At 48.2% G+C, this 56,836-nt stretch carries 54 protein-coding genes (2 of these 54 running past the window's edge); 31 read left to right on the top strand and 23 right to left on the bottom strand.

Translation table 11 applies throughout. The annotated features are described in order from the left end of the window. Together ACZ5ZZ_RS08765 and ACZ5ZZ_RS08760 are read left to right on the top strand one after the other, a co-directional pair. Positions 1-167, top strand: the 3' end of a protein-coding gene (locus tag ACZ5ZZ_RS08765; protein ID WP_464142327.1) for a substrate-binding periplasmic protein. 556 nt of this gene lie to the left of the window's left edge; only the last 167 of its 723 coding nucleotides appear in the window; its start codon lies off the left edge, out of view; the stop codon is at positions 165-167. A 212-nt stretch (positions 168-379) separates the two neighbouring features. After that, positions 380-1,093: a hypothetical protein gene (locus ACZ5ZZ_RS08760; protein ID WP_464142325.1), complete on the top strand. Its 714-nt coding sequence runs from the start codon at positions 380-382 to the stop codon at positions 1,091-1,093. A 50-nt stretch (positions 1,094-1,143) separates the two neighbouring features. On the opposite strand, the gene ACZ5ZZ_RS08755 is transcribed toward ACZ5ZZ_RS08760, so the two are convergent. Together ACZ5ZZ_RS08755 and ACZ5ZZ_RS08750 are read right to left on the bottom strand one after the other, a co-directional pair. Further along, positions 1,144-1,539: a hypothetical protein gene (locus ACZ5ZZ_RS08755; protein ID WP_464142323.1), complete on the bottom strand. Its 396-nt coding sequence runs from the start codon at positions 1,537-1,539 to the stop codon at positions 1,144-1,146. A 278-nt stretch (positions 1,540-1,817) separates the two neighbouring features. Then, positions 1,818-3,176, bottom strand: coding sequence for an MBL fold metallo-hydrolase RNA specificity domain-containing protein (locus tag ACZ5ZZ_RS08750; protein ID WP_464142321.1), 1,359 nt, complete (start codon positions 3,174-3,176; stop codon positions 1,818-1,820). 137 nt (positions 3,177-3,313) lie between these two features. Here ACZ5ZZ_RS08750 and ACZ5ZZ_RS08745 point away from each other — a divergent pair, with 137 nt between their 5' ends. The 3 genes from ACZ5ZZ_RS08745 to ACZ5ZZ_RS08735 all read left to right on the top strand — a co-directional run bounded on the left by ACZ5ZZ_RS08745 (position 3,314) and on the right by ACZ5ZZ_RS08735 (position 7,756). Further along, positions 3,314-4,090 carry an NADAR family protein gene (locus ACZ5ZZ_RS08745; RefSeq protein WP_464142319.1) on the top strand — a complete coding sequence of 259 codons (777 nt, stop codon included), beginning with the start codon at positions 3,314-3,316 and terminating at the stop codon, positions 4,088-4,090. A 3-nt stretch (positions 4,091-4,093) separates the two neighbouring features. Then, positions 4,094-5,263, top strand: coding sequence for an aminotransferase class V-fold PLP-dependent enzyme (locus ACZ5ZZ_RS08740; RefSeq protein ID WP_464130686.1), 1,170 nt, complete (start codon positions 4,094-4,096; stop codon positions 5,261-5,263). A 180-nt stretch (positions 5,264-5,443) separates the two neighbouring features. Beyond that, the gene (locus ACZ5ZZ_RS08735) at positions 5,444-7,756 is read left to right on the top strand and encodes a Fic family protein (RefSeq protein WP_464130684.1); all 2,313 of its coding nucleotides are present in this window, start codon (positions 5,444-5,446) and stop codon (positions 7,754-7,756) included. On the opposite strand, the gene ACZ5ZZ_RS08730 is transcribed toward ACZ5ZZ_RS08735, so the two are convergent. The 6 genes from ACZ5ZZ_RS08730 to ACZ5ZZ_RS08705 form a co-directional block, all read right to left on the bottom strand. Beyond that, positions 7,734-8,114 (bottom strand): hypothetical protein, encoded by a 381-nt coding sequence (locus tag ACZ5ZZ_RS08730; RefSeq protein WP_464130683.1) that lies wholly within the window; start codon positions 8,112-8,114, stop codon positions 7,734-7,736. The genes ACZ5ZZ_RS08735 and ACZ5ZZ_RS08730 overlap by 23 nt on opposite strands. 9 nt (positions 8,115-8,123) lie before the next feature. Beyond that, entirely contained in the window at positions 8,124-9,272 is a 1,149-nt protein-coding gene (locus ACZ5ZZ_RS08725; protein ID WP_464130681.1) for an outer membrane protein assembly factor BamB family protein, read from the bottom strand. A 19-nt stretch (positions 9,273-9,291) separates the two neighbouring features. Beyond that, positions 9,292-10,098 (bottom strand): tetratricopeptide repeat protein, encoded by an 807-nt coding sequence (locus ACZ5ZZ_RS08720; protein WP_464142317.1) that lies wholly within the window; start codon positions 10,096-10,098, stop codon positions 9,292-9,294. Between the two features lie 195 nt (positions 10,099-10,293). Then, a complete protein-coding gene (locus tag ACZ5ZZ_RS08715; protein WP_464135198.1) occupies positions 10,294-11,424 on the bottom strand; it encodes a Glu/Leu/Phe/Val family dehydrogenase in 1,131 nt (376 codons plus the stop codon). Between the two features lie 114 nt (positions 11,425-11,538). Beyond that, a complete protein-coding gene (argS, locus tag ACZ5ZZ_RS08710; protein WP_464121240.1) occupies positions 11,539-13,317 on the bottom strand; it encodes an arginine--tRNA ligase in 1,779 nt (592 codons plus the stop codon). Then, a complete protein-coding gene (locus ACZ5ZZ_RS08705) occupies positions 13,314-13,904 on the bottom strand; it encodes a hypothetical protein (protein ID WP_464142315.1) in 591 nt (196 codons plus the stop codon). Before ACZ5ZZ_RS08705 ends, argS begins: the two co-directional genes overlap by 4 nt. A 381-nt stretch (positions 13,905-14,285) precedes the next feature. Here ACZ5ZZ_RS08705 and ACZ5ZZ_RS08700 point away from each other — a divergent pair, with 381 nt between their 5' ends. Then, a complete protein-coding gene (locus tag ACZ5ZZ_RS08700) occupies positions 14,286-14,819 on the top strand; it encodes a tyrosine-type recombinase/integrase (RefSeq protein ID WP_262552077.1) in 534 nt (177 codons plus the stop codon). Here ACZ5ZZ_RS08700 and ACZ5ZZ_RS08695 read toward each other — a convergent pair whose 3' ends face one another. Further along, entirely contained in the window at positions 14,820-15,155 is a 336-nt protein-coding gene (locus ACZ5ZZ_RS08695) for a hypothetical protein (protein ID WP_464142313.1), read from the bottom strand. 183 nt (positions 15,156-15,338) lie between these two features. Between ACZ5ZZ_RS08695 and ACZ5ZZ_RS08690 the strand changes: the two genes are divergently transcribed. Genes ACZ5ZZ_RS08690 through ACZ5ZZ_RS08675 form a run of 4 tightly spaced genes read left to right on the top strand, consistent with a single transcriptional unit; the run spans position 15,339 to position 18,405 of the window. After that, positions 15,339-15,962 (top strand): 2OG-Fe(II) oxygenase family protein, encoded by a 624-nt coding sequence (locus ACZ5ZZ_RS08690; RefSeq protein WP_464130656.1) that lies wholly within the window; start codon positions 15,339-15,341, stop codon positions 15,960-15,962. Positions 15,963-15,964: 2 nt separating this feature from the next. Next, positions 15,965-16,714 (top strand): ABC transporter ATP-binding protein, encoded by a 750-nt coding sequence (locus ACZ5ZZ_RS08685; RefSeq protein WP_464142311.1) that lies wholly within the window; start codon positions 15,965-15,967, stop codon positions 16,712-16,714. Continuing rightward, a complete protein-coding gene (locus ACZ5ZZ_RS08680; RefSeq protein ID WP_464142309.1) occupies positions 16,711-17,466 on the top strand; it encodes an ABC transporter permease in 756 nt (251 codons plus the stop codon). Before ACZ5ZZ_RS08685 ends, ACZ5ZZ_RS08680 begins: the two co-directional genes overlap by 4 nt. A gap of 9 nt (positions 17,467-17,475) precedes the next feature. After that, positions 17,476-18,405, top strand: a complete 930-nt coding sequence (locus ACZ5ZZ_RS08675; RefSeq protein WP_464142307.1) for an ABC transporter substrate-binding protein — start codon at positions 17,476-17,478, stop codon at positions 18,403-18,405. A 35-nt stretch (positions 18,406-18,440) separates the two neighbouring features. Here the strand turns inward: ACZ5ZZ_RS08675 and ACZ5ZZ_RS08670 are convergent, their stop codons facing one another. After that, a complete protein-coding gene (locus tag ACZ5ZZ_RS08670; RefSeq protein WP_464142305.1) occupies positions 18,441-19,118 on the bottom strand; it encodes a hypothetical protein in 678 nt (225 codons plus the stop codon). A gap of 107 nt (positions 19,119-19,225) precedes the next feature. After that, entirely contained in the window at positions 19,226-20,515 is a 1,290-nt protein-coding gene (locus ACZ5ZZ_RS08665; RefSeq protein ID WP_464142303.1) for an MFS transporter, read from the bottom strand. 41 nt (positions 20,516-20,556) lie between these two features. Between ACZ5ZZ_RS08665 and ACZ5ZZ_RS08660 the strand changes: the two genes are divergently transcribed. Next, on the top strand, positions 20,557-20,817 hold the full coding sequence (locus ACZ5ZZ_RS08660; protein ID WP_347356394.1) for a metal-sensing transcriptional repressor: 261 nt from the start codon (positions 20,557-20,559) through the stop codon (positions 20,815-20,817). Between the two features lie 41 nt (positions 20,818-20,858). On the opposite strand, the gene ACZ5ZZ_RS08655 is transcribed toward ACZ5ZZ_RS08660, so the two are convergent. Further along, the gene (locus tag ACZ5ZZ_RS08655; protein WP_464130647.1) at positions 20,859-21,725 is read right to left on the bottom strand and encodes an alpha/beta fold hydrolase; all 867 of its coding nucleotides are present in this window, start codon (positions 21,723-21,725) and stop codon (positions 20,859-20,861) included. 155 nt (positions 21,726-21,880) lie between these two features. Here ACZ5ZZ_RS08655 and ACZ5ZZ_RS08650 point away from each other — a divergent pair, with 155 nt between their 5' ends. From ACZ5ZZ_RS08650 to ACZ5ZZ_RS08605, 10 genes are all read left to right on the top strand, one after another. Further along, positions 21,881-22,435, top strand: a complete 555-nt coding sequence (locus tag ACZ5ZZ_RS08650) for a YceD family protein (protein WP_464135157.1) — start codon at positions 21,881-21,883, stop codon at positions 22,433-22,435. 73 nt (positions 22,436-22,508) lie between these two features. Beyond that, positions 22,509-22,694: a 50S ribosomal protein L32 gene (gene rpmF, locus ACZ5ZZ_RS08645; protein ID WP_061835820.1), complete on the top strand. Its 186-nt coding sequence runs from the start codon at positions 22,509-22,511 to the stop codon at positions 22,692-22,694. Positions 22,695-22,724: 30 nt separating this feature from the next. After that, positions 22,725-23,720, top strand: a complete 996-nt coding sequence (locus ACZ5ZZ_RS08640) for a beta-ketoacyl-ACP synthase III (protein WP_464135156.1) — start codon at positions 22,725-22,727, stop codon at positions 23,718-23,720. Between the two features lie 3 nt (positions 23,721-23,723). Then, positions 23,724-24,698 carry an ACP S-malonyltransferase gene (gene fabD / locus ACZ5ZZ_RS08635; protein WP_464135153.1) on the top strand — a complete coding sequence of 325 codons (975 nt, stop codon included), beginning with the start codon at positions 23,724-23,726 and terminating at the stop codon, positions 24,696-24,698. A gap of 78 nt (positions 24,699-24,776) precedes the next feature. Then, positions 24,777-25,526 (top strand): 3-oxoacyl-[acyl-carrier-protein] reductase, encoded by a 750-nt coding sequence (gene fabG / locus ACZ5ZZ_RS08630; RefSeq protein WP_464135151.1) that lies wholly within the window; start codon positions 24,777-24,779, stop codon positions 25,524-25,526. A gap of 116 nt (positions 25,527-25,642) precedes the next feature. Then, on the top strand, positions 25,643-25,879 hold the full coding sequence (acpP, locus tag ACZ5ZZ_RS08625; protein WP_011164461.1) for an acyl carrier protein: 237 nt from the start codon (positions 25,643-25,645) through the stop codon (positions 25,877-25,879). A gap of 6 nt (positions 25,880-25,885) precedes the next feature. Further along, the gene (fabF, locus tag ACZ5ZZ_RS08620) at positions 25,886-27,157 is read left to right on the top strand and encodes a beta-ketoacyl-ACP synthase II (protein WP_464135150.1); all 1,272 of its coding nucleotides are present in this window, start codon (positions 25,886-25,888) and stop codon (positions 27,155-27,157) included. 4 nt (positions 27,158-27,161) lie between these two features. Further along, on the top strand, positions 27,162-27,638 hold the full coding sequence (locus tag ACZ5ZZ_RS08615; protein ID WP_464135148.1) for an RpiB/LacA/LacB family sugar-phosphate isomerase: 477 nt from the start codon (positions 27,162-27,164) through the stop codon (positions 27,636-27,638). A 108-nt stretch (positions 27,639-27,746) separates the two neighbouring features. Continuing rightward, positions 27,747-28,994 (top strand): serine hydroxymethyltransferase, encoded by a 1,248-nt coding sequence (glyA, locus tag ACZ5ZZ_RS08610; RefSeq protein ID WP_464135146.1) that lies wholly within the window; start codon positions 27,747-27,749, stop codon positions 28,992-28,994. A gap of 187 nt (positions 28,995-29,181) precedes the next feature. After that, on the top strand, positions 29,182-29,748 hold the full coding sequence (locus ACZ5ZZ_RS08605) for a M23 family metallopeptidase (RefSeq protein WP_464142301.1): 567 nt from the start codon (positions 29,182-29,184) through the stop codon (positions 29,746-29,748). Positions 29,749-29,754: 6 nt separating this feature from the next. Here the strand turns inward: ACZ5ZZ_RS08605 and ACZ5ZZ_RS08600 are convergent, their stop codons facing one another. From ACZ5ZZ_RS08600 to ACZ5ZZ_RS08590, 3 genes are all read right to left on the bottom strand, one after another. Then, a complete protein-coding gene (locus tag ACZ5ZZ_RS08600) occupies positions 29,755-32,397 on the bottom strand; it encodes an RCC1 domain-containing protein (RefSeq protein ID WP_464142377.1) in 2,643 nt (880 codons plus the stop codon). Between the two features lie 29 nt (positions 32,398-32,426). Continuing rightward, positions 32,427-34,016 carry a hypothetical protein gene (locus ACZ5ZZ_RS08595; RefSeq protein ID WP_464142299.1) on the bottom strand — a complete coding sequence of 530 codons (1,590 nt, stop codon included), beginning with the start codon at positions 34,014-34,016 and terminating at the stop codon, positions 32,427-32,429. Positions 34,017-34,196: 180 nt separating this feature from the next. After that, positions 34,197-35,168, bottom strand: coding sequence for a hypothetical protein (locus ACZ5ZZ_RS08590; RefSeq protein ID WP_464135140.1), 972 nt, complete (start codon positions 35,166-35,168; stop codon positions 34,197-34,199). A gap of 412 nt (positions 35,169-35,580) precedes the next feature. Between ACZ5ZZ_RS08590 and ACZ5ZZ_RS08585 the strand changes: the two genes are divergently transcribed. Beyond that, positions 35,581-35,877, top strand: a complete 297-nt coding sequence (locus ACZ5ZZ_RS08585; protein WP_464135138.1) for a hypothetical protein — start codon at positions 35,581-35,583, stop codon at positions 35,875-35,877. Positions 35,878-35,896: 19 nt separating this feature from the next. Here the strand turns inward: ACZ5ZZ_RS08585 and ACZ5ZZ_RS08580 are convergent, their stop codons facing one another. Together ACZ5ZZ_RS08580 and ACZ5ZZ_RS08575 are read right to left on the bottom strand one after the other, a co-directional pair. Next, entirely contained in the window at positions 35,897-36,502 is a 606-nt protein-coding gene (locus ACZ5ZZ_RS08580) for a hypothetical protein (protein WP_464135136.1), read from the bottom strand. Between the two features lie 223 nt (positions 36,503-36,725). Then, positions 36,726-37,316 carry a YceI family protein gene (locus tag ACZ5ZZ_RS08575; protein ID WP_464135134.1) on the bottom strand — a complete coding sequence of 197 codons (591 nt, stop codon included), beginning with the start codon at positions 37,314-37,316 and terminating at the stop codon, positions 36,726-36,728. A gap of 399 nt (positions 37,317-37,715) precedes the next feature. On the opposite strand from ACZ5ZZ_RS08575, the gene ACZ5ZZ_RS08570 reads away from it, so the two are divergent. Continuing rightward, a complete protein-coding gene (locus tag ACZ5ZZ_RS08570; protein WP_464135133.1) occupies positions 37,716-38,855 on the top strand; it encodes a patatin-like phospholipase family protein in 1,140 nt (379 codons plus the stop codon). On the opposite strand, the gene ACZ5ZZ_RS08565 is transcribed toward ACZ5ZZ_RS08570, so the two are convergent. Further along, the gene (locus ACZ5ZZ_RS08565; RefSeq protein WP_464142297.1) at positions 38,852-40,717 is read right to left on the bottom strand and encodes a potassium transporter Kup; all 1,866 of its coding nucleotides are present in this window, start codon (positions 40,715-40,717) and stop codon (positions 38,852-38,854) included. The two genes, ACZ5ZZ_RS08570 and ACZ5ZZ_RS08565, sit on opposite strands and share 4 nt — an antisense overlap. Before the next feature lie 306 nt (positions 40,718-41,023). Continuing rightward, complete coding sequence (locus tag ACZ5ZZ_RS08560) at positions 41,024-41,605, bottom strand: NADPH-dependent FMN reductase (RefSeq protein ID WP_464142295.1); 582 nt, start codon at positions 41,603-41,605, stop codon at positions 41,024-41,026. Between the two features lie 74 nt (positions 41,606-41,679). On the opposite strand from ACZ5ZZ_RS08560, the gene ACZ5ZZ_RS08555 reads away from it, so the two are divergent. Continuing rightward, positions 41,680-42,363 (top strand): PilZ domain-containing protein, encoded by a 684-nt coding sequence (locus ACZ5ZZ_RS08555; RefSeq protein WP_464142293.1) that lies wholly within the window; start codon positions 41,680-41,682, stop codon positions 42,361-42,363. Positions 42,364-42,429: 66 nt separating this feature from the next. After that, on the top strand, positions 42,430-43,746 hold the full coding sequence (locus ACZ5ZZ_RS08550; protein ID WP_464142291.1) for a hypothetical protein: 1,317 nt from the start codon (positions 42,430-42,432) through the stop codon (positions 43,744-43,746). Here ACZ5ZZ_RS08550 and ACZ5ZZ_RS08545 read toward each other — a convergent pair. Next, complete coding sequence (locus ACZ5ZZ_RS08545) at positions 43,743-45,098, bottom strand: hypothetical protein (protein ID WP_464142289.1); 1,356 nt, start codon at positions 45,096-45,098, stop codon at positions 43,743-43,745. The two genes, ACZ5ZZ_RS08550 and ACZ5ZZ_RS08545, sit on opposite strands and share 4 nt — an antisense overlap. Positions 45,099-45,350: 252 nt before the next feature. On the opposite strand from ACZ5ZZ_RS08545, the gene ACZ5ZZ_RS08540 reads away from it, so the two are divergent. Continuing rightward, positions 45,351-48,392 carry an outer membrane lipoprotein-sorting protein gene (locus ACZ5ZZ_RS08540; RefSeq protein ID WP_464142287.1) on the top strand — a complete coding sequence of 1,014 codons (3,042 nt, stop codon included), beginning with the start codon at positions 45,351-45,353 and terminating at the stop codon, positions 48,390-48,392. Here the strand turns inward: ACZ5ZZ_RS08540 and ACZ5ZZ_RS08535 are convergent. Beyond that, positions 48,389-48,898 carry a TetR/AcrR family transcriptional regulator gene (locus tag ACZ5ZZ_RS08535; protein WP_464121208.1) on the bottom strand — a complete coding sequence of 170 codons (510 nt, stop codon included), beginning with the start codon at positions 48,896-48,898 and terminating at the stop codon, positions 48,389-48,391. The two genes, ACZ5ZZ_RS08540 and ACZ5ZZ_RS08535, sit on opposite strands and share 4 nt — an antisense overlap. A gap of 143 nt (positions 48,899-49,041) precedes the next feature. Between ACZ5ZZ_RS08535 and ACZ5ZZ_RS08530 the strand changes: the two genes are divergently transcribed. Genes ACZ5ZZ_RS08530 through ACZ5ZZ_RS08520 form a run of 3 tightly spaced genes read left to right on the top strand, consistent with a single transcriptional unit; the run spans position 49,042 to position 53,116 of the window. Further along, a complete protein-coding gene (locus ACZ5ZZ_RS08530) occupies positions 49,042-50,562 on the top strand; it encodes a GH3 family acyl-acid amido synthetase (protein WP_464142285.1) in 1,521 nt (506 codons plus the stop codon). Beyond that, positions 50,559-51,134: a LysE family transporter gene (locus ACZ5ZZ_RS08525; protein WP_464142283.1), complete on the top strand. Its 576-nt coding sequence runs from the start codon at positions 50,559-50,561 to the stop codon at positions 51,132-51,134. The genes ACZ5ZZ_RS08530 and ACZ5ZZ_RS08525 overlap by 4 nt, the downstream gene beginning before the upstream one ends. Next, on the top strand, positions 51,131-53,116 hold the full coding sequence (locus tag ACZ5ZZ_RS08520) for a C45 family autoproteolytic acyltransferase/hydolase (protein WP_464142281.1): 1,986 nt from the start codon (positions 51,131-51,133) through the stop codon (positions 53,114-53,116). The genes ACZ5ZZ_RS08525 and ACZ5ZZ_RS08520 overlap by 4 nt, the downstream gene beginning before the upstream one ends. Position 53,117: 1 nt before the next feature. Here ACZ5ZZ_RS08520 and ACZ5ZZ_RS08515 read toward each other — a convergent pair whose 3' ends face one another. Together ACZ5ZZ_RS08515 and ACZ5ZZ_RS08510 are read right to left on the bottom strand one after the other, a co-directional pair. Continuing rightward, the gene (locus ACZ5ZZ_RS08515; protein WP_464142280.1) at positions 53,118-53,834 is read right to left on the bottom strand and encodes a substrate-binding periplasmic protein; all 717 of its coding nucleotides are present in this window, start codon (positions 53,832-53,834) and stop codon (positions 53,118-53,120) included. Positions 53,835-53,898: 64 nt separating this feature from the next. Beyond that, a complete protein-coding gene (locus ACZ5ZZ_RS08510; protein WP_464135112.1) occupies positions 53,899-54,654 on the bottom strand; it encodes an MnmC family methyltransferase in 756 nt (251 codons plus the stop codon). A 39-nt stretch (positions 54,655-54,693) separates the two neighbouring features. Here ACZ5ZZ_RS08510 and mnmL point away from each other — a divergent pair, with 39 nt between their 5' ends. Next, positions 54,694-55,701: a tRNA modification radical SAM protein MnmL/YtqA gene (mnmL, locus tag ACZ5ZZ_RS08505; RefSeq protein WP_464135109.1), complete on the top strand. Its 1,008-nt coding sequence runs from the start codon at positions 54,694-54,696 to the stop codon at positions 55,699-55,701. 490 nt (positions 55,702-56,191) lie between these two features. Then, a protein-coding gene (locus ACZ5ZZ_RS08500; protein ID WP_464135108.1) for a ribonucleoside-diphosphate reductase subunit alpha crosses the window boundary here: on the top strand, positions 56,192-56,836 show its beginning. It continues 1,761 nt past the right edge of the window; the window shows 645 of its 2,406 coding nt (coding positions 1-645); it begins with the start codon at positions 56,192-56,194; its stop codon lies beyond the right edge, outside the window.

The following is a 56,836-nucleotide window of genomic DNA, read 5'->3' as shown; positions in this document are numbered from 1 at the left end:
GTAAAAAGAAACTTCCCGAATTGCAGAAGCACGCCTTATTCGGCGAGTCCCGTTATTCTGTGGCGTTTCGCGATGTGAAGTTGCGAGATTCCTTCAATGAGTCCCTGGAAAAGCTGGATTCACAAAAAGCCTTTCGCGCCATCTATAAAAAGTATACGGAAGAATAAATGATCCTGACTGCACGAGCCCATCTGCGTCGCTTACGGGAAGAGGGCAATCCTCACAAATGTGTCTCAGAATAAGAAAATCTATCAAAGCTTTTTAACATTTGTGTAATGTCGAACACAAAGACACGAAGAAATATCAAGGAGGTCTAGGTAAAGCCGATCAGAATACTGTCAAAAGATGAATAAAGCGGCACGTTTTTCTGGAGGTTCTTGTGAGAGATTTTCTAAAGATGTTCATTTTGGGACTTGGCTTTCTGCTGACCCTGCAAGGCTGCTTGGACAGCGGACTACCTGTCGAAAATCTTCCTTCGATCAAAGATGAAGAAGGTGATGTTGGTGGTGGTGACGATGGTGGCACCAACGAAGAACCCGAACCTGAACCTGTAAGTTCCGTGTGGCAAGTGGATGATTTTAAGACGACCAATAATGAGGCCTGGGTTTCCACCTGTGCAGTTATGGGTGACAGTTGGTTGCGGTATATTTTCATCGTCGACACGCGGATGAAAATTTGGGGTATCAGTTATGCCTCTGAAGCCTCTTGTTTAAGCCATTCTGACGGAAGCATCCTCGTTAATTTTGATTATGCTTTACCTTATGTGGTGCCGGTTCAGATGGGCAGTGATACCAATACCCAGTTCAATAACACTTCAACTGGAACTTTCTTAGGGATGGAGACAGAAGATACTCAGCTTGAGGACTTTATTTTCTGGGGCAAGGCAACTTCAGATCGCAATCGCATTGTCATCGCCATTGGTCAGGGCTTTTTGGATGGCTCTGGCGGAATCTCTTATGCCACATTAAATGGATCATCCGTTAAGGATGTCGTGTTTGAAGACGTCACAGCATCAGATATTAGCCAGGCGTTGCTCTTGTTGGATCGGGTTTCGAATATCAATATCAATGATTACGGCACAGTCCAGGAATAAAAGAAAAACGGGGAGAGTGAATGACACTGTCCCCGTTTAAAAAATTGCTCTTAGAAGTTGCTTTCGTCAGCACACATGATCGCGATAAAACGACGACCATCCACAAATGTGCCTGGGACACCTTCTGGATAAGGCTTCAGGTTGCCATTTGTGACATGAATCTGAAGCTCTGGGGATACATCCGATCGTTTCAATTCAACTTTCTTACCGGTTTTGGTTTCAGTCAAAGACACCTCACCATTTTTGGACAGAGATACGGTGTAAAGTTCATCCGAGGAAGACTGACCCAATTTGATTTTTTCAACCTCACCCAAAAGACGGGATTCACCTTTGAAAAGATGCCCCAGGCCTGCGGTATAATGCGCGGAACATGCTTGAGCGGCAAAGCTCTGAGCTGACACCAGAGTTGTTAAAAGACCTGCAATAAGAAGTACTGATTTTTTCATAGGATCTCCTTTGTTAAGCAATAAAAGATCCTGGTGCCATTTCCGAGCCATTTATTAACGAATTAAACGAAGACTCTGTTAAGTTCTGCGCTCAGAGCTTAAACAAAGTGCCATTTTTAGTGCGATCAGCGCTCTAATGATTTGATCAGATTGTGAATAGTAGATTCTGGTAAAATACGAATTTTTAAGCCCAGAACGCGGCGGGGGCATGGGCTTACAATCTTCTGATAAGTTATATTATGTAACGATAGGTAGAGGGGTTTCCTAAGAAAAACCCTCTAAGTGCTTATAATCTGGTTCATTCTAGGCACTGAAACGATCCATTTGAGCTCTTTATCGATGCGTTTACGAAGCTCATCCGCAGCCACGCTTTCGCCATGAACCAGGAAGATTTTGGCCGGTTTTTTAGGTGCCTGTTTAAGCCAATTGATCAGATCTGTGCGGTCCGCATGGGCTGAAAACGAATCCGAAGGAACCACTTTGCAGTTTATATCCACATAAAATCCATGGATTTTAAGCTCTTTAGCGCCAGCTAATAAGCTGTGTCCGCGAGTTCCCGGGCTCTGAAAGCCTGCCAACAGCAAGATATTTCGCGAATCCGGTCCAAAAGCTTTCACGTGATGTAAAACTCGGCCACCAGTCAGCATTCCGCTGGCTGCAATAATGATTTTAGGCCCGGATTTATCATCATTGAGCGCCTTGGAATCTTCGGCTGATTTGACTGAATGAACCTCGGCCATGATTTCAGCAAATTGACCCGGACCTAGACGATGGAAGTGCGGGAATTCCTCATAGAGTTTTGCAACTTCGTGGCCCATGGGGGAGTTGAAATAAACGGGGATTTGGGCGGGGACCTCCCCGTCTCTTTTTAACTCCGTGATTTCAAGCAACAAATTCTGCGCTCGTCCGACGGCAAAACTTGGAATTAATAAAACTCCCCGTGATTTTGCCACCTCTAAAATGCATTGTTTAAGAATATCTTTAGAGCTGACCGGTGAATGATCACGGTCTCCATAAGTGGATTCCATCAAAATATAATCAGCTTCTGCCGGAGGCTCTGGGGGTGGCATTAATGGATCATTATTTCGTCCTAAATCGCCGGAAAAATAGATGCTTTTTTCGCCGTTGGACACCCATGCGGAAGAAGCTCCCAGAATATGCCCGCTGCTATACAGACAAACCCTTAATGTGCCAATTTGGAATTCCTCATGAAACGGCACCGCCTTTAACAGCGGCAAGGTTCTTTCTACATCCTCTGTGGTGTACAAAGGCAGAGCCGGAGCATGCTTAGAGAACCCTTTTTTATTGGCGTATTCCGCATCTTCTTCCTGGATCTTGGCGGAATCCAGCAGGATGATTTCCGTGAGCTCCAATGTGGGTTGGGTGCAGTATATAGTCCCCTTAAATCCCCGCTTCACCAACAAAGGCAAAGCCCCACTATGATCCAAGTGAGCATGGGTCAGCACGACAGCTTGCAGATCCCGGGGATCCAGCGGGAAATCATCCCAGTTCAACTCGCGGAGCTCTTTGAAGCCTTGAAACATCCCACAATCGACCAGAATACGTGTGCCATCATCGTGGACTAAAAACTTGGAACCAGTCACCGTTCCTGCAGCACCAAAAAAGCCGATTTCCATAAGCAGAACCCTCCAAAGAGCTTTATTAATAGTACTCCCTAAACGAACCGTTTTTTGACCATTAATGCATTCGGTCAGAATTGTATTCCGGCGCAAGGTTCGTTAGTCTCTGGACGAACTTTTTGAGGGGGACTTTTATGAAAGCATTCTGGATCTTATGGCTCTTGATCCCAACGACTTTTCTGGTGGGTTGCACCAAGCCTAATTCAGCAGAGGCTCCTCAAAAACCGATCACGCCGGCAGGTCAAACAGATGATTCCTGGAAGAATGAATTCCCTGCGCACTGGTGGAAACCGGTACCACGCGAAGAGGCCAAGTCCTGGGAAATTCTTCCGCAGGATGCGGGTTACAAAGAAGTTGTGCTTAGTAAACGCAACGAACTGGGCTTGCTTTCAAATTTCACGGAAACTCCGTTTGTCTTCCGTGGTGTTTGTTATCCGACGGTGGAAGCTTTCTGGCAGATGATGAAATACCCGGAAACTGAAAATGATCCGCGCTGGAAATGGGCGAAGAACTGGAAATACACGCGCCAGCAAGTGTCTCAAATGAATGGTTATGCCGCTAAAAGTGCCGGTGGGTATGCCAACTTCCTGATGGAAAAAAACGACGCCAACTGGGTGACCTTCGAAGGCAAAGTGATTCCTTTTGCCACAAAAGAGCCTCAGGAACATTATCAGTTGATCTGGGAGGCTTTGATTGAAAAGCTTCGCCAAAACCCTCAGGTTCTTGAAGTGGTTCTGGCGACCAAAGATCTAAAACTTCTGCCAGATCACGGCGTATCCGAAAGAGCTCCTCGTGAATGGCATTACTATTTGCTGTGGATGGATATCCGTGAACTTTTGAAGAGCGGTCAACTGTCCCTGCAAACCAGCGAAGACCTGTCCCTGCGAAACTGCAAAGCTCGTAACAACTAGATTATGTTTCAGAACTTTTCCCAGGATTTTGCCAAGTACAAAGACACTTCGTTTATTAATCTGAACAACGGCACCCTGGGTCTTTGTCCCTCGGTGGTGATTGATCAGCAAAAGGCCGAACTGGAAGCTTTTGAAAAGAACACCTCCTCCGGTTATAGCCAAGCCTGGGCTCGTTTATGGAAAATTCAGCAAGGTTTGGGACAGTTTTTAAAGGCCCGGCCTGAAGATCTTTTTTTGCGCCCCAATGTCACTCTGGCTTTAAATGAAATCATCATGGGGCTTCAACTCCCCGCCAATTCCGAGATTCTGACAAACACATTTGAGTACGGCGCTGTCGTCAACATCCTGAAGCACAAAGCGCAGCGTGATAGGTTATCATTGCGCAGCGAGGATCTGAGCGCCCTCTATGACTGTTCAAGCGATGAGTCCGTGATCGAAGTCATTCTTAAAACGATCTCGGAAAAAACCAGGATGCTTTTAATCAGTCATATCTTCACCGGCAATGGTCTGGTGATCCCGTTGGGAAAACTGTCCCGGGCGTTGCGTGAAAAAGGTGTCTTACTGGTGGTTGATGGAGCTCACGCACCGGGATTATTGGAGCTGGATTTTACGCAGGATCTGAAGGATGTGGATTTTTATGCCGGAAATCTTCACAAATGGTTTATGGGCCCGAAAGGAACTGCGTTTGGCTGGGTTCATTCGGATCATCAAAAGCACTTAAATCCGCAATACGGCTCCTGGACCACAGCTGAAAATCCGCCGCCCAATATGTCAAGCTTTGGCCAGCCCGGAGAATTTGCCTCGCGCATGTTGTGGTCTCATTCACAAAGTTTTTCGACGTACTATGGTCTGGAATCCACCCTGGATTACTGGAATCTTCACAAACCCGAAGTGATCTGGGCGCAGATTCAAGAGCGCATGATATACCTGAAAAACTCTTTGGCTGAAGCTGGAGTTTTCATGCGGGTGAACAATTATAACTCCGCTTTTTTATGTTACAACGCCAGCGAGTTTCCTCAAGCAACCTTTAAGGGGATTTTCCTTGAGAACACACCGTTGCAGGTGGGTTTGCCACGTTTGCCGGGGGCTCAATTGCTGCGCCTGACTCCGCATATTCATAACACTGAAGAAGAACTCACAGAAGCGGTTCAGATTCTTCTAAAACACCGCTGAATCTTTAAAGCTGGCTCCCCTTCAGGCTTGTCTAAACTCTGATCGGCTGCTTACGCAAATTGCGCTTTTCTCATTCTGAGACGGGGAGTCCTGCTCTCCCCGCCTTTTAAGTCCTTTATATTGCTTATCACCTAGCACGGGCGTTGCTTTGGTAAGGACATGAGGAAGAGGAGTTTGCTTATGTCTTGGCATAAAGTGACGCGTTTGTTTTTATCTATTTGGATGACCCTGGCTTTCTTGAGTCCTGCTCATGCGGCCCCGATGTGCGAATACGTTTTCGCAGATCCACAAATCAAGGCCCGTGGTGTGGATTTCGGTCTCAGATCCGAAACCAAACAGATGCCAACTCCAAAAGAGCTCTTGAACTATAAAGAGATCAAAACCAATCTTTGGAGCACCATCAGAACCCTGCCGCCTAAAAGACAGGCCGAAGTCGAGCACTTGCTCGCGGCCGTGGAGTTCTTCGACTACACTCACACAGCCAAAGAGATTCTTCCCAACTTCCTGGAAGGCACTCGCAAGACTTTTGACTTTACCAAGATGTACGATCGCGGCGAGCTAAGGGAAGGGGCACCTTTCAACGGCTTTATCAACGCTCGTGATAACTATCTAAGAAAAGAAAAACCTGCGGTTACCGCAGAGCTGCTGACTGAAATCCATAAGCGTATCATGGTGGACGGAGTTGAAGGCATTCGCTCTGAACAGTTGGGTGTATGGCGCAATGGTCACTGGATGGGTAATGTTGCCGGTGAATTTAAAATGAAACCCAAGGAAGTGGAAGTTGTTAAGGAAAATCCTTACCTTTCCTTCGAAGAAGGTTCTCACGATCGCAGCAACTTGAATGAAAATGTCTGGAGAAACATCAAGATCTGGGGCAAGCACAAAGACATGGTGATGGAGACCGGCGACACGACTTTAATCAGTGGCCGTATCCACTATCCTTTTGTGACAACGCCAAAGCAAGCCACTGTTGATATCATCAAAAACTCCCACCCGGCAGTTTACAAACAGATTATGGACTATCGTGCCCAGCATGGCACAAGCTACCAAGGCCAGGGTCCGGCGGCGTTGGAGCAGGCCTTCACCAAAGCTCTGGTGGAAGAACGCTTTGCCCGCTTCAATAAAGAGCGCGCCGAACTGGGTGAAATCCGTGTCGGAGCCAACGAACAACGTTATATCGATATCGTAGCTGATTTGCAGCGCGATCTGGTGGCTATCCACCCGGTTTTAAATGGGAACGGCCGCACGACTCGTTTGGTGATGAACTATCTTCTGACCAAAGAAGGTCTGCCTCCAGTGCGCCTGGTGGATCCTTTCCTGGATGTTCAGGTTTCTCAAAAAGAATGGCGTGAATACGTTCACAAAGGCGTGGTTAACAGTGCCCAGTTGCAGGCGGACATCGCTTACCGTATCAAAAACGGTCTGACGGTGGAATACTCTCCGGAACTGTTGTACCCGGGCTTGCCTGAGATGGTGAATATTTCCCTGAAAAAACAAGGAACTGCGAAAGAAGTTGAAAACTATGCTCAGACAAAATTGAACAGTGATCAGTTCGGTGCCTTCCTGAGAACTCTGGTGCAGACACATCCGCAGTTGAAGCAGGAAATCCAGACTGACCGTCTGCGCGCCATGTCCCGTATCGCTGACATGTTCGTGGAATACTATAAATCCAAAACCGTGCGCTTCGTGCACGACAAAGATGGTGAGCGTGAGATCGGTGTTCGTTTGGTTGAACCGGACTTTATCGACACCTTCGGTGTCACAACAGCCAGCTCCAAGAGCCGTTGGGACGCTAAAATCAACCGCTGGTACGACAAGAACCTGCTTGTATGGCGCGGTCTTTCCAACAGAACAGCGGAACCATCCCGCGCTGAATTGCTGAACTACTTCAAAAAACCAGCAACTCACCTGGCTTCCAATAATGTTCTAAGAACGATCCGCAATGGCACTCCACTGCTGGAAGCTATTAAGCAGGACTTTGCTTTGTACAACAAAGAAACTCTGAATGGAGACATGATCGAAATGGCGATTGATCACCACAGAAGTGGTCCTAAATACGGTGTGTCTTACGGGTACTCCACGTCCAAACGTGAAGTGGTCGGTAAAGCCTTCGCTATGGGTGCCATGGTGGTTGGTGAGTACGGAAAACACATGGATCCAGCCCTGCAGGCTCAGTTGAAATCCCGTATCAACGTAGCTTCCTTCCGCGCAATGAAGGACGTCGATCTGGGCCGCTTGAAAGCTTTCGACAATGACTTCGCTTACACTTACGGCCGTCAGGCAGAAGTGATGGGTATCGGTGCCACAGATCCGGATGCAGTGATGCTGATCCAAAGACTGGATGCGACCGGTAAAGTGATGGAAACATTGTTAAGAAATATCGAAAAGCCGAATGAGATCCTGATCATCGAAGGACGTTATGTCCCAGGTGAAGGACCTCTTCCGACAGAGAAAATTAAAGAGCGCGTGTTTATTCAGCCAGCCACTCTTTAAAGCCTAGCTTCAGGGCAGCGTCTAAATCCTTACGATCAATTTCGTAAACATTAGCGTTGCCTGTAGGACTTCCACAAAGCTGAATACGCATCATTCCGTCATTTTGGTTAGATGAAGAAAAGACCTGGATACCCTTCAGGTCTTTTTGCATTTCAGCCACGGGAATCTGCTTCCCCTGACCACATTGCAAAGAGCCGTCGTATTTAAACACCTTCACACGATCTGTCGATTTGGATTTATCCACAATCACCTCGCTTGCAGTGGCGTTCTTTCTGGCATCTTTTTGTGTGCGACAATTGCCATGTGTGCAACCGACCAACAACGCAAAAACAGGCAACAATACTGCGAACTTTTTCATAGCTTACTCCTAAAAGTAAGGGGTTTTAATCCATCCAGCGTCCATGGCCCAAAGATTCGCCTCACCAGAGATGAAGTAAACCCGACCATTTTTTTCATCCACTTGCGGCGCTGACAGGATACCGCGACCAGGCTCAAAGCCACCAATCACAGCCCCGGAGTTCGCATCCATAAAGCGCAGGAAGCCCTGAGACTCACCAAATACCAAGACCCCTTTATAGGGCTTGATCTGGGTCGCAATGCCTTCCTTCAGCTTATAGGACCACAGTTTATCACCGTTGCTTTTCTTTAAAGCGACAACTTCACTGTTTGTTGTAGGATAATACAACTTCTCCCCGACGATGGTCACAGCGCTGTAGCCGCCACCATCCACACGCCAAAGGATTTCGCCCTTGTCTGCGGAAATGCAATAAAGCTTATCGTCATAACCTGCCACATAGACCTGATTGCCATCGACAACCGGGGTGGCATCAATATCGCGGAAGCGCTTGTTGCGATTCAACTGGACTTCCCAGATCGCAGATCCATTTTTGGCATTCAAAGCCACCAATGATCCATCAGAAAAGCCGACATACAAAATGCCGTTGCTTAAGGCCGCCTGACTGCCCCCACGGATCGAGAACTGCGATGTGTCCTGACGGGAATGCAACCACAATTGACGTCCCGTAGCCGCATCCAGTGCGTAAAATACGCTATTGCCTGCTAGGAAGTAGACAATGCCGTCGTCCAACAATGGAGCCGCTAGGTTTTCAGATTTGGTTGCAAAGGTCCACTGAACCGTGCCGGTGCTGGCTTCGATGGAATAGAAGTTTCCATCACTGGCCCCGACAAAAAGACGGTCGCGGATCAGGGTGGCACTGGGTTCCGCCCCATTGGAGATCGGAAGTCTCCAGCGTTCCTGGCCGTTATCGCGGCTGTACGCCACAATCCCGTCCATGCCGTTACCCTGGATGATCAGATCCCCAGCCAAAACCGGAGTCATACGATTGATTTTACGGAATCCCAGATTGTCTTTTTCGGTGGTGCGACGAACCCAGGCGGTTTTGACTTCGTATTCACGTTTGCTGTTATTCAGGGAGCTCCATTTTTCCAAACCGGAGTTCAGAGTGGAGCACCCAACCAAAGTCATCAAAAGAGCGCCAAGCAGGACAATCTTCATTGATATCCCTCAATAAGGACTAAAGGTTTTTCTTCGCTTTCAAAAGACGAAGATATTTCTGAGCCTCTTTAGAAGCGGCAAAGTCGGTCGTGTTCAAATCTTCTTTTTGTGCGATTTCCGTGTAAAGCGCTTCCGCTTTTGCCAGATCGTTCATGGATTCAAAACACAAACCCATGCGAAGTTTCGCTTCGTCGTGCGCAAAAGCCAGACCTTTGGCGTCTACAAGAGTCTGCCATTTTTCAACAGCCGCTTTGCAATCACCTTTGTCTGCCAACACGTTCCCAATTTGCATTAAAATCAGACCCGTCAGCACATCACCCTTGGAAAGTCCTGGTTCAACCTTCGTCAAGACCGCGGAAGCTTCATCTGATTTTTTATAGTTGATATAGATTTCACTCAGGTTCAAAGCGGCCATCTGAGCAGCTTTTGTCTTGGGAGCCTCATTGATGAAGGCCTCAAATCCAGCAACCACAGTTCCATAGTCCTTCTGAAGATCGCCGGAAGCTTTCTTGGCAGGATCAAATGCAGGAACATTCTTTTTGTCTTTGCTTTGAGCATTGATCGTTTCAGCACGAGCCGCTTCTTCAAAGCCACGTTTTTTCTCGGTGTAGGCTTTTTCAAGTACGAAGTACTTTTCCTGCTGTTCAGTTTCCTTTTTATTTGCAAGGTAACCCATCAGGGAAAGCCCGGCACCCACAACCACAAAGACAGCCACGGCTGTGATCACAAGTTTGGAGTGGCCCGTCGTCCATACGAAACCTTTTCTCAAAGTTTGTGTAACCTGATCTGGGGACTTCAAATCGTCTTTAGTAATCTTTGTGCTCATTCTTCCTCGCTGAAACGGCTAATTAAAATAACTATTTACGAGGAAAGATTGTTCTTTGGTCGAGGTGGGTTGTCAATCACTCGGCGCATAAAAAAAGGGGTCTTTCGACCCCAATTTTAAGCTGCTTCAGCTTGCGTGCCTACCAGCACTCCAGCTCTGCCGGGCAGTGCCGAAGCTCTGCCGCCTACCAGCCGACTAGCGGTTGTGAACTTCACGAAGCGTAGTGAACGCGCGAGAAGATTTACCTGGGTGACGTTGTTTGAGACGACCAATTGTGTTGATACGCTCTTCAGCCAAACGGTCCGCAGCTGTGTGAGTCCCGATATTGTCACGTTTTGCGATTTCGTAAACTTTAAGGATATTGTCATAAACGCGCTTGGTTTTTTCAAACGCACGCTCTGGAGAGTAACCCTCAAGTTCAACAAACACGTTCATCAAGCCACCGGCATTGATAACGTAATCTGGAGCGTAAAGGATGCCCAGTTCTTTCAATTGATCCCCGTGACGAGCTTCCGCAAGGACGTTGTTCGCGCCACCCGCGATCACTTTTGTTTTAAACTTGGTGATGGTCTGATCGTTAACAATTGCCCCCAAAGCACATGGAGCCAGGATGTCACACTCTGTGAATAGGATGTCATCAGAGCTAACCGCTTTTGCGCCGAATTTGTCTGCGATGTTTTTAGTGCGGTTCGTGTCGATATCAGCCACTGTGATCACAGCGCCTTCTTCAACAAGGTATTTTACAAGGTTGGAACCCACGTTCCCCAGACCTTGAACTGCGATACGAAGACCTTTCAAAGCGTCTGTGCCGAATTTTTCCTTCGCAGAAGCCTTGATCCCCATCAAAACACCGTGCGCAGTGTACGGAGACGGATCGCCGGATCCACCGAAATCTTTCGGGATACCAGTCACCCAAGGAGTCTCCATATAGATGTGCTCCATGTCCTGAACAGACGTACCCACGTCTTCAGCCGTGATGTATTTACCATTCAAAGAGTTCACAAACTGACCGAAGGCACGGAACAAACCTTCAGATTTCTGAGTTTTAGGATCGCCGATGATTACAGCCTTACCACCACCCAAGTTCAGGCCGGAAGCGGCTGCTTTGTAAGTCATACCTTTGGACAAACGAAGAACGTCAACAAGAGCCTCGTCTTCGTTCTTATAGTTCCACATACGGGTGCCGCCCAATGCAGGCCCCAAAGAGGTGTTGTGAATAGCGATGATCGCTTTCAAACCAACATGAGGGTCGTTACAGAAAACAACCTGCTCATGATCACCATGCTTAGAGATAATCTCAAAAGTTCCCAATGTAGGCTCCTTCATTTTTTTGAATTGCCGGAAGATCATGGGTCCAATTGAGTAAAAAGACTAGCGTTAATGCGGGGTATAAGGTGAGGCCTCCGCATTTTCAATCAGAGGCCTATATGCTCAATAAAACTACATTTTTTCAGGAGCTGGCATTCCCAGAACATTCAAACCGTTCTTCAGCACCAGACCTACGGCTTCACTCAAAGCCAGACGCGCTTCGCGAACCGCCTCGTCTTTTTCCGTCCCAATCGGACACTCGTGATAAAAGACGTTAAAGCTCTTGGCCAACTCATACAGATAAGTGCAAATAGCCGCGGGCTTGAAGTTCTCGGCCGCCTGAGCCACCGCACTGTTGAAACCTGCCACAGACTGCATCAACTGACGTTCTGAGGCGTGAGACAGGCGACTCCAATCCACTTTAGCTCCAGCCGTACGCGGGAACTTTCGGCCCAAGCTGGAAATACGAGCATAGGAGTACTGCACAAATGGACCGGACTCACCATCCAGCTTCAGCCATTCGTTCATATCAAAGACGATCTTTTTGTTGGTATCAATGCGAAGCATTCCATAGAAGATCGCCCCTTTGGCCACCTGACCTGCGATTTTCTCGATGTCCTCTTCGCTCCATTCACCTTTGTAACGACTTAAGTACGTGGTCTTTACATGGTTTTCCATATTATGAACAAGCGCGGTCAAAGGCACGATATTGCCTTTGCGGGAACTCATTGCGCCGTCTGGAAGCTCGACATAGTTGTACTGAAGGTGGAAGCAGTTTTTTGCCTGCTCAAAGCCCAGCAATTCCAAAACACGGAAGACCTGCTTGAAGTGCAAAGCCTGGCGCATGTCCACGATGTAAACGCTCTTTTCGATATGCACATCTTCAAACTTGTGTTTCGCCAAAAGCAAGTCCTTGGTGGCGTAAAGCCCCGTGCCATCCGACTTCAAAAGCATGCAGAAACCCAGGTTTTCTTCCTCTAGGTTTTTACCTATGGCCCCTTGGGACATCTCAAGTTTGCCTTGGGCGTAGAGCTCTTTCACCCATTGCGCAGAAGGTGTGTCCATCTCAGACTCAAAATACCATTCATCAAATTTTACATCGGCCCAGTCATAGACCTTCTTCATCAGGGCAATGGACCATTCGCGTGTCTCCAGCCACAGGTCATAATAAGGACCGGATTTGCCTTCCAATTGGTGCAGGATCGCCGTTAGTTCCTGACGATTGATTTCCTCCTGCGGAGTTCCGTTTTGATCTTCCAAAAGCAGATTGGCTTTGGAATACATGCTGCCCAACCATTCACCTTTTCCTGTTTCCGGAACCGGCTCTTGATTGTGCTTTTTCATGTACCAAAGACATTTGGCCACGTGCGTACCCATGTCGCCCGGGAAAGTCGAAGACACGATTTCACGGCCGCTATAACGAAGCATTCGGACAATGGCATCCCCCAGACACAGATTTCTCATGTGACCCACGTGAAGCTCCTTGTGGGTGTTGGGTTGGGAATACTCGATCATGGTTTTTGGGGCTTTTTCAACCAGTTGCTTCTTAAAGAACGCCCCATTCAGGATCGTTGCTAAAACCTGCTCCCCGTGTGTTTGTTCATTGAAGCGAATATTAATATAAGGACCGGCCGCCACGGCCGTCAGGGCCCCTTGTGATTCCTGTACACCGGCTGCTCCCATCAATTCAGCCGCCACGGCCGCTGCCACCTGCGGGGGAGCCGCTTTAAGATTTTTAGCCAGGATAAAACAGCCAAAGGCCAGGTCGCCAAGCTCTGATTTCGGAGGATTCACCAAAGACTTATAAATGTCGTCTTCAAGAGCGGAAACATCTGTATTTGGATAAGCGCGACCAATCGCGGATTTTAATAGATTTGTCGCAAGCAATCGAATGGAGTCGTGTTTAATCATAGACCTTTCCAAAAGAAAAAGACGCCCGCCCAGGCGAGTGAAACAAGAAGGACAACTATACTGGTATTTCTGTGAAATTTCAGGTCTTTTTTCAAGACTTGAAGCTCCGTTTGCAGGCGATCGCGCTCCAGAAACACACCTTTAAGATCTGCTGACAGCTTTTCAATCTCTTCTTTGCGGGTTTGGCGCTCCAAATCCAACTGTTGAAGCGCCTGCTGATGCAGCACTTGGGGGCTCGATCCTAAGAAGTAATTCGGCGTCAGTCCCGGGATCTTTTCCCGCAGGGTCAAATACCACTGCAAAGCCCGCCAAATATGTGGAGGAGCTTCATCCCCCTGCTTCACCCAGCGAGTCCAGCTCGATGGATCGACCAAAAGAAGTTGCGCCATCTTGCGCTGAGAAAGCCCCAAATCAGCGCGAATTTTCTCCAAATCCCCGATCTGATTCTGGATGACCTGAACCTGGGCCTCATAATGCATACGCAGCGAGGTCTTTGAGCGAGGGCCTATTTCATCCTCTATAAAGCTCTCGTTTAAAGTGGCCTTTTGCAGCGGGTCCTCGACCAGACCCTGGAGATCCTTTTCCATTTAAACCCCTCTAGACTATTGCATTACACAACATTTATATTGTTTTTCACAATGTAGGTCGTTGTATAATACAGATATAATTCCAGAATTGATTTTGGAAGGTCAAGCTAAGTTATTGAAACCACGAAAGAATCCTTAAAGGCATAGCCCAGCATGCCCTTTTTCAAAACAGACTAAAGCTTATAGCCATAATCTTTAGTGCTATGTTGTTGTTTTTACTAGCTTTTATTGGTGTGGATATTTGAGTGGTTTGTCATGCTGCATAGCATCATGCAGAACCTGGACTGGACTAAACAAAATATTTATACATATCACCACTTTGAATGCGTAGCGTTATGAATACCCCTTGTCAAAGGCCCTCATCATTTTGAATGATGAATCATGGCTTCGGCACCTCGGTATCAACTCAACAAGAACAAATATCTGCTCGCACCTGAATCAGAACGTTTGCGAAAGATTCTCACAGATTTTCAAGACAAGGATCCCCGTAACTGTTTGATGATCTGGACGGCTTTACGAACCGGAGCCCGGGCTCAGGAAGTCTTAAATATTCAAAGGTCGGATCTAAACCCCTACGATGAAAGCATCTTTATCCGGGGTTTAAAGAACTCCAATGACCGGGAAATCCCGGTTCATTCAGCCTTTTTCGAAAGACTTCATCGCTTCGCCGAACAGCAAGGCGGAACCTCGGTTTTTCCGATTTCATACAATCGATTGTTTCAAATCTGGGAATTGTATCGCCCCGTCCCAAAGAAGTTTCATTCTTTAAGACATACTTTTGCGATCGAACTTTATCAGAAGACGAAGGATTTAAGGCTGGTCCAGGTGGCGTTGGGACATCGAAACATCGCCAACACCATGGTTTATGCGGATTACGTTTATTCTCAACAGGAGCTGCGGAAGCTTATTCTATAGTTACTCTTCGATGCTGCGAATTTCGTTCGCCAATCGATCGAATTGCTTTTCTTCTGATGCGCGGTGATTGGATTTTTCTTTTTTGAAGGCCAGCAAGTCTTTTTTAGTGGGAGCATTATAAGAAGTGCCGGAATTTTCCACCACAACAATGCGCTCACGCATTTTCTCCTGAGCTGCCACCTTGTCGCGAGTCGACTCCAGATTACTCTGAACATTATGATGAAGCTCACTTTGCGCTTTGGTGTTTTCACTGATCAAAGCGTTAAAGTCCGAGATCTTGGCAAAACTGATTGCTGGGATCAGGGTCATAACTGCGATAAGTGCTTGCTTCTTCATACTAACTCCTTGCTGGATGCTTCTAGTTAAAGCAAAGCTGATGCCATCCGGTGCACGCTTAAATTGCTTTAGACGACAAACTCCCGACAAAGTCGCTTACAACTGTCTAAGAAGTAGCTATCAATTCTTGTAATGAAACAGAATTAGCCCTATGGTGAAAAGTATATTTATAGGTGTCTCAGAATGATAAAAGCCCTTTTTCCCACCTTCGTTTACTATGCCCCCGTGGCCGGAACATCCGCCAAGGGAGTCACTAAATTAAATAAAGAACTAAAAGCGGAGTCCTTAAAGATTGCTGAAATCGACGAGGAAGGTCAGCTCTGGTCTCAAAAGAACTACAAAGGCGGCTACACTTCTTACGGATCCATGAGTCAGCTTCATCAGTTTTCCTCCACCTTTGGTGACTTGCAAAAAATGCTGGATAAGCATGTTCGTAAGTTCGCAAAGCATCTTGAAATGGACATCAACCCTCGTGAATTGCAGATGACCTCCTGTTGGGTGAATATCATGCCAACCCATGTGATTCACACCATGCACATTCATCCGCTTTCTGTGATCAGCGGGACTTATTATGTGCAAACCCCCAAGAATTGCTCTGCGCTGAAATTTGAAGATCCTCGTATGGAATCCTTCATGGCTTCACCGCCGCGCAAACACGACGCCAAAGTTCACAATCAGCGCTATTACTCCTTGGCCCCACAAGAAGGCCATGTCGTGCTGTTTGAATCCTGGACCCGACACGAAGTTCCTCAGAACGCGGCCGACAAAGAGCGCATCAGCATCAGCTTTAATTACGACTGGGTGTAGTGATGCCAGAAGCTGCTGGAATCCAGATAGAAAACCTGCATAAGGAATTCGCCGGAAAAAAGGTGATTGAGAATCTAAACCTCAACATCGAAGCGGGTTCATTTGTTTCTATCGTGGGTCCTTCGGGCTGTGGAAAATCAACTCTGTTAAGATTGATTGCGGGCCTTGAAGCACCTTCTTCCGGAACGCTCAAAAAGGCTTCAGAAAAAGAACTCCATTTCAGCTTTGTTTTTCAGGATCCCAACCTGCTGAGCTGGAGAACCGTCTACGAAAATGTGCGCCTGCCTTTTGAACTGAACGATCATCTTAAAAGTGTTCCCCCCGGCGAGCAGCACAGACGCATCATGGAGTCCCTTAAAAAGGTGCATCTGGACGAGTCCCAAAATCTCTTCCCGCACCAGCTCTCGGGCGGGATGAAGATGCGTGTCTCACTGGCACGGGCCCTGGTAAACTCTCCACGCCTGCTTTTAATGGACGAACCTTTTGCCGCTCTGGACGAAAGCACGCGCTTTGAAATGCAGCGTGAACTGCATTCCCTTTGGATGAAGGAGCGAATGACGGTGATCTTCGTGACACACTCTTTATTTGAATCCACCTTCTTATCCGAAAGAATCATCATGCTGAAAGGGGCCGGGGCCCCTGTGGTTTGGGATCAAAAGCTGACTCTGCCAACCAACAGAGAAGAGAGCCTGCGCACCACAGAAGCCTTCAATAAGATTGTCGAAGGTCTTTCAGAAAGGCTGCGTGCATGAAGCGCTCTTTGCCTGCATTGCTCAGTTTTATCATCCTCACCCTTGGTCTTGAGTTGATTGTGCGTGGCGGGTGGGTGAGTGAGACCCTGCTTCCCTCCCCTTCCATGGTTTTGCAAAGTCTGACTGAAATGCGCAGTGATTTTATCGTAGCTTTCAAAGAAACGCTTTTGAATGTTCTGGCTGGATTGTTTTTAAGTATTGTCATCGGAAGCCTGGTGGCTTTTGTTTTCTCGTTGTCGGACCTTTTAAAACGGGCGATCTTACCTTTTGCCATCTTCTTTCAGACCGTACCAATCATCGCCATTGCACCTTTGCTGGTCATCTACTTTGGCTTCGGTTCGCCGACAGTGATTGCCTCCAGTTTTATTGTTTCCATTTTTCCCATCATCGCCAACACCCTGATGGGACTTGAAAGCGCCAGCCAATCCCAACGCGACCTTTTTCGCATCTATAAAGCAACACCACTGCAAACGCTGTGGAAACTGAAGTTACCCCATGCCTACAGCTACATCTATTCGGGCTTTAAAATTTCTGCGGGACTCTCGATCATTGGAGCCATTGCCGGGGAATTTGTCGCGGGCGGCGGTCTGGGCGCCATGATTGATTCCGCCCGCACACAGCAGCGGGTGGACATCGTTTTTGGTGCACTGTTGCTGCTCTCACTTATGGGGTTGCTCTTTGTGGGCGCCATGGCTTTAATCAACCGGATCATCTTAAACAAACGCCCCTTGGCCACTTTATCTCAGGAATAGGAGATGCTAATGAAATCTTGGATCGCTCTTGGAGCTCTTTTATTTTCTTTTGCAGTTCAGGCTGCCGACACTCCGGTGGAAATTGCTTTAAACTGGAAGGCAGAGCCTGAATTTGGAGGCTTCTATGCGGCTTCCCTGCAGGGTTTGTACAAAGCCCAAGGTCTGGATGTGAAGATTTTAGAAGGAGGCTCTGGCACGCCGACAGTGCAAATGCTGGCGAATGGTAAAGTGGACTTTGCCATTGTTAGTGCGGATGAGCTGATCATTTCTCAAGATCGCAATAAGCTGAACAAAGTCAAAGCCCTGTTTGCGGTCTATCAAGTTTCTCCTTACATCGTGATGACTCACGCGGATAGAAACTTCAAAACATTGAAGGATGTCTTTATCAGCGAGGGCTTTTTATCCATGCAGTCCGGCCTTCCCTACTTTCAGTATCTGGTGCAAAAGTTTGGCAAACCTAAAGTTCGTGTGGTCCCGTACACGGGGGGCGTTGCTAATTTCCTCAACGACAAGACCTTCTCTCAGCAGGGTTTCATCACCACCGAACCACTGACGGCAGAAAAAGCGGGCGCGAAAGTGAAGTCCTTCCTGATTGCGGATGAAGGATTTAACCCCTATTTGGTTGTGCTTGCCACAACCGAGCAGGTCTTGAAAAACAAACCCGACCTGGTCAAGAAAGTGGTCGAGGGAACGCGCGCCGGGTGGATGGCTTATCAAAAAGATCCTAAATCAACCAACGAGCACATGGCGAAACTGAATAAGGCCTTAGATCTGGAGACCTTCAACAAGGCCGCCGAGATTCAAAAGCCTCTGATTGAACCTGCAGGAATCCCCCTGGGGAGTATGAGCGATGAGCGCTGGGAAACCCTGACTCAGCAACTTAAAAAACTCAAACTGATCAAGACCACGCCCAAGGCTGCGGATCTTTATATTAAATAAACATAGGGGGCATGGATAAAATGCCCCTGCCATTTTCATGGAAACTGCTTGCTGATACCGTCGGCGAGCATATCGGACATGTGCAGAATCTGTACGTGAACCAGATCATAGATCTCCACACTGCGCTCATAATCCCCGCCAATTTCAGCTATCGCCTCTTGCGCCGTGAGGCTCAAATGCTCATGCAGCATTCCCTTGAGATCCTCCACCTTCCAATATTCAGGATTGGCGCTGGATAAAAACATCGCAATGGCATCAGCATTTTCATACCACAGACGATTGTTCTCGGTGATTGCATCAGAATCGTTGTTTTTTACGGCCGTTAAGAGATTTGAGGCGATAAGAATATGATCAGTTAAAAGACGGGTCAGCTCGGTTCCGGCTGCCTCACCATAATAAGGCTTTATCGCATTACCAATATCCACTTGATTTTGTAAAAGCCTTTGGGTGGTCACGGACAAATTAGGCAACTCATGGACGGCTGAGATGATAAATAGCCGGGTCCAGGTCGCATGATCTTCCCAGAGCTTGCGCAGATCTTCCCGCAGCTTCACAGGATCGTTCTTCACTTCATGCCTATCCACAGAGATCACAGGTCCGACCGGTGTTTTCGTCGAAGTGTATGACGGACCAAGAGCCCATCCCGTTGTGGACGTAAACATCGCGGATATAACCATGCCTTTTACCAGAGTTTTCATTCTATCAAATACCACAAATGCCTCCTTGCTTATGGGTATTCAAACTCTAACTTCTTCAGGCTGGTTATCAATTCGAAGACTCCCTTTATGGTGAGTTACAAAAACCTTTCTCGCAGGGGACGTTATTTGTCATCCTGATGTTGGCGCGCCCACTGGGAAAACACGACGTTGGCCCCCACCACAGCCAGCAAAGAAAGATACACTAAATATTTAAAATCCTCTGTGTTTGGCAGAAGGCTTCCCAGTGCAAAAAGAATCAGCGTCGCCAATGTCGTCGTCAGGGAACTCAGAGAATTCAGCTCCCCCCGCTGATCTTCTGGAATCAATCTTTGCCTCAACTCAAATTCACCATTGGAGAATCCATAAAGACCCACACGCGAAAGCAAAATACATCCAAGGAAAACATAGACCGATGCTGGCGTGTTCAGCACAAATGCCCCCAACCCGACAGTCAAGGTCACCCCTTGAAACGCCAGATGGCATCTGGAACTGAAAATCAACCCCGTCTTTGCCACCAAATACGGGAAGGTCAGCGTTGAGATCAACCCAAACACAGCTCCCAGACCGCGAAACAGGCCAATTTCCACCTCCGGCAAACCCATCTGATCTTTCAGATATCCCGCCAATAAGACCCCATGCGGACTCAGCACGGAAAGCCACAGCAGAGCATAGCTCAGAATCAGCCAAAATATCGGATTCCCCAGGGACTCTTTGAGGTTAAAGTGAAATTGTTCCTTCCAGTTCTGAAGGGCTCGGACTTTTCTGTTTTGAAGACCGGATTTTTGAATCACGTTCCTGAGAAGAAAATATTCCGGGGCAAACGACAAAAGGTTCCAAATTGCGATCAAAACCAGTCCCGCCAAATGCAGATAAGAAGACTGAACTGCAAACAGGATCCCGGCAAGAATGGGCGCCCCGACTTCAGTTCCCAGATCAATTCGGCGCAACCAGCTATTGAAGTGGGTCAGTCTGTCATGCGGAATCAGAGACGGCGCCAGATCATTTCCCACAGAGATATCCGTAATCAGAGACCCCAGCGAAGCCAGTATTCCAAAGAACGCCAAAGCGGCAAATAGTAATGTCACCCCCAAGAACTCCGGGCCATGTTCATGAACCGTCTTATCTAAGACGAAGAAACAGATCACGCCGCCCAGAACTGCAAAAAATTGAATCCACACCCCGACTTTAACAATATGTCCGCGCTGCTGGGAATCCATCCACTTTCCCGACCAGGGGGTCAGAAGAAAAGTCCCAACCTTGATGATCAGATAATACAGAGCCGCCATCTGGAGTTTTCCCGGAAACACATGCAGCAATGCAAACGGCACCACAAAATCCCAGGCCTGATCTCCAGAGCGGGTCAACAATCTTCCCAGCAACAGCTGAGTTTCAATTTTCAACAGTCTATCCATGCCTCTTGACATCCTATCCCCCGGGAGGGGATACTAGGGACATGTCACATAAAAAGCAACACGCAAGTCATGAGGATGTTTCAAAAAGACTGAAGCGCGCCAAAGGGCATCTTGAGACCGTTATCAAGATGATCGAAGACGAACGCGAATGCGTGGATGTGGCCCGCCAACTGCACGCCGTGGCCAAAGCCATCTCGGCCGCCAAGAGCGTTTATATTCACGATCACATCGAACACTGTCTGGATGGAAATCATAAGGATTTGGATTTGGATGAGATCAAAGAGATCACCAAATATATTTAAGCATCAACCTCTCACCTAAGAGAGGTTGATGCCGAATTCAACTACAAGGATCTTTCTGCGCCCAAGTCTCGCGGAGCTTGCTTGCGTTGGCGTGCCCACTGACGTTCAACCTTGCCAACAAAGTTACGAACTGTTTCCGCAACTTCCTCAGGCTGCTCGATGACCAGCGCATATCCCGCATGATGAATAACTCGGTATTCCGCACCCGTAATGCCTTTAGCCAAGCGACGATAGGCTTCCAGACTGGCTGGCGCATCTTCATCTCCGGCCAATATCAATGTGGCACAACGAATCTTGCCTAGATCTTTGGTAAGATCATTTCTGTGGAAGATCTGTGTTGCGGCATCAATTTCCTCGGGCTTCATATGTCGGACATGACTGATCCACTTTTCCCGGCGACTGACCTGCACGGGATCTTTGGTGGCCTTAAAGGTGGCACCAAACCACATGTCTGCAAAATCCTTCACATTGGCTTTCATACCTTCTTTCTTCGCTTTCGCGACGAAGCCGTCCATCTGCCTGATGGCTTCATCACTGCCTGCTTCAGCAGTGGCCCCCATCAAGGTGCAGCTTTTCAAAAGATCAGAACGATGGATAGCTAGCTGCAGCCCCACATAAGCCCCAAGGCAATTTCCTACAAAGTGACAGGGTCCCACATTGAGCTGCTCTATAAAGGCAGCCACATCTTTGGCGCTGTTTTCCAGATTGTTCATGGTTGGACCGGCGCTTCGCCCCAGACCCCGGTGGTCATAACAGATGACTCTATAGTCATCCTCCAGAATTCGGGTCAGAGGTTCAAAAACTGTGGTGTCCGTGTAAAGCAGTGGACTCAGCACGATGCAGGGGGCATTTTTGGGGCCATGTTCTTCATAGTAATACTCATGACCGTTGACTCTTAAGGTTGCCATAAGACCCCCTTTCAGGTTGCAGCCTAAGACTACTCCCATTTAAGACCGCCACAAGGTCTGCTGGACGAAAACAGTCCTTGACCAAGCGCCCCAAATTAACTAAAACCTCCTGTTCCCTGCCCCTTACTTTCCCGTGGCAGAACCGAGGAGTTTCTATGAAAATCAAATTAACTGAGGTGCCTGAAGAAGGCCGATCCTACGTCTGGACAAGCAAAACAGGCGAAGCCAATGCGGTTCTGGCGGACATCGTGGGCAAGAATCCCTATGAAGCTGAGTTTTTCATTAAACCGCTCAACTCCAAGGATTACGAGCTGACGGGTCGTATTGTGACAAAATCTCCGGAAATCTGCTCTCGCTGCGGAATTGACATTGATTATCCGGTCAATGAGAAGTTCCACGAGATCCTGATCCCCAAACAAGGCCAACCCCGCAATGGGAAGTATTCCAAGGTCAACCACGTCAGCGACCTGCCTGAAGGGGGCCCCGAGTTTTCTGAGTACGAAAACATGGTGTTTGATATGGGTGAATTCCTGCACGAAGTGGTCGCTCTTGCTGCGCCTTTTAATCCAGCATGTCCAGAAACCATTGATGGAAAACCCTCAGATTGCAGAATTCCTGAGGAAGGTCAGCTCTTTAGCTATGACGAGGAAATGCCTGTCGAAAAGCCCCAGAGCCCTTTTGCTGCCTTAAAGAACTTAAAACTTAATTAAATTGTTGATTTTTATCATTCTTTGGTTAAATTAACGTGCTTCAATTAGAACTGATTCAATAACGAGGTTTGAAATGCCAACTCCTAAGAAAAAAACATCCCGCTCTAAGCGTGACATGCGCCGCTCTCACGATGGTCTTACTGCTCCAGCAGTAGCTGTTGAAAAAAAGACTGGTGAGCTAGTTCGTCCTCACCGTGCATCCAAAGGTGCTGATGGCGCTTTGTACTACAAAGGCAAACAAATCAGCGCAGCGAAGTAATTTCGCTCTATAACAGAATAGGTTGACTCCATGGCAGGAATGTATCGATCTCGAGTTTCAGGGATAGGCTCCTATCTACCAGAAAAGATCCTTTCAAATACGGATCTGGAAAAGATGGTAGAAACCAACGACCAGTGGATCGTTGAAAGAACCGGGATCGAACGCCGCCATATTGCTTCCGAAGATCAGGCAACCTCTGATCTTTGTGTCATCGCCGCGAAACGCGCGCTTGAAGATGCTAATCTGAAAATCGAAGACATCGATATGATTTTGGTGGGCACGGTCACTGGTGACCATCAGATGCCGTCGACGGCGTGCTTTGTTCAGGCCAAGCTGGGTGCAAAAAACATCATGGCTGTGGATTTGAATGCGGCCTGCTCGGGCTTCCTTTATGGCGTCAGCATTGCCGATCAATTCATCCGCACAGGAATGTATAAGAATATTCTGGTGATCGGAGCCGAAGTTCTTTCCCGCTACATGAACTACAAAGACCGTGAGACCTGCATTCTTTTCGGAGATGGCGCCGGAGCATGGGTTCTTTCTCGTGCCGCTGAGGGCGAAAAAAATGTCATCGAAAGCACTCACCTGCATGCGGATGGCAATCTCGCGGATCTTTTGATCCTTCCTGCGGGTGGAAGCAAAATCCCTCAATCTCACGAAGCTATCGACAAAGGCCTTCACTTCATGACAATGAAGGGCCGCGAAATCTTTAAGAACGCGGTTCGCACGATGGCCATGTGCTGCCAGGAAGCTCTGGAGCACAACAAGGTGAGTCCGGACCAAGTGGACTGGATTATTCCTCACCAAGCCAACAAGCGCATTATCGAGGCTGTGGCTGATCAATTCAAATTTCCAATGGAACGCGTGATTGTTTATCTTCAGGAAACTGGAAACACATCTGCCGCATCCATCCCTCTTGCATTTGACTGGGCCGTAAAAAACGGAAAAGTCAAAAGAGGCCAGACGATTCTGCTGACCGCATTCGGCGCAGGTCTTACATCCGGCAGTATTCTTTTGAGGTACTAAAACATGTTTACATTTGTATTCCCTGGACAAGGAAGCCAGCAACCTGGCATGGGCCGTTTTTTGTTTGAAAACTTCAAGATCGCTCAGGAAACCTTCGAAGAAGGATCTGAGGCTCTAAAGATCGACATGAAAAAACTGTGCTTTGAAGGTTCTGAAGCAGACCTGGCACTGACTGAAAACACTCAACCCGCATTGCTCTTGGTCTCCACAGCGACTCAAAGAGTCTTAACGAAAGAGTTCGGCATCAAAGCCGTGGCGGCAGCGGGCCATTCTATCGGTGAATACGCTGCTTTGGTGGCGGCGGGTGTGACTCGTTTTGATGAATCCATGCGTGCGGTAAAAACCCGTGGGCAGGCGATGCAGTCCGCTGTTCCGGTGGGTAAAGGCGGAATGGTCGCTGTTCTGGGTCTTGAGCCGGATCAAGTGGAAACTCTTTGCAACTACGTTGTGAAAAACTCTGGCGCGGGCCCGTTGTCTGCGGCGAACTTCAATTCCCCAGGGCAAATTGTTATTTCTGGTTCTCAGAATGCAATCAACTGGCTTAAAGACAACTTCAAGCCGGAAGTGATTTTTGCGGAAGCTCCAAAAAGAGCGAAGTTGATTCCTTTGTCTGTGTCTGCTCCATTCCACTGCGAAATGATGAAACCCGCCGAAGACAAAATGCGTGAGGTTCTGACCGCGATGGAATTCAAAACAGCCGCATTCCCTATCATTCAAAACTTCCACGCCAAAGCTGAAGTGGAAGGCCCTGTGCTTCGTGAAAATCTGATTCGTCAGGTCTCTGCCCCCGTGCGCTGGACTCAAAGCATGGAAGTTCTCAAAGGCATGGGACACGCACAAATTATCGAGTGCGGTGCCGGCAAAGTATTGCAGGGACTGCTTAAAAAGATCGATGCGGATTTCTTCAAAGTCATGACGACAACTTCAATGGAAGATGTGAAAATTATTGAAGATTCCCTGAAAGCTACGAGTCATTAAATTTTCTTGAGATTTACTCAGAGTTCGGCCAAAGTGTGCTGAAAACAACACAGGGTACTGCTTAAAAGGATTTTGCACATGAGCGGAAAATCGCTTCAAGGAAAGAAAATTGTTGTGACTGGCGGCAGCCGTGGAATCGGCGCTGCGATTGTAAAACTTCTGGCGGAAGAAGGCGCACAAGTTGCCTTCACCTATTCCTCTCGCGAAGAGTCCGCACAACAGGTGGCTCACTCCCTTCCGGGAGAAGGCCACTTCTACATCAAAATGGATATTGCAAGCGAAGAGTCCGTGAACTCGGCGGTTGAACATATTCTGGAAAAATGGACCGATGTCGATGGCGTTGTGAACAATGCCGGCATCACAAAAGATCAGCTCTTGCTGCGCATGAAGGCTGAAGACTTCGACTCTGTTATCAACACGAACCTTCGTGGTACGTTCCTGGTAACAAAGGCTTTCACCAAACCCATGATGAAAGCGCGCAAAGGTTCTATCGTTAACATCACATCCATCATCGGTGAAACCGGCAACGCAGGACAGGCCAACTATGCCGCTTCCAAAGCTGGAACGATTGCTTTTGCCAAGTCCGTGGCACTTGAGCTGGCTTCTCGTAACGTGCGCGTGAACAACGTCGCACCAGGCTTTATTGGCACAGAAATGACAGAAGTTCTTTCTGAAGACGTGAAAGCGAAAATGATGGAAAAGATTCCTCTGGCGAAGATCGGCGAAGGCAGTGACGTGGCTCAGGCCGTTCGTTTCTTGCTCAGTGATGAATCCAAATATATCACCGGTCACACCTTGGATGTGAACGGTGGCATGCATATGAACTAAATTCGCGAGATTATTCGCGAACAAAATCATCTCGCCTATAAGCGACATGATAGAGCTAATGCACTAGACTAGACTTGTAATATAAGTAATATTGAACGCACTATTAGGAGGCACAAATGGCTATTCATCCAAAGGTTAAAGATATCATCGTAGAACAACTTGGCGTAGATCCAGATAAAGTTAAAGCGGAAGCTTCTTTCATCGACGATCTTGGCGCTGACAGCTTGGATATCGTTGAGCTTGTGATGGCAATGGAAGAAGAATTCGATCTTGAAATCCCTGACGAAGACGCTGAAAAGCTGAAGACAGTTCAAGACGTAGCTTCTTACCTTGAGAAAAAAGGAAAAGCTTAATTTATTATGAACTCCCGATTTGAACGTCCATCCATTCCACAAAGAAGAGTTGTCGTCACCGGAGTGGGCGCAGTCACTCCCCTGGGTAACACCATTGAGGAGAGCTGGTCAGCCGCAAAACGTGGACAATCTGGTATCGCCAAGATCACCAAGTTCGACACGACAGGCTTCGATGTGACTTTTGCCGGCGAAGTAAAGGGTTTTAATACAGACCAATACATCGAGAAAAAAGAGCAAAAGAAAATGGACGAGTTCATTCACTACTCGATCGCAGCTTCCAAAATGGCCGTGGAAATGGCCAAGCTGGAGCTGACCGAAGAAGTGAAAAATCAAACGGGAGTGATTATTGGTGTCGGTATCGGTGGTCTTGCAAACATCGAAGAAACCGCCATCAAAATGAAGGAAAGAGGACCGGGCCGTATCAGTCCGTTCTTCATCCCTTCTGTGATCACGAACCTGGCCGCAGGTCAGGTGACGATCGCGATGGGCCTGAAAGGTCCTAACTACTCTGTGACTTCTGCCTGCGCTTCAGGTGTTCACTCCATCGGAGATGCTGTTCGCTATATTCGTGACGGCGTGACGGATGTGATGCTTGCGGGCGGCGCAGAAAGCACTATCTGTGGACTGGCTGTCGGAGGCTTTGCTTCCATGAGAGCTCTTTCCACTCGCAATGATGCTCCTGAAAAAGCCAGCCGTCCTTGGGATAAAGACCGTGACGGATTTGTTCTGGCTGAAGGTGCAGCGGTACTTTGCATTGAATCCCTTGAGCACGCTGTCAAACGTGGCGCCAATATTCTTTGCGAAATCACAGGCTACGGGGTTTCCTCCGATGCTTACCACATGACTTCTCCGGCTCCGGAAGGTGCAGGTGGTTATGCCGCAATGTCCATGGCTTTGAAAGACTCTGGTCTGAAGGCAGAAGACATCAACTATATCAACGCTCACGGTACAAGCACGCCGGTGGGTGATGGCCTTGAAACCGCAGCCATCAAACGCTTGCTGGGTGATCATGCGAAAAAGGTCTGGGTTTCCAGCACCAAGTCCATGATGGGTCACGCCTTGGGCGCAGCTGGCGCGATTGAATCTGCCTTCTGTGTTATGGCAATTCGCGATCAAATCGCTCCACCGACGATCAACTTGGAAAATCCAAGTGAAGACTGTGATTTGGACTATGTTCCTCACGAAGCACGTAAGGGCACGATCAATCACGTCATCAATAACAGCTTTGGTTTCGGCGGAACCAATGCTTCTATGATCTTCTCTAAATACGAAGGGTAAAAACATGCTTGTCTATGTTGGCTGCGATCACGCTGGGTTGGATTTAAAACTTAAAGTGATGGCAGCTCTTCCGGACATTCAATGGAAGGACGTCGGCACTCACAACTCGGATTCTGTGGATTATCCAGATTACGCCGACCTCGTCAGCCTTGAAATTGTTAAAGTAGATCTTGAGAATAAGAAAAATAACATTGTGGATTCCCAAAAGGGGCCTGCTTTGGGTCTTTTGATATGCGGCTCAGGTCAAGGAATGGCTATTCGCGCGAATAAGTACCCAAACATTCGTGCAGCTTTGTGCTGGAGTGAAGACATCGCTCGTCTGTCCAGGGAACATAATAACGCCAATATTCTCTGCTTGAGTGCCCGTTTTTCCTCACCGGATGACGCCGTGAAGATGATCAAAACTTTCCTTTCCACTTCTTTTGCGGGTGGACGTCACCAGCAACGCGTGGACAAGCTTGCAAGCGACACTGGTTGTTGAGACTTTTAAAATCCCGCTATTCAAGTCATAATTTCAAAGATTGATTTACCCATCTTTCAGTTCTTGAAGGATATCCGTTAGGTGAGCCCATGAGCTCAAGGAGTCTTTATGCATTCTACATCCCTGTCTTTGGCCCAAGTGGACCCTGAAGTTTTGGCCGCGATCAACAAGGAAGCTGAACGTCAGCAGTACGGTTTGGAGATGATCGCTTCTGAGAACTACACCTCCAAGGCCGTGATGGAAGCTCAAGGCTCCATTCTGACCAACAAGTACGCCGAAGGTTATCCGGGCAAGCGTTATTACGGTGGCTGCGTGAACGTGGACACGGTGGAGACTCTGGCCATTGAAAGAGCCAAAAAACTTTTCGGCGTGCAATATGCCAATGTTCAACCGCACTCAGGCTCACAAGCTAATATGGGTGTTTATCTGGCGGCTTGTAAATCCGGCGACACCATCCTGGGTATGGATCTTTCTCATGGCGGGCATTTGACCCACGGATCTCCGGTGAACTTCAGTGGTTTATTGTTTAAAGCAGCCTCTTACAAGTTGGACCCAGAAACTGGTCGGATCAACTATGACACGATTCGTGCCACCGCAAAAGAAGTTCAACCCAAACTGATCATCGCAGGGTACAGCGCTTATCCGCGCACTTTGGATTTTGCCAAGTTTAAAGAAATTGCCGATGAAGTCGGCGCTCAACTGCTGGTGGACATGGCCCACTTCGCAGGCCTAGTGGCTACAGGCCACCATCCGTCCCCTGTTCCTTATGCAGACTACATCACAACGACAACGCACAAAACTTTGCGCGGACCTCGTGGGGGCATGATCCTGACGAATTCTGAAGAAAAAGCCAAGATCATGAACTCTCGCATCTTCCCAGGGATCCAAGGCGGTCCACTAGAGCACGTGATTGCCGGCAAAGCCGTGGCATTCGGGGAGGCTCTAAAACCAGAATTTAAAAAGTATTCTGAGCAGGTCATCAACAATGCTCAAGTGCTGGCTGAAGCCCTACTTTCTGAAGGCTTCCAATTGGTCACTGGTGGAACAGACAATCATCTGATTTTGATTGACCTGAGTGATCGAGAGATCACCGGGAAGATCGCTGAAAATTCTTTGGATGAAGCAGGCATCACTGTGAACAAAAACACGGTACCAAACGAAAAAAGATCTCCATTTGTCACAAGTGGTGTTCGTATTGGGACTCCGGCCTTAACCACAAGAGGTATGGGCACTTCCGAGATGAAGCAGATCGCGAAGTGGATTTCTCAAGTACTGAATAACGCTGACAATGCGGAGCTAAAAAACCGTATTCACGAAGAAGTAAAACAGCTTTGTAAGCAGTTCCCTATCTACTAGAAATCCCTATCAGGATCCGGAACATATATGTGTCACCGCTGTTCGCCGCCACATATATGTTCCAGACCAGCGTCTTCGCTTAATAAGTCAGCATCTTGCTGAAAAAACGGCCCTTTTCAGCGCGCCAAAACTAGTCATTGGTCAAAAAAATCTTTGGAACCAAGGACTTATCAAGTATACTCAAAGAATGACACCAGGATGGAAGCAACTAGTTAAATATGCAGGATGCATGGTTACGGCGGGAGCATTAGGCTCTTGCTCGACCTTTCACACACCCCTATCGCGCGAGTACTTTGCCCCAAACAGCACCAACCATCGCGCCACCGCCTCTGACCACAGTCCTATGATTGAACCGCAGTCCCTGACCTTTGATTGGCCCGTGGACCGCGCGCGCATGACCCGTGGGTTTTTACCTAATAAACGTCGTCCGCATTTGGGAATTGATCTTGCGGCCCCGAAGGGCACCCCTATTTTGGCGGCACAAGCTGGCACAGTGATTTACGCTGGCCGTGAATTCCGTGGATACGGCAAAATGGTTCTGATCGAGTCAGGCAATGGTTGGGCGACGCTTTATGCTCACTTTGACAAGATTCTGGTGGCTGAAGGCCAAAAGGTCCGCCAAGGTGAAGTTGTTGGCGCCATGGGCCGCACAGGGCGTGCTACAGGTGTTCATTTGCACTTTGAAATCCGCAAAGACCGTGGTCCGATTGACCCGCTTCCTTTGTTACCACAAGTTGCCACAGCAAAATTGTAAGACCCCTTACGGGGTCTGATGAATTTTCGGAATTAAGTTTGGGAACATATCTGAAGACGGAATCCCCATGCTTCCTGACACGTTTTTATTCCAGCAACGCAAAAGACCGTCAGTCGTGATGCCGCAGGAATTGGAACCACTCCAGGCAAAGTGACCGTTTGATACCGAAGTGTAGCCCGTTGCCGCATCGATAACCACGGGCGTGGTCCGATTGGTAGTAGTCCCATCTCCGACCTGTCCATAAAAGTTATAACCCCAGCATTTAAGAACATTCGCAGAAGTGATCGCACAACTCTGCTCTCCTTTAAGAGATATATCAAGATAGCTTGTTCCAGAGTCGATCAGCACTGGAGAGTTTTTTTGCACGGTCGTTCCATCACCCAAACCACCATGACCGTTTCCGCCCCAGCACTTCAGCTCGCCACCGGTCGTGATGCCACAGGTAAATCCCCACAAGAAGGCGGCACCGACAGAAATCTTGGAATAAGTCACTCCAGCATCAACAACCACCGGGACCGAGCTGTTGGATGTGCTTCCATTACCCAACTGTCCATGCGAATTGTCCCCCCAGCACTTCAGTACCCCAGCCGTGGTAATACCACAGGTGTGAGCTTTCCCAGTATTGTAGCCTTCTGAAGTCGCCACGGCACTATAGGTTGTTCCTGCATCAATCACCTTGGGAAGAGTTCTTGTGGTCGCGGTTCCGTCACCCAGCTGGCCACTGTTATTGAGACCCCAGCACTTCAGCTCACCGGTGGCGGTGATGGCACAACTGCTGGCATGACCCACTGACACCTTGGAATAAGTTACGCCGGGATCAATGACAACAGGTTTGTTTTTGTTGGTCGTCGTGCCATCTCCTAATCGATAGCTGGCATTATTCCCCCAGCACTTCAGTACACCGGCCGTGGTAATACCGCAGGCATGAGAGTCACGAGAGCTGGTTTGAGTTGAGGCTGAAATCGAAATTTCTTTGTAAGTCACGCCCGCATCAATAATCACCGGAGAATAGCGGGTATCATTCGTCCCATCACCGACCTGCCCTTTGTTGTTAACACCCCAACACTTCAATATGCCTGCTGTTGTGATGCCGCAGGTGTTGGAACCCCCGACACAGACTTTGCTGTATTGAGTTCCCGCATCGATATAAACTTGAGTTCCGATAGCAATAGGAAATCCGTTTGCCAACTGACCGTTATTACTTCCCCAGCAATGAAGCTGACCATTCACCCTTAAACCACAAGCTGATGGGTTAGGCCCATTAAGATGTCCGCCCCCAGCATAAACCTTGGAATAGGTATTCGCCGCATCAACCTCAACCGGAACACGTGACATCACTGTGGAACCAATTCCTAACTCACCTTGAACGTTGCGTCCCCAGCATTTCAACTTATTGGTCGAAGTCACCCCACAGGTAAATTCTCCGGCCGCAGAAACATGGATATAAGAAACACCGACATCTATCACTTTTGGCGTCTTGCTGGTGACTGCTGTGCCATCCCCCAATTGCCCATAGGCATTGCCACCCCAACACTTCAACACACCAGTCGTTGTGATACCACAAGCATGCACGGTACCGTTGGAAATATGTGTATAACTTTCAGAAGCATCCACATCCACGGGAAGGTTTTGATTAACGATGCTATTAATTCCGAGTTGTCCGTCCGTGTTTCTTCCCCAGCAGCGCAACTTATTGGCCGTGGTGATTGCACAGACGAAGTTTCCTCCGCCGTTGACTCCGTTCACTGAGACCTTCTGATAGGTAACACCGACGTCTACCACTGTTGGACTGTAGCGGGCGGTGTTGGTTCCATCACCAATCTCGCCGCTGTTATTTTCCCCCCAGCATTTCATTTGCCCGGTGGTGGTAATCCCGCAAGTGGCACGGTCTCCGCCAGACACCTGCGAATAGCTGACCCCGGCATCAATGACAGTGGGACTTTTTTTATCGGCGGTATTACCTGTTCCCAGCTTCCCGCCAAAGCCACTTCCCCAGCATTTTAAAACACCCGCCGTGGTGATACCGCACATATGCGATTGAGCCGTAGAAATCTGACTATAATTAACACCAGAGTCAGTTATGATCGGGGTGGTTTTATCAACAGTAGTTCCGTCCCCCAACTGGCCGCTGTAATTTGAACCCCAGCAAGTTAAAGCCCCAGAGCTTTTAATGGCACAGGCATAGCTCCCGCCGGTCCCGGCCTGAGTGATTGTTCCATAAGTTGAATCATCATCAGTGATCTGGACAAGTGCGGTGTTCAATACTCCGAGCTGAACCTTTTGTTTGGACTGAGTGGTACCCTGCAGAGAAATGTAGATTTTCTTTTCGATCTCTGCCAGCGCATTCTGACTCAGATTAATCGTGATCGTGCCGGCAGTGGCACCCTTGGCAATAGTAATACTGCCATTCAATGAACCCGAGTAGTGCGTACCCTGAACTCCATCTGTGTAAGCACCATAATAAATAGGAATATCCGCACATGCTGGCTTGGATAGATTGACGGAAATATTTACCGTCGTATTCGCTTCAGTCACCACAAAGTTATTCTGAGAAACGATAGAGGCCACCGTTGCCGGGCACTGACTTAAAAGCATATTGAAAATACTTTGACTGGGAGTCGCTACTGCAGAACTTCCGCCCAACAGCACTGCCGCCAAGATAAGATGTCTACAAAAGACTACTGAAAGTCTGTGGCCCATGTGACGTAGCATTTCCAGCTGCCTCCGACATTGATGGTCGTCACCCCGTAAATGGACTGAGCAGTTGTCGCTCCGTTTGGAGGACTAAAGTGCGTGCTATTGCAGCCTAAAAAGGAATACGTTCTGGATGTCGTATCTGCGATAACGATCGTATAGACGCCACCGTTGACCATGTTCGTTAAATTGATATTTGAAGTCCCAACCGATTCCAGATAATGGATATTACTGAGAGCCAGGTTAACACTCGCCCCACTGGCGATCTGATTGGTTGGCGTCGCCATATTCCCTGAAACAGTCAGTTTTGCCTCTGCGGTGGTGGTGCCAATCGCTACTTTACCGGACTCGAGAACCAGTTGATTGGTTCCGACAGTTAAGCCATTGAGCGGTACAGATAATGCTCCCGTCAAAGTCCCCCCTGCCAATGGCAGTTTCGTGGAATCCTCTGGAGCCGTCACCCAGATGCCATCACCGCGCAAATATGTGGAAGCATTGGCAGTACCGGTTCCTAATCGGGCGGTGGCAAACGTTCCGCCGGAAATGGCTGAAGCATCCAGTGAGCCTATCGACTGACAAGTAAATCTGTCTGTGATTGAGCTCCACACCATAGCCTGACTGGCCGTACAGGCCGATGATGGAATCATCTGTTGTCCACCCCAGGAATTACGCACGTCTTGCATGCGCACAAACTGAGGTTTCCAGGAACCCGAATCCCACAACAGGACCTGTCCTGTGCTGATTGGAGCCGCAGAGCTTACCGGTTGTCCTTGAATTTGCGTCACCGTGGGACTGGGCAGAGTGCCGGATAAATCCCCGCCCAAAGAATCAGCTTTTTGGAATGCCCCTAAAATTCGCGAATCATTCCCCTGCGCGACAGTTCCCGCCGTTGCCCCAAAGGTAACGGCAACGGTTTTCGTACCCGCCCCAGACACATTGATTCCAGCGCCCGCAGTGATATCAGTCACCACTCCCGAGCCACCTGCATCAGTCACACACGAAAAACTGGTCCCATCAAAATAGACAACCTGTCCGGTCGTACAACTTGCCGGAGGTAACAGAGTCGCTTTAACAAAGTCCGTGGCTGAAAAACCGCCAAGCTTCAACGCCGATGTAGCGAAATTAGAATAAGGAACAGAGCGGATTTCGCTGTCTGGCGTGATCAGCTGCCACCCCTGTCCATCGTGGAAGCGAACGCGAAGCTTACGCGAAGAATCCCCCGAAGGGGCATAAGTCCCGGAGACATCATTATTGCCGTCACCGCAGTTCAACGAGCCCGCATTATTAAAGACATCACTAAGGACAAACGGTCCCGCTTTCGGAAACAATCGGGTTCCGCTACCAATAGCCACATCAAAAACTCCGCCAGAATTCGCCAAACTGACGCCGTTTTTCTGTTCTCTATATAAGACACATTGACCATCGGAGGAAGTGACTTCAAAGAGGAAGCTAACATTGTCTGCTTCAAATGGAGTTCGATCGGATTTTAAAATCCGTCCCTGATAAGTCAGCTGTGAGGGTGAAGCTGACGCAACGAGTGATGCAAACATAACAAACACGTACTGCAACATCATTCTTAAAGGATATTTTCTATCATCACAAAGACAAGACCAGACGATGTGAAATCTCAGATCGGAACATTTGTTGCAAAGTTGTAACTTGTTCGCCTGTGTTGACCGAACACTAGAGGCTTGGAAATAAAAAAGGCAGCCCAGAGGCTGCCTTTTTCTTCGTTCGTAATTTCTAACTAATAATTAGAATACGTTCAAAGTCGTAGAAAGACCTACGTTTGTCAATTCTGGCTTCAGGTTCTCTGGAGCGAACTGCATGTTTGGATACAAGTAGATGTCACGAGTAACCGCGATACCCAAACCAACAGACTGAGTGTACATGCTAGTCTCGAAAGTACCTGCATCATCAGATCTCATGTGGCTGTAAGTGAAAGGACGGAATACTGTGCGGAAAGAGAATGTGTCGTTGAACGCATACTCTACGAATGGATAGAAACCGATACCATAGTCAGAACGTCTGTCATCGTTACCGATAACGTCGAAGCTCTGAGCAGAGTCACTGTACAAGCTGTAGTAAGCAGATGTAGAGAAACCTGGCTGCCAGTTAGAACCCGCGATATCGAAGATAACAACGTGGCTCAAGCTCAAGTCACCAACGGATTTGATAACGTCAGTGTAGAATTCTTTCGTCGCGTGGCTGTAACCAACAGAGAAAGAGTTCTGAGTGCCACCGATACGCTGAGTGTTACCCCAAGTGATGGATGGAGTGGAGATGTCAGAAGCACCACCGTCTTTAGCCATTTTCAACATGTCTTCGCCACGGCTCTGGAATGGAGTCAAGATAGACACACCAGTAGACAAGCTCACACGGTTGTTTGGATTTACACGGTAAGAAACACCGATATCACCAGAAATGTTTGTTCTGCCGTCAAGAGCTGCTTCACCAGAATAGTTCGGGCGAACTTTTCCGAAAGGCTCAACCAAGTTACCACCGTTCAAAGTCAGGTCAGCGCTCATGGACCATTTGGATTTAGAACCGGATTCAGCACGCATTTTCGCGTTTGTGATCTCCTGGTCCAAGTCTTTTACTTGTTCGTCTTTAGCCTGAACATCAGACACTTTTACTGTGCTTGTGTTTGAGCTTTGCTCTTCTGCTTGTGCCACAGAAGTCATGGAAGCTGCCAAAATCAGTGACATCAAAATTTGTGTTTTCACTGTTTTTATCCCTTTCGATAATGGTTAATTATGTTTCTTAATTTATTTCCGTCTTTCGACTTAAAATCTTCTTCAACTAATTCGGCCCCCGGAATATCCCCTGGTGCCGAAAAGGGCCAAAATGGTCCCAAATTGGAGCCACGTAGCCTTTAGAGCAAGTAAGGTGCCACGACTTTGGTCATGCTGCAATAGCATTTCTTGACGGATATCTAAAAAAACTGTCTACCAAACTCGATTTAATTCGATTTGAGCTAAAAATACCCATAATTAGGTGGTGTCAGCGTGATTCATTAAACTTTCACCCTGTTTTAATGACACGTAGCCCTGAAGTTTCTCCAGAGGCAAATTGTCCCTGCAAACCTACAAGTTGCCGAAAGCATCTCGCATTTCAATAATTTTCTAAGGGGGTTTTATGGCTGAACCTGCGGAGCTGGATCGCGAAAGAGCTTTTCTTCATGAGATCGGAGTTTCGCTCAACGGAGCTCTCTTTATAATAGATCGATTGATTGAAGAGATCAAAGAAGAGGAAGGAAGACTGGAAACAGATTCTGAAATTGAGCGTTTGTTCAGCAATCTTGCCAGTTCCCTGGTAAAAATCGATTATCAAATCAAGGCCCGACACACTCTACTTTCCGAACTTTTGAACGAACAGATACAAATAGAAAAAAGGAAGAGATCCATGCAAACCCCTTCCTCTCGTGTTCCGTAAATTAAATCAAACAAAGTGCTTATTGAATAACACCCGATCCGCTGTTGGCGCCGTACTGATTCAAATAACCAACCATACCCCGCGCGTCTTGGACATCTGAGCCCATGAAGGGAAGCTCCTGCCCCGGAGACAGCCACTGATAAAGATCCGTGTGGGCTGCACTGCTGCGCTCAAAGTAAATCCGCACACCTTCCTGAATCACCAGGCGACCGTTGCTGTAAACTTTCATCGAAGCATAATAGGGATTGCAATTCGTATCACCACACATCGCCTCGTAACTGATGTTATATCCATCCACCGTCACGCTTCCGTTAACGGTTTCAGTGCCATAGTGATGACTGGTTACCGGGAACTCCGTGTTATTGATCAGGATCGTCGCCATTACGACGCGCGGGCCGGGTTGACCTTCCGGAGTCCAATAGCGTTTTACACCCACGATGTCGGCTTCAAGCCCCTGCGCGGCGGCCTGTTCCGCCGCTTGCTGAGTTTTCACGCCATCCACAACTGTGGCTCCCATACGGTTCTTTGCATAGCGAGCTGCAAACTCAGAATCTTTCTTCGCACACGCCGTCAGCGCCAAAGATCCCAGCAACAAAAGGGCAAAAAAGAAGTTGGATTTTTGCATAGTCAGCTCCTTGCTCGTCTTCTTAAAATGCAAGGAACTGACCACTTCGGCTCTTTGCTAAGCCATTGTTACCTGTGAAGAATCTCACCCTGAAACGCGTCTCATTTCAAAACACATCCAGGTCGGGTAACATTTTTAGCCAGGCTTTGCACACTCATTAGACAAAAAAAAAGCACCCTCTCTGCGAGGGTGCCTTCGTTTGTTTTCTTCTGAATCTTCGGACTTATTTCTTCGCCACAAGCTTCAAAGTAAGTTCGAATTCGTCGTTGATGATCTTGTCACCAGCAAGTTCTTTGAAGAAGTTGCCTGAGCCGTATTTCAAGCCCCATTTGGTGCGGTCGATTTTCACAACGGCTTCACCTGTTGCAACACCTTTATCAACTGTCACTTTTGCCGGGAACTCGATAGGATGAGTCGCACCGATCATCGTGAAATCACCTTTTACAATCACTTCGCCTTTAGTTTTAGATGGCGCTACAGAAGTGATTTTGAAAGTAGACGTTGGGAACTTGCCGGCATTGAAGAAATCTTCCGTGGACAAGTGACCCACAAGTTTTTTGTTGTAACCTGGATCCTTCACGTCGGAATTTGTGATCGTCGTCATATCAACAACTACGTTCCCCGCAGTCAGTTGACCTTTATTAACAGTCACTTCACCTTCTTTAACAGAGATGCCACCCACGTGCGCATCGCCCATTTTCTTTGTACCCTTCCAAGCCACTGTGCTTGCTTTGGTATCAATTTTGTAAACTTCTGCTGCTTGCACTTGAACCGCGGCCACCATCATCAGAGCCGCAAAAACAGTCTTAAACATTGCAATTTTCTCCTTCGCAATTCCCGTTGTTTAACATCACTGTCAACCATCAAAACTTTCCCGTAAAATGTAACAGAGATCAACACAGAAAAGAAGATTAACACCAAGATCCGGAAACCAAGACTTTGATTGGCGAAGTTGAAAATGAATTGAAAATATAAAGACCCGCAGAATATTTAGACGTGCTAGGTATTAGGCTCTGCATAAATAAAGAAGGGAGTCGCTCGGACTCCCTTTTACGAGGCAGGTTTCCCTTCAGTGGGATCAGTAATCTGAGAAAGACTACTGTGACCTCGTTCATGCTTAGTATCTCGCTTCTGTATTTTTCTACAAGTCCAGAAAAAGTCTTATAAACGCCCGGCGTCCGGCTTATTCTCCCCTTAAAAGAGGAAGAGACTCATGACATCTCTGGGGCTGGTTCTTTCTGGTGGCGGAGCGCGCGGCGCCTTTCAAGTGGGCGTATTAAATGCCATCGCGGATATCTGTCGACAAGAGGGCATTACCAACCCTTTTCAGCTCTACACCGGCATCAGTGCCGGCGCGATCAATGCGGCCTTCCTGACAACCCAATCGAATGATCAATTTGATGAAAGCACCCGACAACTGACTGAACTCTGGCGGCAGATATCCTCTGAGCAGATCTTTATCACCGAACCGCTGTCTCTCTCTAAGGGCGGGCTGCACTGGCTTTTAGCATTGTCTCTGGGGGGCTTAAGAAATTCCCCTCCTCATCGTTCGCTGCTGGAAACCACACCTTTGCGAAAACTCATTTCCGACAATTGTAATTTTGAGAATATTCAGAAGAATATCGAAAGAAAAAAGTTTCGGGCCGTCTGTGTGTCGGCTCTGGACTACTTCACGACCTCGACGGTCAGCTTCGTCCAAAGTCTGGAACAGGCTCCCCTTTGGCGGCGTGTTCGCAAAGTGGGGATTAACAGTTCTCTTACCACCGAGCATGTTCTGGCTTCGGCCGCCATTCCACTGCTGTTTCCCCCGGTCACCGTCAATGGACATTTTTTTGGGGACGGCAGCATACGCAATCATTCCCCTTGTGCACCAGCGATTTACCTGGGCGCTGATAAGCTGCTAGCCATTGGTGTTCGCAAGAAACAGGATGTCTGTTATGCCTCACAGAGGGTTAACACTTCAGAGCCCCCCTCGGTTGCTCGGGTTTTAAGTGTTATGCTTAACGCTGTCATGATGGATGGACTGGAAGTGGATATCGAGCGACTGGAGCGTATCAACACCAGCCTGACCAATCTGACAGCCAAGGAGTTGGGATTGATCCCGGTTCGCAAGATTGAACATCTGTGGATCTCACCTTCACGTGATCTATCAGAAGTTGCTTCAGACAAAACCCAGTCCTTGCCTCCGATGATTCGCTATCTTTTGCGCGGCCTGGGAACTTTGCAGGAAGCCAGTGAGATTGCCAGTTTTCTTCTGTTTGAAAAATCCTATTCAGAACGACTTCTGGAGATTGGCTACGAGGACGGACTGAGGGAAAAAGAGCAGATTCTTCGTCTGCTCTTGGAACCTTAAATTTCGACCTGAATACCCACTTCGATCACCTGATTGGGCGGAATACGGAAGAAGGCTGTCGGCCGTTGAGCATTTTTGGACATAATTGCAAACAAGCGCTCACGCCAATGCGCCATACCACCTTCACCCGGACGGTTTGGACCTTTTTCCGCGATGATGGTTTCACGTCCCAAAACGAAAGTTGTCTCGTTGACGTTGAAGTTGATATCCCGCTGACGACAGGCTTCCAGGATGTGCTTCATCTTCGGGATTTCCATAAAGCCATAATTCGCGATGATGCGATAAATATTTGGAATCACCTCTTGAATCGAGATCCGATCCCGCTTGGAAACAAAAGGGACCTCTTTTGTCTGAATCGTCAGAATCGCCACACGCTGGTGCAAGACTTTGTTGTGCTTTAGATTATGTAATAGCGGTGCAGGCACCCCCCAAGGATCCCCCGCCATATAAATCGCCGTCCCCGGGGCTCGCAAAGGAGGTTCACGCAACAACTTCTGACAGAAGTCCTCGATCGGCATGGAGCGCTCTTTCAGACGACGGAACAGGATCTGACGTCCCTTCTGCCAGGTCGTCATCAACAGATAAATCACAGCCCCAATCAGCAGTGGCACCCAGCCCCCATGTGGAATCTTATGCAGATTCGCGCCAAAGAAAGCCAGATCCATCACCAGGAAAGTTCCAAAGATTGCAGTGGACTTCAGAAGACTCCACTTCCATTTTTGACGAGCCACTTCAAAGGCCAAAATAGTTGTGATCGTGGTCGCGCCGGTGACAGCAATACCGTAAGCCGCCGCCAGATTGCTGGAAGTTTTAAACGTCAAGACCAGCCAGATTACACCGATGAACAAGGACCAGTTCACAATCGGAACATAGATCTGCCCGATTTCCTGACTGGAGGTGTGAATGATGTTCACACGTGGACAGAAACCCAATTGAATGGCCTGACGAGTGATTGAGAACACCCCTGTAATCAATGCCTGAGACGCGATCACGGTCGCCATCGTGGAAAGCATGACCATCGGAAGCAGCGCCCACTTTGGAGCCAGCATGTAGAACGGATTGGAAACAGCCTCCGGATTATTCAGCAGCAACGCCCCTTGTCCGAAGTAATTCAATACCAGCGCGGGCAAAGCCACAAAGAACCATGCCAGACGGATGGGCCTTTTTCCAAAGTGCCCCATATCCGCGTACAAGGCCTCTCCTCCGGTCACAACCAGGAAGACTGAACCCAGCACCAGGAAGCCAGCGGTGCCGTTATTGATCATGAACTCAATCCCGTGATGCGGAAGAAGAGCCTCGAAGATGTGCAGATTTTCCGCCATACCACGAATGCCCAGCAATCCCAGGACTGTAAACCACACCAAAAGGATGGGACCAAAGATGACGCCAATTCGCGCAGTACCATACTTCTGCATCAGGAACAGGGCATTCATCACAAAAACTGTCAGAGGGATAACGTAGGGGCTGAACTGTGGCGCCACTAAGGTGAGACCTTCCATGGCCGACAGAACCGAGATCGCAGGGGTGATCATGCCATCACCATAAAGAAGAGCCGCCCCAAACAAACCAATAATCGTCATCACCCATCGGCGGCGGGAGATATCTTTGGCGTGCTGACTGCGCACGGCCAGTGCCATCAGGGAAAGAATTCCTCCTTCCCCTTTGTTGTCTGCTCTCATGACGAAAGCCATGTATTTGATACAGATCGCAAGAACCAGCGTCCAGAAGATCAAAGACAAAATACCGATGACGTTTTCCGGAGTCGGCGCAAGGCCGTATTCTCCAAAGCACTCTCGCATGGCATAAAGTGGACTTGTTCCAATGTCTCCAAAGACCACCCCAAGGGCTCCTAAAGAGAGCATTAAAATATTGGCATTTTTATTTTGATGACCTGGATTTTCGATAGAAAAGACCCCGTCTAAAATTGAAGAACTGGCGCTTAGTCTAGAGAAGAAGACTCCAGTTGTCAGCACCCCCAATGAAAATATGACGCGGGACCGCTCAATTACAGGTTCTTCAGTTGCCTTTAAATTAAGCTATTTGCCATCATTAAGGGATGGTACGGAATGCTCTTTTTCGATCGAAATGGTTTCTGGCAGCCCTCTTAATCCTTGGATTGATCTATTTTGAGGGCCGCGTGCAGAATCGCTTGGCGGACAACCGTCAACCTACGTCGACTTCTTTTTCTCAATAACCGAATTCGCATCCAGCCCGTACGCTTTCAAGGCTTGAGCGAATTTCTGGAATCCTTGCGCTTGCTTGACCAGCAGTGACTTCATAAATTCATCCGTCAACTGCCCTTGGGCATTGATGATCTTAAAGACATTCATCATGAAGACACGCTCAGGGAAAACGAAGGCATTGCGGTATCCGAAAACCCCTTGCAAATGCTCGACAGGGCGAAGAGCTCCGAACAGTCCCCCTAGACCCACGAAGCAAACGGGGCGATATTCAAAAGACTCCGGAAACTTCAAGTGATCAATGAAGTATTTCAAGATGCCCGGCATAGAGCCATTGTACTCAGGACACACGACAATCAGACCATCAGAAGCCAGGACTTTTTCCAGATAAGGCTTCAGTGCTTCGGTCGGTTTGCCATACTGAACATCATCATGCAGATGCTGCTTAATTTCTTGCAAGTTGATAATCTCAACATCCTCATTCAAATCCTTATAGATAGACTGGATGATCTTAGAGACTTTCAGCGTATTTGAATCCGGACGGTCTGTTCCGGCGATGATATATTTCATGAGTAATTCTCCTAGACAAAGTCATATACCTTTCGCTGTAATAAAACACAAGACTGAAGCTGAGGAGCACTACCATGAATCCGAAAATCTGGTTTATTCTGACTGAAGGACAGGTCACCGGCCCCTTCGATCACGCAGAGATCGAGTCCCGCCTGAGCACTGCACCAGAAGCCCAGATTTGGGGACGAGGTCAGTCAGAATGGATGACACCTTCGAAGTGGCGCCAATCACTTAAAGAACAAAGCCAGATCACCACGGCTTCGAATGAACCCCCAGGTCTTTGGAAAATCCGCATCGAAGGCAAAGAACAGCCGCCCATGAAATATTCGGATCTGATTGCGACTCTTAAAAAACTTCGCGATTATTCTGCGGTGGACATCTGCACGGACAACTCCAAAGTTTGGAAAGAGATCTATTCCATCCCACGTATTGTTGACGATCTGGGAATCAGTCGGCGCTCTCATCCGCGGGTTCCTATGATCGGCACCCTGGCTTGTGAAAGCCCTAAGGGGGAATTCAGTTGTCGGGTTATCTCCATCAGTGAAGGGGGGCTGGGGGTCAACGACGCCCAGAACCTGCAAATCGGCGAACGCTTTAAGGGCACTCTGACCAGCCCCAATCTTTTTGTGACAATCAACACCACCTGTGAAGTTGTCTATGTTGGCAATGACGGATACGCCGGCCTGCGCTTTGTGGGACTGCCGGAAGAATTTAAAAGTTCCATCATCGAATATGTTCGCAAGTTTGCCACCGTTTAAGTCCCCTGCAATCTAACATCAGTCCTGACGTGGCGATTTAAAGGCAAATGTGATGTGCTATGAAGAATGCCATCTCTTGCCTTTTATCTTTCCTTAATACTTCTGCTGTCAGCGACCAACTCGTTTGCGGCTCGCAAGACCGAGTGGAGCCTGCATCTGGACAGCAGGATCGAGGCCGTCTATTTCCCGCAGTCCTACGGAGAAGACACCAACGATGATCTTTATCGGCTGGATCTGAATCCGATCTATCGCTGGAAATATCTGGACTCGATCCGCTTCACATTCAAACCTCTTTTTGTCGCCAATCCCAACAATAAATCCACCGAGGAACAGACCTTCTTTGATCCTGGCGAAACCTTTGTTCGCTATCAGCGGGAAAACTTATCCCTGCAAGCCGGCTACAATATCTTTTCCTGGGGCGTGACGGATGGTTACAACCCACTGGACATTCTTAATCCCAGACAGTACTTCGACCCCCTGCACAGTCGCAAGCTGGGGCTTTTGTCGCTGGTTTACTCTCAGACCCTGGGAAGCTGGGACTATGAAGTGGTTTTCATTCCGCTGAATCAAGGCTCTCTTTTACCGGGCGATAACAGCCGCTGGCTTCCGCGTGAGATCTTCCTGCCACAAACCGCAGACAATGACCTGATCCTTTTGCTGCCGGAAAATCTTCGCTATCACTCGCGCGCACGCAAGAACCTGGGAACCTCAGCTGAAAACAACTATGCGTTTCGCCTGCAACGTCGGGGCGAGTTCATTGATTTTTCACTCAGCGCCTATGAAGGCGCCGCAGGCTTCCCCCTGATTGTCCCGGAAGTCACAGGCGCTATCGTGCAGGTGTCACCAAAAACAGTCATCCGTGTGGACCCGGACGTGACTTTGAACAGCTATAATTATCGCATTCGCCAGGGCGGAATTTCTTTTGTCAGCAATCAGATGAATTTTTTATTTAAAGCAGTCGGCAGCTATACTGAAACTCTGGAAGACAACCCCAACCTGCAAAAATGGACCAATGAAAATGTCCTGGGTCTGGAAAGAACTTTTACTTTCGGTGACAGCGGCATGCTGATTGCGATCCTCCAGTATTCCTTTTTGAACACCGAAAAAAAGAACGATTCAAATCTGTCTGTCTCGGAAATCTTCCGCAGTGCCTATATGGCGGGCGGGCGCCTGAGCTGGAAAGAAGTCTGGAGCGCCAACTTCCTGGGACTTTACGACAGCATTCACGGAAGCACTTATCAGGAATACAGCCTGAGTCGCCGTTTTCTGGACGCGTGGGTTCTTAGCGGCACAGCAAGCTTTATCCAAGGCTCTGACGATACACCTTTGGGAGTGTATGGCAAGAACAGCTCGTATTCAATTTCACTGAGCCGCTCTTTTTAAGGCGTCAGCTGCAACACCAGATCTGAAGAATCTGTCGTCAGCAGTTTTTTTACGTTTAACCCCAGGCCTTCCGCCAAAGGAATTTTTGGGATCGTCATACGAACCGTCTGTCCCCACAAACCACCGACGATCCGATCTCGGATTGTTGACGTCGAAAATCTGGTTGAAGGGTGGTATCTTGCCACATAAGAGTCATCAAACGACGCCACCATCCCCAGACTCGGATTCACAAACTTCGCCTGCGCAACCCCCTCACTCACCTTCACATCTATCAAAGACGTAAAGGGCAAAGAGAAGTTCATGAACGGAACATACTTACCGGATTTAGGTGCCTGCATACGGGCATACAGCTGATTCTTCACCTGATATTGCAGGCGCTGCCCCGAGATGCTCACATCTTTATTTGAATAGACATCAAACTGAAACTTCGCGGATTTGGAAAAACTCATCAAGGCCGGCCACACGAAGAACTGCACAAAGCGCGAATTCATCACCGTGGAAAAACCAGGCAACTGACCGGAGCTCACCTGATGCAGCCAGGTATTGGCACGGTAAGCCTGAGCCAGAACTGTTTTAATAAATTCTTTCGGAAGACGCAAAGACGCCATTTCCGAAGCTGTCTTTTCTGACGGTCCACTAAGTTTCAAAACTGTGCGTGGGGCCTCAGCCGCCCGGGCAAAGGTGATTTCAAGAACACCTTTGGCGCGCAAACCGTCCTCTCCCAGATCCGTGAATTCCTGAACCTTCATTGTCACGTCAATATCAGGTCGGGCCACAACCAGCTTGCGGGGCGACGAGAAATCCAGCACGACATTCTGCAAATAGTCCTGCACATATTTCTTCAGCAGATCCCTCTGAGGCTCAACAAAACGGACTGAATCATTGGCTATCTTATCGACTTCGTCTCTTAAGATGGAATCAAATCCCTGAGCGCCCTGACACAGGAATTCACTACTGTACTCCCAACTTCCGGGGCTCCAGGACAGATCCACTGCGTTCACCGAAGCACCTGCCTGCGTTCCGGACACCTGAGGTGAAAGATTAATTTCAAACTTACCCTGATTCTTTCTTAAATTCAGCACAATGTCTTTGCAGGAAGCCTGAACCCGGAACCGGCCGATGACACCCCCCACATTTCTTTCGATGACGTGATCCACCGAAATCTCAGCAATATATAACTGCGCAGAAAGATCCCTGGAGGTCAGAGTCAGTGTGCTCTGCCCCGAGCCCAGGGCGGGCTTTTGCAACTGGGTTTTCATTTGTAATGAAAGACCTTTTATATCCACCGGGATATCCTGACTGACCAGATGCTGATCAGGAAATTGCCATTTCGCCTGAAACTTTTCAGTCATGAGGCTTTTCCACTTTTCTTCAATCAAACTTTGTTGAAACTGTCTAGGTAGTTTCAACTCAAACTCTGATTCCACAACTGCAGCGGAAAATGCGGGTATAGTAGTAAAGAATGTGAGTAGCGCGACCGATAGTTTTCTTGTCATCATAGAACTTCGTTTCCTCATCTCGACTGACATCATGTTCTTAAGTTACGGCTACAACAGAAAAATCTAAAGGAACTTTTACCAGCAGAATCGAAAGAAGACAGTTCAATGAAGAATATGAAAATCGCCAAACTATTTTCCAAATTTTCCGTCAAAACTCTCTGCATTTCCACTCTTCTTTTTGTTTTTCTGATCACCATCCTTGGTCTGTTCGCGCTTCCCCGTTTACAAACGCAGTACAGTTTAAAACAATTTCTTCCCAAGGATAATCCCCTGCTGGAAAGAGATGATCACACCAAACAACTCTTCCAACTGTCTGATTCACAGCCATTCATCATCACGGCTCGAATCACGGCCGATTCCGAAACCTGGTTTAATAAGGAAAAGATCCGCAGTCTGGAGTCTCTGACCAATCTTCTGGTCAATTATCCTGGCGTGAAAAACACGCTCAGCCTGGCAACAGTACAAGGGGCCATCAGCAACAGCGATGGTCTTAGTGTCGGCCCCCTGCTGAAAAATCTGCCCGAAAATCAGTGGCGTCAGGAAACTCTTAAAAATCCCCTGATCTCGCCCACCTTGATTTCACAGGACGCCAGAACAGCCTCGGTGATAGTCAACATCAAACCTCTGCACACGCAGGAACTGCTGGCTCTGCGCCAGAATCTCGAGGTCACCGCCGCGGCGGCAGTCCCCTTTGCTCATGTTGAGATCGGCGGCACACCCGCCGTGCAGACTGACGTCGGGGTTTTACTCCAGACAGAGCTTCGTAACTTTGTGGTTCTGGGTTTTCTGTCCTGCTTTCTGGTTTTGGGCCTGATCTTTGCCAACTGGACACCGCTGATTATATCTTTCATCGTCATAGTTTGCGCCAATATCATTGTCCTTGCTGTGATGGCGCTGGCCGGCTATCCATTTTCGGTTCTATCCACCACGATACCGATTCTGACCACTGTGGATGTGGTCTCTTTGATCATTCACACTCTGCTTAGATACTCAGAAGAACAAAAAAATCAGCCGCAACTCAGTCATCAGGAACGCGTCGTCTATACCTTCAGGGTATTGCTCGGGCCTAACTTTTTCGCCTCCACCACCACTATGATCGGCTTCCTCAGTCTGCTGGCCACAAAGGTTCCCCTGATCCGGGATTACGGCCTGACCGCTGCTGGTGCGATTGTGATTGGATGGATTGTCACAACACTGACCTTGTTCCCCTTGCTTTATTTCCTGCCTGGACCGCAGGCCCGGGACTGGGCCTGGGCCAAAGCGCGTTGGGGGCTGTATCTCTTCCGTCGCTCCGGCATCTGGGCATTTTTAATTATTCTGGTGTGCTCCGCACTGGCAATCAAAGGACAAAGCCTGTCCTGGTCTGCCCGTCTGTTTGATGATCTTCCCAAGAATCATCAGGTGCGACTTTCCACCGAAACGATTGATCGGGAACTGGGGGGCATGATTCCTTTAGATATTGAAATCAAGGGTCCTGCAGATTCGTGGAACGATCCCGCACTGCTGGCCAAGATGGACCAGCTTCTAGAGGACATCCGTCAAACGCAAGGTGTGGGCAGTGTCGTCGGCTTGCCTGATCTGGTGGCTGCGGCCAACATTCACCACACACGTCTGCCAGCCAGCAGATCGCAAACGGCGGAAATCTTCTTCCTGTACTCGCTGTCCAGCAACAGTCCCTTAAAAAACTTCCTGAATACGGACTCATCCAACACCCGAATCTCAGTAAGAACCTTTGACTTGCCTTCAAATCAACTTCAATCGCTTGTGCAGACAATCAAGGAAAAGGCCACCACCACCTTCCCTCAGATGCAAGTTGAGGTCACAGGCATGGGATCCACAATCCACCACCTGAACAACGATCTTTCCAGACAGCTGATCTTTGGCTTCTGGCATTCGATGCTGGCGATTGCTGTCGTTCTTATTTTTGTCTTTCGTTCGGTGCGCTGGGCCTTGGTGGCCTGCATTCCGAATCTGGTGCCTCCCGCCGCCCTCTTAGGTTTCTTGGCGATCTCTGAAACGCCCATCAAACCCAGTATCGCGATCATCTTTTCAATCGCTCTGGGGCTGGCATTTAACAACACTGTTTATTTGCTGGAACGTCTGCGCGCCCTTCAGAAGAACTCCAAAAGCAAAGAGCTGGAAATTGAAAAGACCCTGTGGCGCGAGGGCAACCCTTGTCTGATTTCAACACTGGTCCTTCTGGCTGGGTTTTCAGTCTTCCTGGCATCTTATTTTGCCATGAACCGAATCTTTGGCTTCTACATGCTATTGTCAATGCTCGCAGGACTTGTGGGCGATTTGATTCTTCTTCCGACAATGCTGAAAAGTTGCCCTTGGCTCTTGACCCCGGTACCTTGGAAAAAGGAGAAAACCATGGCAACAGTCGCAATGATCTTCTTTGCCCTCATGATCACACTGACTCCGACGCGCACACAGGCCCAGATGCCCACCATAGAAAAAGTCGGCGAATCCATGAGCCAACGCCTGCGTTCGCGTGATGAACAGTTTTTGGTGAAAATGAAAATCATCGAAGCAGATGGGTCCAGCAAAGATCGTGAAATGAAGATCTGGCGCTTGAGTCCGGCAAAAAAAGAACACTACCTGCTGGTGCGCATGCAAAAGCCCCAGGACCTGAAAGGCACCGCCCTGCTGGCGACTCTGAAGGGTGAGCAAGAGGATAAATGGATCTATTTGCCTTCAACCAAACAAACACGCCGGCTGACAGGTGAATCCGGTCAGGGTGGCATCCTGGGGTCCGAACTCAGCACCGAGGATTTTGATTTCAATCGCGACCAAAGCGCCCAAAGTTCTGTAAAAAAGGAACTCGACATCAAAGGAAAGAAATATCTTTTGATCGAGTCTGATGTCGCCAGCACATCCAGCAACTATTCAAAAATCGTCAGCTATGTTTCCGCCACGGACTTTGTCCCGGTGAAAGTGGAGTGTTTCGACAAACAAGGAAAATTATTAAAGGTCCTGGATTTTACAGGATACAAAAATGTCGGCGGAACAAAAATGCGGGCTTCCAAAATCAGCATCAAGAACGTGCAAAACAAACGCGGCACCGTCATCATGCTTTCTCAAGTAAAACTGGATCAGGGGCTGACCGCTGCTCGTTTTACGCCCAAAGCCTTGTCCGAAGACTAAGTCGGCTTTTTGATGTAGTCCTCAAACAAGTTATCCACCTGCTCGGGCGGAAGCTGAAAGGCCACCGCACCGAGTTCTTTCAAATAGACCTCCAAAAGCTGCCTTTCCTGCAGATCCGGAAACTCATTTTTCATGGCTTTCAATAAGAGCGCCTCCGCCTCATGAATCATTTTTCCGAAGCGGGTCCCGGCATTTTTTTCCAGATAATAAAGAACAAACAGATAAGGCATGTTCTTGACGTCTCTTAATATCGCACGCAAGCGGTCGCGAATGCCGACCGACTTTGTACGTTCGATATTAAAGACGTGGGAAATAACGAACTTGTAGGCCTCTTCCAGCACCACTTCCTTTTCTTTACCAAAATAGTAGTAAATCAAGGACCGGGTGACATTGGATTCTCGGGAAATGTCCGACAGAGTCCATGCCAGATGCCCCTTGGCGACCTCCATTTTCAGGATCGCATTACAAACAGCGAAATAGATTTCTTCCTTCGATTGAGTTGCCATTTGGTAATTTTGACAAAAAAGACCAAAACCTGTCAATGGAAGCCCTCATATTCGACAGATTTAGCCCATTCCTGTCAACGCGAGGAAGCGACAAGCACCCTAAACCGAAATAAATTGCCCTCATTCCAAAGAAGGAGTTTTTTATGTTCGCAGTAAATCATGTTGTTCAGTCTCTGGGCCAAAAGTATCTGAAGACCTACGGTCAAAGAATGACCGTCACACATCAAGACCTTCTCACCAAGCAAGAGAAGAATTTCGCCAGCCTGAAACGGGGACTTGTCGGCACCCGCCTTTATAAAGATCTGCGCCTATCCCACATCCAATCCTATGAAGAGTTCGTAAACCATGTCCCTGTATATAATTATGACGAATACGCCCCTTATGTTGACATGATCGCGGCGGGCCACAATGACATTCTTTTCAAAGACAAGGTTGAATACTTTGGCCTGTCCTCTGGGACGTCCGGTAAAGACTCCAAACGCGTTCCTTATAATGAACGCATGATCCGCATGTTTGTAAAATCCCAGAAGCGTGTGGCCAGCAAACTGAGCACGCTGGAACCTGAAATCAACTTCCTGAAAGTCGGCCGTTTGACTTTCGGTTCTGATCCTTATCTGTATTCTCAAAACGGCTTCAAATTTGGTTACATTTCCGGGATTCTGAGCACCCGCGTTCCAAAGGCTTTGGCCAAGAACACCTTCCCTTGCCGGGAGGTTCTGGCTATTTCCAACTGGGACAAAAAGATTGAAATGCTGGTTTCCGAATCCATCCAGCAGGACATTCAGGTGGTGAGCGGAATCCCAACTTATATTATCAGCATCTTCGAGGCGGTTTTACAGAAGACCGGTAAAAAGACAATCCGTGAGATCTGGCCGAATTTGAAGGTCTTTGTCTATGCTGCGACTCCGATCAAACAATACAAGGAACGTATCGACCGCCTGGTGGGACACGAACTGAGTTACTATGGTCTTTATGCCGCGACCGAAGCGGCCATCGGTCTGCCTTATGAAAAATATCAAAATGGCCGCCAAAGATATTTCCTGAATCCGGATCTGCTTTATTCCTTCACTCCGGTGGAAGGCGCAAAAAAGAATCTGGGTTTGCATGAAATTGAAATGGGTGTTCCTTATTACATCAATATCGGGACTCCCAACGGCATGATCCACTATTCCATGAAAGACGTGATCAGTTTTGAACGTCACAATGACGATCTGGTGTTTGAATTTGTCGGCCGCAAAAGCACTGGAATGAATCTGGCAGCTGAAAAAGTCAGCGATGACGAGATCCTGGACTGCTATCTAAACACAAAAAATGCCACCAACGTGGATCTCAGACACTTCTTCCTGTCCCCGCAGATGAAAGATGGCAAGGCCTCTTACCTTTGGACTTTGTTTGTTCCTGCCAAAACCGAGGTGAATCCGGAAGTTCTGGCACAGGCTTTGGACGAGGAAATGAAAAAACAAAACGGCGATTATCATGATTGCCGCGAAGTGGGGGTTTTGGGGCCGGCCCAAGTTCACCTGATGAGTGCGGATTACCTGCAAAAATATTTCGAAAAGAACCGTGGCCGTGGCCAGTTCAAAATGAAAACCACGTTTGAAACGGCCGAAGAATACCTGAACTTTATGAGCCTTCATTTGGAACAAGCCGGGGCTGTTCAATGATTCTTTGGATGATCATCGTCGGATTCCTTTCTGCCTTCGCCCTGGGACCTGCCAGCTTCAGCATTATTCGCAGTCTGGTGTCCCGTCGCCAGTGGCCGTGGTCCTCGATCGCGGGATTTCTGGTGGGCGATCTGATCTATATCGTTCTGGCGATGGCTTTGTTGCAAAGCCCGTTGCTGCATGAAATCTGGCTGAAGAATTTGCTGACAGCTCTGACAGCAGGGGTTTTGCTGCTGTACTCTGTAAAAGTACTGACAAGCAAAACAAACCCCCAACAAAGTCTGGAAGTTCCAGCTCAGGGGTTCAGTAAAAGTCTATTACTGACTTTAAGCAACTTTCATCTGGTATTGATCTATGCTGGTCTGTTCGTGCAACTGGCGGGACAAAAGACAGCGGCACTGTGGATGGGTGTCGGCGTCTATGTTCTGACCTTTGTTTTCAGCTTCCTGGGACTTTTGTGGGGCCTGAAACAGCTTCACGGTCCCTTAAAGAAACTCCTGCGTAAAATTGAAATTGTCGCAGCCTGCGGTTTCCTGGGATTTTCAATTTATCTTTCTTTGGAGATTTTATGAAAAAGATCGCTCTTCTTCTGGCCTTTTCCCTGCCGACGGGTGCCTTTGCTGATTGTGTTTTAAAGAATCAACTTAAAGGTCAAAAGCATTTTATCTGTCAGGCTCAGGGAACAAACAAGTCTGTGCATGTTCTGGATTTACAGGGTGGCTTTGCAGAAACCGCTTACTATCACGGCTATTTCCTGAGAAAAGAAATCGAATCCGGAGTTCTTAAGGGCATCCAGGTCCGAACCGAACGGGCTTTTTCGGATCTGGATAAATCCAGCCGAGAAAAGATCGAATTGATCCGAAAGTGTGTCATCAACAATTACCGCGCCAGCGTTTCTGATGAGTTTAAAGACGGCTTAAAGAATCTGCACCGTGGTCTTCAGGCTGCCGGAAGCCCCGTGGACTGGAGACATTTTGAAGAAAGCAATTACATGGTGGAGTTTTCCATCTTTGCTGATTCCATGCAACGCCAGCTCGACACAAACCCGCGCAAAGGCTCCTTAAAAGTCTTTGCCTCCTGCGCGCCCTATTTTATTGGCAACACCCTGGCTAAGCCGTTCAAAAAGCTGGCGCAGGGTCTTCGTGCCCTCAAAATGGGTTGCACAGGGATCAGTGCATCTGCGAACAGCTCCAGGGATGGAGCTCTTATTCATGGTCGCAACTTCGACACCGGACTGTTGGGTTTCTATGAACCCGAACAGGTCATCGTAATCAATCGCCAGAAAAACGGAATGACATCCGTGGGCATTGGTTCTGCCGGACTTCATTACGCTGGCGGTATCAGTGGCTTTAATAACTATGGTCTTTCAGTCAGCCTGCACGAACTGCAGACTGAAGGCACCCGCATCAGTTATGAAAGTGGCTCTTCCGATATTGCACCTTACCTTCTGCACTCAGTCCTCATGAAAGCCCGCACTTTGAATGAAGCTATTGCGATGATTCAAACACGCAAAGGCTTCGGCGCCTGGACTTTCTTCATTTCGGACTCCAAGACTGATGAGTCTGCCTCAATTGAGCTGAGCGGTGACACGGTTGTGGTGGCTCGCCGGACTCAAAAGAAATTCCTGGGACAAAGCAACCACTTCCTGGGAGGCAAAACCAGTGAAGAGGGCTATGAATACAGCCTGAATAAAACCCTGGAAACCCGTGCCCGCCTGTCTCATGTGGAGCGCACGATGACGGAAGATTTCGGTCACATTGATGCCCAGTGGGTTATCAACCGTCTCAGTGGTCACACCGACGAACTGGTGGGTCCGCGCAGCTTCGGACGCACCACCACCAAACTCTACACCGCCGCCACCCACGTGATGCTACCCGGTCGTCAGGAATGGTGGATGAGTGTCGCGGAAACTTACCCCACCAATCGGTCCCATTTTGTTGGCTTCCGACTTCTGGGTCCGGATCAAAAAGATCCCGTGCAGATTCTGGGAACCACGAAGGCTTGGGAAGATGCGAAAAAACCTGCCTGGTATGACTCTATGAAATATTATGTTCAAGCTTACTTAAGCAATGAACAGGATCACAAAACCATTGCAGGGCTTGATCGCACGCTGGGACTTTTAGAAGCAGCCTCTTTGACGGCGGCCCAGGATGATGTCTATGAATTCCCGTATGAGTTCATGTGGGCAAGGATGAAGGTCCTGCGCGCAGCTAAGAATATTATGGCTGGACAACGTGAGCTCGCCTTCCAGGATCTCTCTGACGCACAGGAAAAGCTTTCTGAGATCGCAGAGCGCTTAGGGAACGGCCTGCATCCTTACGAGTCCTTCCAGTTGGATCTGTGGAGATTCCGAGCTGAAACTCTGAAACCACAAGTCCGTCAGTCCCGCGCAGCACAGCAGCTTTATCGCAATCAGGCACGCACGCTGCTGAATTCCTTAATACAAAAATATCCGCGCCAAAGTGAACTCTACGATTTGCAGTGGAGCTTGGGTGAAGAGATGCAGCTTTATGTTGTTCTTGACGCCGAGATCCGCTTGGGAACTGTTGAGTAACCTAGGGCTGGGCGAGGGCGGCTTCGGTCAGGACCCGATCGAGGCTGCCGTCTTTTTTCATGACCTCGATGGTTTTGGAAAAGATCTCTGCCAACTTCCGCCCCTCGTCATTGTCATGAAATGCATAATAAACATTCTGCTCTGACAAGGGCTGCGTTTTATCAAAATCAATACCGCGCTCACCACTGAGCTGCAAAGCTCTGAGGCCGGATCTTTCCTCGACCACAAAAGCATCAATCTGCCCCTGCCCCAGTTTGCGCATATTCTGGATATCATCCGCCGCATATTCAAATTTGATTTTTTTATTGGCGATCAATTCTTTTCCATAGGGATAGCGGAACGTCAGACCGACTTTTTTCCCCTCTAAATCCTTCATAGTGCGCAAAGGGGACACCTTGCGAAAGAAGGCATAATCGACCTTGCGATAAAACGGCGTGGATTTAGCCGAAGTTTTGGGCACATACACATCCAAAGCCGGAAAAAATCCATCCACTTTCGCATTACTGAACGCCAGCAGCGTTTTTCCAGTGGGAAGAACCCGTATGTCGACGGTCCGATTGTTGCGCTTGGCGATTTCGCGAGTGAGAGAAATGAACAACCCTTTGTCAGGATTTTCCACCATCAGAGGAATTGCAAAAGTGGCCAGAACGATGGGCTTTGCCAAAGCCACAACAGGACAAAAAATAAAAAGTGCCGTCACATTCCGAAGTAAGGACATAATTAAGTAAAGATTTATTGATGACTTTTAGCAAGGGGTTTCCCCGTTCCTATCGTTACAAATTTTAGAGGTTTCTCAAGCCCAACGTGGAATTGCGTTTACCTTGGAAACCTTCCCGCAGAATCACTTCAAAATTCTGCTGTTTAAGGGCTCTTTTTAAAGTCCCCTTGCAGGCATAGGTTGAAACCACACATCGTTCAAAAGTCCCTGTTTTCAGGATGTAATTCAAAAACTCTTCTTCCCATAAATGCGGCGACGTCTTCGAACTGAAAGCATCATAAAGAATGCAGTGGTATTTTGATGGCAGAACCACATCGGCATTCAAGGAGGTCTGGATGTCCGAAAGGTTTTTAAAATGTTTCTTCAAGAAAAACTTAAGCTTTCCGGGCGATAGTTCAGTTTCGCGAATCACATGTTCCAGCACCTGATCGTAGGTTGCCCTGACTTCGGGATGAAGACTCTGGTCCTGATCATGAAGCCACTGATAAAAGAACTCGCGCAGCTCCGGCACGCTTTCATAACTGGTGATCAACCCGATATCCTCGGGTTCTTTTCCCGCCAAAAGAGCTTCCCGGGCGATGACCAATTCAATGTATCCCAAACCCAAACCGACAATCAAAAAGTGAGGATTTGAAATCTTTCGCACGACCTGTGCGATGGGCTCGCCATAGATCATCAGAGTTTCTGCACAAGCGCCGCCAGAGTGGTGCATGGATTCACCCCGATCCTTACTGGCATCCACAGACTGAAGCAGACGCAAACTCGGGCTTGCGTCACCCGTTATTTCAATTTCAAACCCAATATCGACCCATGACTTCATTTGATTGACTTCCCGCAGAAGAAAACTGTACAAGTGCCTATGGAAAAAGGCTGGTTAGGGCTTCCCTATCATACTATCAGTGAGCACTACAATAAACTCTTTGGAGAAAAGGTTTATAAGGTGCCGGTGTCCGTCGTGGACGACTGTCCGAACCGACGGGGCTTAAAGGGCATGCAAACCTGCGTCTTTTGTGACGTCTGGGGCTCTGCTGCGAATGCCGAAAGCCTTTCCATGGAGCTGCGCACGCAGATTGAAAAGTATCACGCTCTTATCAGCAAGAAGTACAACGCCAAGGCTTTTCTGATTTACTTCCAGGCCTACACAAACACTTTCACCAAAGTCTCGGCCCTTCGTCATAATTTTGATGTGGCACTGTCTTACCCATGGGTGAAGGGTTTCACTGTGGGCACCCGCCCGGACTGTCTTTCCAAATCAGTTTTGGATTTATGGCAGGAGTATCACGAAAAATCCTTTGTGGCGGTGGAGCTGGGTGTGCAGAGTTTCTTCAACGACCAACTGGAATTCATGCGCCGCGGGCATTCTGCGGAAGATTCTATTGCCGCCATTCATAAGATTGCAGAAAACACGAAAGTGGATCTGGGAATTCACTTGATATTCGGAAGCCCGACAGAGACCGACGAAAAGATTATTGAGACAGCAAAGATCTGCAACGACCTGCCGATTACAAACGTGAAGCTGCACAACCTGCACGTTCTAAAAAACACTCCCCTGGAGGAGATGTATCGCAAGGGCGAGTTCAGTCCGATCGACAAGGACACCTACACTCGCCGTGTGGAACTGTTCCTGCAGCACCTTTCCCCCCGTTTGGCATTGCACCGTCTGGCGGCTTATTCTTCTCGTTGGGATGAACTGGTCGCGCCTGATTGGACGAAGAACAAGATGGGCACTCATCAGCACATCATTGACGTCCTTCGCGCTCACGGCGCTTATCAGTCTCAGAATTTCCAGCCGGCGAACGAATCCGAAATCCTTTTGCAACGGCGTTTGTTCGAAAAATCGCAAAGATCAGACGCAGTCCGTGCTTAGTTTCCGCGCAATTTAAGATTCTGTAAGATCAGTACAGGTAAATTTCAGCTTTATTGGCCCAAAACATGGGTTTTAAACCTCGACCAAAGTTTTACGACGTAGAATTACATCCTCTTGCTAGTTTTGAGTGCAGACAGATCGAGTCAAGGGGAAGTGTTTTTCTGCTTATTTGATGGGCAACGTCACAGAAAAATCGGCGTTATTTTTAAAAATGTGCTTGAAACCTTCCCGAAAGAATTACAAGATCGGAATTGAGATGGATACCCGGCATATGGATATGTCACCAATTAGAGACCACTAGATCTAGTGGCAAGCCGAAAGGCAGCTAAGGGGGATTTAAGGGAAACAGCTAAGGATTAGCAACTTCGTTCTCACTAAATTACCACACAACTTTATATATGCACTAACCAGACCTAAGTCTTTACGAGGGGTGAAGATTTTGGGGCGGGATTTTTTTGCCCAAACGGAACTGGGCAGAGGGGATACAGCCATGTTGGAAACAACAGCTCACATCATGAGAGTTAAAAAGCGCGATGGCACACTGGAGCCAGTGGACGTAACGAAAATCGTTGAGCGCGTAACCAAGAACTGCCAGGGGTTGACTCAGGTAGATCCTTTGCGTGTTGCCACTAAGGCCATCAGCGGTCTTTATGACGGCGCCTCTACAAAAGAGCTTGATAATCTGTGTATCCAGACAGCTTCTTTGCTGATCGGTGAAGATCCAGAGTATTCCCGTCTGGCAGCTCGCCTTCTTTCCACTTATATTGACGAAGAAGTTCGCTCTCAAAAGATTCAATCTTTCGCAGACTCTGTAAGCTTCGGCTTCCAGGCAGGTCTTCTGGCTGAGAGCACTTTCAAATTCGTTGAAGCCAACAAAGCAGCTCTTTGCGCGGCGATTGAACCATACAGAACAGACCGTTTCGAATACTTCGGTCTAAGAACTGTTTACGATCGTTATCTATTGAAAAACCCAACAACTCGCCAGGTGTTTGAGACTCCTCAATACTTCTTCATGCGTGTGGCTTGTGGTTTGGCTCAATCTGTGGAAGAAGCCATCGAATTCTATCGTTTGATTTCCTCTCACGATTACATGCCGTCCACCCCGACTTTGTTCAACTCCGGAACTATGCGTCCA

It is taken from the genome of Bdellovibrio sp. HM001, from assembly GCF_055397275.1.
This window is presented reverse-complemented; position numbering and strand designations above follow the sequence as displayed.

Bases quoted from the DNA above. Each gene is read 5' to 3' on its own strand.
- ACZ5ZZ_RS08720 (WP_464142317.1), bottom strand. From the start codon at position 10,098: ATGAGCACAAAGATTACTAAAGACGATTTGAAGTCCCCAGATCAGGTT.
- ACZ5ZZ_RS08615 (WP_464135148.1), top strand. From the start codon at position 27,162: ATGCTTGTCTATGTTGGCTGCGATCACGCTGGGTTGGATTTAAAACTT.
- fabD (WP_464135153.1), top strand. From the start codon at position 23,724: ATGTTTACATTTGTATTCCCTGGACAAGGAAGCCAGCAACCTGGCATG.
- ACZ5ZZ_RS08655 (WP_464130647.1), bottom strand. From the start codon at position 21,725: ATGGCAACCTTAAGAGTCAACGGTCATGAGTATTACTATGAAGAACAT.
- ACZ5ZZ_RS08650 (WP_464135157.1), top strand. From the start codon at position 21,881: ATGAAAATCAAATTAACTGAGGTGCCTGAAGAAGGCCGATCCTACGTC.
- ACZ5ZZ_RS08545 (WP_464142289.1), bottom strand. From the start codon at position 45,098: ATGACTGAAAAGTTTCAGGCGAAATGGCAATTTCCTGATCAGCATCTG.
- ACZ5ZZ_RS08740 (WP_464130686.1), top strand. From the start codon at position 4,094: ATGTTTCAGAACTTTTCCCAGGATTTTGCCAAGTACAAAGACACTTCG.
- ACZ5ZZ_RS08705 (WP_464142315.1), bottom strand. From the start codon at position 13,904: ATGGAAAAGGATCTCCAGGGTCTGGTCGAGGACCCGCTGCAAAAGGCC.
- ACZ5ZZ_RS08685 (WP_464142311.1), top strand. From the start codon at position 15,965: ATGCCAGAAGCTGCTGGAATCCAGATAGAAAACCTGCATAAGGAATTC.
- glyA (WP_464135146.1), top strand. From the start codon at position 27,747: ATGCATTCTACATCCCTGTCTTTGGCCCAAGTGGACCCTGAAGTTTTG.
- ACZ5ZZ_RS08695 (WP_464142313.1), bottom strand. From the start codon at position 15,155: ATGAAGAAGCAAGCACTTATCGCAGTTATGACCCTGATCCCAGCAATC.
- argS (WP_464121240.1), bottom strand. From the start codon at position 13,317: ATGATTAAACACGACTCCATTCGATTGCTTGCGACAAATCTATTAAAA.
- ACZ5ZZ_RS08520 (WP_464142281.1), top strand. From the start codon at position 51,131: ATGAAAAAGATCGCTCTTCTTCTGGCCTTTTCCCTGCCGACGGGTGCC.
- mnmL (WP_464135109.1), top strand. From the start codon at position 54,694: ATGGAAAAAGGCTGGTTAGGGCTTCCCTATCATACTATCAGTGAGCAC.
- ACZ5ZZ_RS08560 (WP_464142295.1), bottom strand. From the start codon at position 41,605: ATGAAATATATCATCGCCGGAACAGACCGTCCGGATTCAAATACGCTG.
- ACZ5ZZ_RS08550 (WP_464142291.1), top strand. From the start codon at position 42,430: ATGCCATCTCTTGCCTTTTATCTTTCCTTAATACTTCTGCTGTCAGCG.
- ACZ5ZZ_RS08605 (WP_464142301.1), top strand. From the start codon at position 29,182: ATGACACCAGGATGGAAGCAACTAGTTAAATATGCAGGATGCATGGTT.
- fabF (WP_464135150.1), top strand. From the start codon at position 25,886: ATGAACTCCCGATTTGAACGTCCATCCATTCCACAAAGAAGAGTTGTC.
- ACZ5ZZ_RS08585 (WP_464135138.1), top strand. From the start codon at position 35,581: ATGGCTGAACCTGCGGAGCTGGATCGCGAAAGAGCTTTTCTTCATGAG.
- ACZ5ZZ_RS08640 (WP_464135156.1), top strand. From the start codon at position 22,725: ATGGCAGGAATGTATCGATCTCGAGTTTCAGGGATAGGCTCCTATCTA.
- ACZ5ZZ_RS08690 (WP_464130656.1), top strand. From the start codon at position 15,339: ATGATAAAAGCCCTTTTTCCCACCTTCGTTTACTATGCCCCCGTGGCC.
- acpP (WP_011164461.1), top strand. From the start codon at position 25,643: ATGGCTATTCATCCAAAGGTTAAAGATATCATCGTAGAACAACTTGGC.
- ACZ5ZZ_RS08665 (WP_464142303.1), bottom strand. From the start codon at position 20,515: ATGGATAGACTGTTGAAAATTGAAACTCAGCTGTTGCTGGGAAGATTG.
- ACZ5ZZ_RS08745 (WP_464142319.1), top strand. From the start codon at position 3,314: ATGAAAGCATTCTGGATCTTATGGCTCTTGATCCCAACGACTTTTCTG.
- ACZ5ZZ_RS08700 (WP_262552077.1), top strand. From the start codon at position 14,286: ATGGCTTCGGCACCTCGGTATCAACTCAACAAGAACAAATATCTGCTC.
- ACZ5ZZ_RS08570 (WP_464135133.1), top strand. From the start codon at position 37,716: ATGACATCTCTGGGGCTGGTTCTTTCTGGTGGCGGAGCGCGCGGCGCC.
- ACZ5ZZ_RS08565 (WP_464142297.1), bottom strand. From the start codon at position 40,717: ATGCTCTCTTTAGGAGCCCTTGGGGTGGTCTTTGGAGACATTGGAACA.
- ACZ5ZZ_RS08750 (WP_464142321.1), bottom strand. From the start codon at position 3,176: ATGGAAATCGGCTTTTTTGGTGCTGCAGGAACGGTGACTGGTTCCAAG.
- ACZ5ZZ_RS08555 (WP_464142293.1), top strand. From the start codon at position 41,680: ATGAATCCGAAAATCTGGTTTATTCTGACTGAAGGACAGGTCACCGGC.
- ACZ5ZZ_RS08680 (WP_464142309.1), top strand. From the start codon at position 16,711: ATGAAGCGCTCTTTGCCTGCATTGCTCAGTTTTATCATCCTCACCCTT.
- ACZ5ZZ_RS08580 (WP_464135136.1), bottom strand. From the start codon at position 36,502: ATGCAAAAATCCAACTTCTTTTTTGCCCTTTTGTTGCTGGGATCTTTG.
- ACZ5ZZ_RS08510 (WP_464135112.1), bottom strand. From the start codon at position 54,654: ATGAAGTCATGGGTCGATATTGGGTTTGAAATTGAAATAACGGGTGAC.
- ACZ5ZZ_RS08725 (WP_464130681.1), bottom strand. From the start codon at position 9,272: ATGAAGATTGTCCTGCTTGGCGCTCTTTTGATGACTTTGGTTGGGTGC.
- ACZ5ZZ_RS08755 (WP_464142323.1), bottom strand. From the start codon at position 1,539: ATGAAAAAATCAGTACTTCTTATTGCAGGTCTTTTAACAACTCTGGTG.
- rpmF (WP_061835820.1), top strand. From the start codon at position 22,509: ATGCCAACTCCTAAGAAAAAAACATCCCGCTCTAAGCGTGACATGCGC.
- ACZ5ZZ_RS08730 (WP_464130683.1), bottom strand. From the start codon at position 8,114: ATGAAAAAGTTCGCAGTATTGTTGCCTGTTTTTGCGTTGTTGGTCGGT.
- ACZ5ZZ_RS08595 (WP_464142299.1), bottom strand. From the start codon at position 34,016: ATGATGTTGCAGTACGTGTTTGTTATGTTTGCATCACTCGTTGCGTCA.
- ACZ5ZZ_RS08525 (WP_464142283.1), top strand. From the start codon at position 50,559: ATGATTCTTTGGATGATCATCGTCGGATTCCTTTCTGCCTTCGCCCTG.
- fabG (WP_464135151.1), top strand. From the start codon at position 24,777: ATGAGCGGAAAATCGCTTCAAGGAAAGAAAATTGTTGTGACTGGCGGC.
- ACZ5ZZ_RS08735 (WP_464130684.1), top strand. From the start codon at position 5,444: ATGTCTTGGCATAAAGTGACGCGTTTGTTTTTATCTATTTGGATGACC.
- ACZ5ZZ_RS08660 (WP_347356394.1), top strand. From the start codon at position 20,557: ATGTCACATAAAAAGCAACACGCAAGTCATGAGGATGTTTCAAAAAGA.
- ACZ5ZZ_RS08575 (WP_464135134.1), bottom strand. From the start codon at position 37,316: ATGTTTAAGACTGTTTTTGCGGCTCTGATGATGGTGGCCGCGGTTCAA.
- ACZ5ZZ_RS08515 (WP_464142280.1), bottom strand. From the start codon at position 53,834: ATGTCCTTACTTCGGAATGTGACGGCACTTTTTATTTTTTGTCCTGTT.
- ACZ5ZZ_RS08535 (WP_464121208.1), bottom strand. From the start codon at position 48,898: ATGGCAACTCAATCGAAGGAAGAAATCTATTTCGCTGTTTGTAATGCG.
- ACZ5ZZ_RS08675 (WP_464142307.1), top strand. From the start codon at position 17,476: ATGAAATCTTGGATCGCTCTTGGAGCTCTTTTATTTTCTTTTGCAGTT.
- ACZ5ZZ_RS08540 (WP_464142287.1), top strand. From the start codon at position 45,351: ATGAAGAATATGAAAATCGCCAAACTATTTTCCAAATTTTCCGTCAAA.
- ACZ5ZZ_RS08530 (WP_464142285.1), top strand. From the start codon at position 49,042: ATGTTCGCAGTAAATCATGTTGTTCAGTCTCTGGGCCAAAAGTATCTG.
- ACZ5ZZ_RS08715 (WP_464135198.1), bottom strand. From the start codon at position 11,424: ATGAAGGAGCCTACATTGGGAACTTTTGAGATTATCTCTAAGCATGGT.